Here is a 57,671-nt window from a genome sequence, read left to right as displayed (position 1 = left end):
TGCAAGTATGTCTTTTCAAACCGGTCCGGAACAAATTGAACTTTCTCTTCCGTTTGCTGGAGCTTGATCGCTTCATCAGCTAGAGGCTGCATATTTACAAACCATTGTGTGGACAAGTATGGTTCAACAACTGCACCGCTCCGCTCAGAATGTCCAACAGAGTGTATATGCTCTTCAATCTTGAACAGGATACCCTCTTCCTGCAAGTCTTTTACAATTTGCTTTCTACAGTCAAAGCGATCCATACCTTTATACTTGCCTGCTTCTTCATTCATCGTGCCATCTTCATTCATGACGAGTACTCGCTCAAGATTATGCCTGTTTCCAATTTCGAAATCGTTCGGGTCGTGGGCCGGCGTAATTTTTACAGCGCCTGAACCGAACTCCATATCAACATAATCATCCGCTACAATAGGAATTTCCCTGCCCACAATCGGCAAAATAACCGCTTTTCCAATTAAATGCTTATACCGCTCATCTTCGGGGTGTACCGCAACAGCTGTATCTCCCAGCATGGTCTCAGGACGCGTTGTGGCAATTTCAATTGATCCGCTTCCGTCCGCTAATGGATAGCGCATGTGGTAAAAGGCACCCTGTACATCCTTATAAATGACCTCTATATCGGAAAGGGCTGTTTTCGTTGCTGGATCCCAGTTAATGATATATTTCCCACGGTAAATGAGACCCTCATTATATAAACGGACAAACACTTCACGGACGGCTTTTGACAGTCCGTCATCAAGTGTAAAACGTTCGCGTGTATAATCCAGTCCCAATCCTAGCTTCGCCCACTGCTGACGAATAAAACCCGCATATTCTTCTTTCCATTTCCATGTCTCTTCCAAAAACTTATCTCGGCCTAAGTCATAACGACTTTTTCCTTCCTTTCGAAGATGCTCTTCGACCTTCGCCTGCGTAGCAATCCCTGCATGGTCCATACCAGGCAGCCATAGTACATCATAGCCCTGCATTCTTTTCATGCGCGTTAAAATGTCTTGAAGCGTGGTATCCCATGCATGGCCTAAATGCAGTCGCCCTGTAACATTCGGAGGCGGGATGACAATTGTATATGGCTCTTTTTCTGAATTATTTTCCGCTTCGAAAAACTTCCCTTTCAGCCACCATTCGTATCTGTTTTTTTCAATAGTCAACGGATCATATTTCGTTGGCATATCAATATGATTGTTTTCCATGGTTATCCTCCTTTGGCATCCGCCAGTTAAATCAAAATAAAAAGCCCCCTTCGTTAAAAGGACGAAGGGAGCATATTCGCGGTACCACCTTTTTTCACAGACTTCAATTAATCATAAGCCCGGCACTCATAAGTATAACGGATTTTCTCCGGCATTCGCTACTGATCGTTCACGAATGCTGCTCCAGGGTGACCTTTCCATTGTTCCTTGCTTAGAAAATCTCGCAGCAACGATTTTCCTCTCTGAAAGCGGATGGCAATGTACTTTTCCCTCTCAACGCATGTATTCATCATTCATATACTTAATATAGTATGAAAATATTCGCTTGAAGTCAAATATGACAGCATAAATATCTACGTTTTACCGAGACCTTATGATTCCTTTTGTTTTTACACGTACAGTACAAAAATGAGTGCAGGCACGAAACCGGCCTTTGTCACATATTTTATCAAAGAAGAATTTTCAGGGAGGTACGGAGAGTGAAAAGAAAACTGAACCAGCACACATTTCGGTCATGGATCAGGACTTTTAAAGATGTATGTAAGCAGCTCATCATTCCATTCACCATTTTTCAGGCTATTCGCACCATCCTATTTCCTTCCACATTCGATATATTGCTGTTAACCATTTTTATTGTAGTAGCCCTTTCTTACCATTATGAATTAATTTAAATACCCCTGCCATTGTTAACTGGGAGGGGGATTGTCTGCTTCACTTTTTCGCTGTTCCATTTCTTCGAAACTCATCACAATATATTCTGTATTTTTCATATACCAATACTGCTTTTGCAATTGGCGGACAAACTTATATTCGTTCTTGTCCCTCCCGGCCAAAAAATATTTTTCTACTGCTTGGAAAATCCGCTCGGGATGCGAAAGGTAACTCAAGAAAAGGAGCATCTCCTCATTTCTAAACGGAAAATGCCTAAAATAAACGGAAAGCCACTCAAGTCCTTCATCAAATCGGTTTGGGTATGTTTTTAATGACCTGGACAAAAATGGAAGAAGATCATGGATCGGTGAAGCTGTCCTTGCTAATTCAAAGTTGGCAAAATAACCAGTTCCGTTTTCATTATATAAAAAATGCTCAGGTGAAATTTTCCCATGAACAATCACGCTTCTGGCTTTCGTCTGATCTTTTGATACGTCGTACCACTCATTCAGCTTGCGGATTGCATAATTCTGGGCTAGCGTGATTTCATGATAAAATGTGCAAAAAAGCAGTTGAAAAGGCGACATATACCAATCTTTCTCTGCCCGTTCGACATACTGCTCCAAAGCTTCCTTTTCCTTTTCCCAGCGTGTGACTGTTAGTTCATAATGCTCTGTCCGGTCGTTTTCAGCCACGTCTACCTCCCTGGCAGAAATGGTATGAAGGCGGGCCAGTTCACGAAAAAGCTCCTGGTTTTTCTTCATCTGCCCTTCCCTCTCCCTATTATCAAGCCAAGGCATTAAATAATAAAGCCACGGTGTTTCCAACACCCCGTACCGTCCATCCAGCGTCGGATAGATCGGTACAATCCGGTGATATCCCCGCTGATATAGAAGTTGGATATACTGTAAAAAATCGACTCCATGCTTTGCATTAATTCTCTTTAAAGCAAACGTCCCCTTATCAGTGTAAAGCTTGTGGACACGCCCATATTTTTCTGCATATTTTAAATGTAAGCCATAAAGTTCAGCAATGAAAGGAATATCCGTTTCACGATAATTGGTCATTTGATCACCCGCTTAGCACTTATTTCTGCAGATCTGAATATGGCTTTCATCCATTTTTCATACATCCATGAATAAGAAAAGCGACGCACAGCATTAGGCGACAAGCACAAGGCGAATTTTGATGAGGCAGCTCCTCAGCCACCAGAGCAAAGCTGCTCATTTCAATTACATCGTGAAAAGCTTCCTTGAGTACGCTTCACGCAGCTTTGCGACGAGAGAAACATATGCCTCCTTGAATAAGCTGTGCCGCAGGAGCACATTCTTCCTGAATGNCTCCTTGAATAAGCTGTGCCGCAGGAGCACATTCTTCCTGAATGAACTTCCGCGTGACTTGATCCTTGCGCCGATGGCGCCTGGCCTCCTCAAGCCGCCACATCCTGTGGCTTCGGTGGCACTAGTACTTCCTGTACGTCGGCTGGCTCATGCAGCGACGTCCTGTCGCTTCGCCTGCACTAGTACTTCCTGTACGTCGGCTGGCTCATGCAGCGACGTCCTATCGCTTCGCCTGCACTAGTACTTCCTGTACGTCGCAGCTAGATATATAAAATGAACAAAATATTTCATCTAATTTTATACTTTCAATACTTTCTTACTTTTTGAAGAAAAGGAGGATTGCGGCCAATCTATCCTCCTAATCAAATGCGCCTTGGCGTATTTGCGCCCAGATTTTATCGAGCTCCGCCCGATAAATTTCCTCTGAAAATCTGTGGCATCCGCCGGAGGCTTTAACTTTATTCAGCCGGGGTTTGAACCCCCACTGAATAGAATAACAATATGCATCTCACCACTTATAGAAGTGGGAGACTTCTGCTGAATGAAGTTAAAATTGGCAATTATTTCCTATAGGCCGCCTTGCCGGGTATATAGAGGACCTGCCCCTCATAGACTTCCTGACTCGTTTCCAATTGGTTTGCCCTTAATATTTGCTGTACACTGACTCCATATTGATCTGCCAGCTTTTCCAATGAATCTCCATTCTGAACAAGTCGGACTTTCAATTTGGCTGAGTTATCTTCATCCTTCCGAGCAAAAAAATCTGCAAATGACATCGATTTATACTTATCCTTCTTTTTCTTAGGCTTTTCATGGGGCTCCTCTTTCATTTCACTGCTCTCGTTGTAGCTGCTGGATTCATGTACTGGCAATTCCTCGACTATGCTTGAAGATGAAGAAGATTCCATACTGTGCTTTTTGAAAAACCCTTTGAGTCTGTGGGCCACTTCATCCATGTCCATTTCAGGAAGCATTGGAAATGGGAATGGAAATTGATTATGGTGGTGATGTTCAGGGGGTTTTTGCTGATAATCTTTAGATGACCTGGCTTCAGCCATAAATGGCGTATAAAGTTCTTCTTCCTCCTCTTTGCTTTCTTCTACGTATTCGCTAGTTTCAATTGATTCCTGTTCTTCTTCAGCTTCATATTCCACCAAATCCACCTCTACGGTACTTTCTTCCTCCTCCGTTTCTTTAGTCCGTACATGAAATGCGGTGGACTCTGGTATTGATTCCGTACTTTCGACATGTTCGGGTTGTTCGTCATATTCGCTATGCGCGAGATTTTCGTCATGCTCGTCATGTTCCCTATATTCGACATGTTCGGGTTGTTCATCATGTTCGCGATGTTCGTGTTGGCTCTCTTCCTGCTCCCCCTGTAAACCATACACATGAACTTCTGCTACAATATTTAAACGGGAATTTTCCGGCATGACATAGTCGAAAGATTCTACCTCAACAAACACTTCATTAGAGTGATGGATCCTATCTTTTGGTATAGTTATATCAACTGGAAATTGGTGAAAAAAATCACACTCTCCATTATCCCTGTCCCCCACTTCCTGGACATACCTTCCTTTTAACATAGCCTCTTCCGCAACCTCTTCTGTTTGAGCAGAATCTATGCGTTTATAATCTCCCGTCAGATTTAGACTCCCTCTTAACACGACAATTTCTTCTTCTTCAACAATCGATATATTCGGATCTAAAGATATTGAAATCAGCTCATCGACTTCCTGTCCGCTTTTAAACAAGACGGATTCTTCCAAAGTAAACTTGATAGATGAATGCCCGTTCTCAGACAAGATAGCTCCTCCTTTCACTCCGTACAAAAATATATGGGTCAATTACATCCTATGATGTGAAGGTATTAATTATGAAAAGAGAAGATAGAAAATGAAGTTCGGGGCTGTCTAAAAATTAGTTCTTGAAACTCAAGCAGCACACAACCATCTGAAAAATTGTCTAAATGGCGTGCTGATCAAAACCAACGGCAATTCAAAAAAGCAAGCTCCGGTCAGTGATTTGCGGACTGAAGCAGCTCAGCAGGCTTCATCCTGTTAATTTATTTTGTCGGTTTTTAACGTAGCATAATCGGCATTATGCAGTTTCTTGGCCAACAAAAAGGGAGCCGTTATTAAACGGTTCCCTATAATTGTCATTGCTTATTTGAAATAGCAGCAAAGGCTTTTTCAGCCGCTTCAATGGTCTCGTCGATGTCTGCATCAGAATGCTCAGTTGATAAGAATAATCCTTCAAATTGGGATGGCGGTAAAAAGATTCCACTGTTTGCCATTTCCTTGTAATAAGCAGCAAACATGGAGAGATCACTTGTTTTTGCCTGATCATAGTTATAGACATCTTCATTTGTAAAGAAAAATCCAACCATTGATCCTGCACGGTTGACCGTATTTGGAATATTATATTTCGCCGCTGCTGCTTTTAGTCCTTGTTCCAATTTTATAGCTTTACGATTGAACTCATCATAAGATTCAGGAGTCAACTGAATCAATGTTTCATATCCGGCTGCCATAGCAAGTGGGTTTCCAGAAAGTGTGCCAGCTTGATAGATTGGGCCGCTCGGAGCAATTTGTTCCATGATTTCGGCTTTTCCTCCGTATGCACCTACTGGAAGACCTCCACCAATCACTTTACCAAGGCAAGTAATGTCAGGAGTAATGTTAAAATGGCCCTGTGCACAATGATAGCCTACACGAAAACCAGTCATGACCTCATCAAAAATGAGCAAAGCGCCGTATTCAGTGGTCAATTCGCGGAGACCTTCAAGGAATCCAGGCTGCGGAGGCACTACCCCCATGTTTCCAGCAACCGGTTCAACGATGACACCTGCAATATCATCTCCATACTGTTCGAAAGCATAACGTACGCTCTCCAAGTTATTATATGGAACTGTAATTGTATTCTTTGCAACGCCTTCTGGAACTCCCGGACTGTCCGGCAATCCTAGCGTCGCCACACCAGAACCCGCTTTGATAAGAAGAGAATCCCCATGGCCATGATAACAGCCTTCAAATTTCATGATTTTATTCCGGCCCGTATAGCCTCTCGCCAAACGGAGAGCGCTCATCGTTGCTTCCGTACCTGAAGAAACCATACGAACAATTTCAATGGAAGGCACACGCTCAGTTACCAGTTTCGCTAATTCGTTTTCAATGAGCGTCGATGCACCGAAGCTTGTCCCACTTTCCGCAACCTTCTTGATCGCTTCAACCACACGTTCATTTGTGTGACCTAAAATGAGCGGTCCCCATGATAAGACATAATCAATATATTCATTCCCATCAATATCAAAAATACGGGAACCTTTCCCACTTTCCATGAAAATCGGATCCATGTCGACGGACTTAAATGCGCGGACAGGGCTATTTACTCCCCCTGGCATTAGCTTAACCGCCTCTTGGAACGCTTCTTTCGATTTTTTAAAAGATCGCATGAACATAACCTCCACTTATTTAGACAAGAAAGTATCTTGTTTACTCATACGCTTGTGCTTTTCTTTTTCCTTTATCTCGTCAGGACTCGTCCAGTCTGTACGTTGCTAGACGAGCGCTTACGCTTTTCTTGATGTCCAGCTCCAGCGCCTAGCCCCTCAAGGTCATAAGCCAAACGCTGTTGAAGGCAAACTACGCCTTCTTCAGCGTTCGTCTTATGCTTGTCGCCGATAAACAGGCACTCTCCGCTTTTCTTTATTTAAGCCATTTTGCCATGTCTTTGGCAAAGTAAGTGATGATCATGTCCGCTCCTGCACGTTTGATGCTAGTCAGCATTTCCATGACAATCGCTTTTTCATCTACCCAGCCGTTCAAAGCCGCAGCTTTAATAAGGGAATACTCTCCGCTCACATTATAGGCAATGAGCGGAGCATTGAATTCGTTCCTTACATCACGAATGATATCCAAGTAGGAAAGAGCAGGCTTAACAATCAGCATATCCGCTCCTTCTTCCATATCGGACTGAGCTTCACGAAGGGCTTCCACTCTATTGGCTGGATCCATTTGATACGTTTTTCGGTCTCCAAATTGCGGAGCGCTATTCGCCGCTTCACGGAAAGGTCCGTAAAAAGCAGAAGAATATTTCACTGCATAAGACATGATTGGTATTTCCTGGAATCCCTCTTCATCCAAACCTTTTCTAATCGCAGCCACAAATCCATCCATCATATTGGAGGGGGCGATTATATCTGCACCAGCCTTGGCTTGGCTGACAGCCGTTTTAACAAGAAGTTCCAAGCTAGCATCATTTTGGACATACCCTTCTTCGATTACACCGCAATGTCCATGGTCAGTGTATTCACAAAGGCATGTATCGGCAATGACCAACATCTCTGGAGTAGTTTCCTTTATAACCCGTGTAGCTTTTTGCACAATTCCTTCATCTATATATGCACCCGTTCCACAATCATCCTTTTCATCCGGTACACCGAAAAGAATGACCGCCTTGATACCGAGTTCGCTAATTTCAGCTATTTCCTCTTTTAACAGATCCAATGAAATTTGAAACGCGCCAGGCATGGATGAAATTTCTTTACGGGTATTCTCGCCTTCCACAATAAAAAGGGGGTAAATCAGATCTTCCGGATGTATATGCGTTTCTCTTACCATTTCCCGTAAAGCAGCAGATTTACGAAGTCTTCGATGACGTTTGAATTGAATTTGATCCAATGCTATTCTTCCTTTCTTTCCTGGCCAAAATACTGGCACAGTTCATGGAACATAGAATCTATTGTATATTTTTCAGGACACACTTTAACCAAGTACCCCTCGTTTTCAATTGCCCTTTTTGTTACTTTGCCAATGCTTGCAAGCAAAATAGACTGAAGATGTTCTTCCAAATAGTATTGCTTTATCACTTTATTAAAATGATGAAAAGTGGAGGGGCTTGTAAAACAAGCAACATCAAGCCTATCTTCCTTTACAATCGTGACCAGCCTGCCAATGTCCTTTGTTGGATAAAAAGTTTCGTAGACAACCCATTCATCAGCTAAAATCCGCTGGCTTCGAAAGCTTTCGGCGATCGTGGTACTTGCCAGATTACCTTTTGGAATCAAAGCCCGCTTTACCGTATATCCTTTTTCAAAAAACTCCTTTGAGAAATCTTCTGCCGTATAAATATTGGGTATAAAATGCGATTCAACACGATATCGGCTTAATTCAGCCCTTGTTTTCTCGCCCACAGCCGCAAATTGAATATTCTCTTTAAACATTTCAAATTGTTCCCGATGGGAAGCAATGTGCTGAAAAAAATACTTGACGCCATTTTTGCTTGTAAAAATAATCCAATCATATGTACCCAGTGATTGTTTGAAATGGGCCGCGTTCAAGTCTTCATGAGGACGAAAATCAATGAGCGGGACCATATATGGAATCCCACCAGCTGAAGCAACGTCATTACAAAACTTTTCACCCTGCTCTCCACCTCTGGTGATCAACACATGCCTGCCTCGTAAAGGAAGCTGGTCTGCTGTCATTTGTCGAGTTCCTCTTTTACATTCTCTATTAAAGCTTTAGCGCCCTGTTCAATCAAGCTTGCTGCAGCTTTTTCACCGACATCCTTCGGGTCTGTTCCTTTAATCATATCCGAATAAACTGTTTTGCCATCAGGGGAAGCCACAAGAGCTGTAAGCTGGACTTCATTGTTGGGTAAAATTTCGGCAAAGCCAGCGATTGGCACCTGGCAGCTTCCATCCATCTTATGAAGAAATACACGCTCAGCCTCAACAGCCCTTGCCGTTTTTTCACAAGTTAGCTTAGCTAATTCAGTCAGAAGCTCTTTATCGTCCTCCCTGCATTCGATGGCTAATGCCCCTTGACCGATGGCAGGCAAACAGAAATCTGGGTCCAGATATTCCGTTACGATTTCTTTATTCCATCCCATTCGGATTAATCCGGCTGCTGCTAGAATAATGGCATCATAATCTTCAGTTTTAAGTTTGGATAGCCGTGTATCAATATTGCCTCGTATCCATTTAATTTCCAAATCTGGTCTTTGAGCCAAGATCTGTGCTCCTCTTCGCAAACTGCTCGTACCTACGATAGACCCGACTGGCAGTTCCTTCAGCTTAAGCCCGCTTTTTGAAATAAATGCATCACGATGATCTTCGCGCAGCGGTACGCATCCGATTACCAGTCCTTCTGGAAGTTCTGCTGGCATGTCCTTCATACTGTGGACAGCCATATCAATCTCGCCATCAAATAACGCCTGCTCTATTTCCTTGATGAACAACCCTTTCCCGCCAATTTTGGACAAAGTGACATCTAAGATGCGGTCTCCCTTTGTCACAATCTCCTTTACCTCAAACTCAAAAGGAGCGCCAAGCTTTTCCAACTGTTCGCGCACCCAGTTTGTCTGTGTGATTGCCAGGTTGCTTCTCCTCGAACCAATTACAATTTTTCTCATATAAAATGCCTCCTGTGAATACTGCACTTAAATGCCCGTCTGCATCGCCTTTACGAAAACCAAAAGTGAAACTTAGATATTCTGCTGATTAGAAAAAAGTTGACCAATACAAATAAAAAAGCCATTGTATTCCATAAAGCCAGTTTGCGCCCGAAAATGACGCGTTTAACAAAAGCATATAGTAAAAATCCATAGATGATCAACAAAAAAAAGGACCCGATAATTTTAGGATCATACCAATGAAAAACTGGAAGCTTAATCACTGCCCATCTGAGACCCAGAATAAGACTTAATAGCAGCATTGGGAAACCGATCGTGTTGAGAACAAAAGATGCCTTTTCCAGTTTCGCCAAGTCCGCCAATCGCCATAACTTCTTCTTCCACCTTTTCTCCTTCAGCAGTTTAAACTGAAACAAGTATAGGCTTGAGAACACAAATGACGCAGAGAAAGCTCCGTATGATAGGATTGCGATTGTTATATGGATCAACAATAATTCAGACATTAATTGCTCCGCCGTTACAAAAGAACGCTGAATAGGCGCGAAAGCATGAATTGCCATGAAACAAAATCCTATCAAATTTATAAAAAATACCGTGAAATCAACTTTGAAAATATGATGAATAAACAAAGAGATTGTGATAAGTACCCAAGTATAGAAATACAGCCCTTCAAAGAGCGTCAATACTGGAAATCTACCGGTATTTAACATGTACATAAACAAAAAGATTGTTTGAAATGCCCAAACAATCAAAAGCAACCGGAAAGCAAAAATGTTTGCCTTCCGATTATGATCAACGAAATCGATAAAATAAAGCAGAATGGATAAGGCATATATGACGATTATCAATTCTGGAAGTCTTGCCAATACAAGATCGAACATAGACTCATTCCTCTTATGATTGGAATGTATGCAGCGGCGCTGCAAATTTGATTTTCTTTTTTTCGGATTCTTTTGCAGGTGCAGGATCTGCTTGCTTTACGGCATCTTCCAAGTCAAAAATTTGCTTAAAGAGCTCGATTTTCTCCGAAGCATTTTCCAGACCCGAAAATTCCTTCACTTGCATAATTGGATCTTTCAACAATTGATTGATAATGCTCTTTGTATGCTTGCTCAATACTTTTCTTTCACGCTCCGTAAGGTTCGGAAGCTTTCGGTCAATACTTTCCATCGTTTGAGCCTGAATGGACAATGCCTTTTCTCGCAAAGCCGTAATGACAGGTACAACACCGAGCATATTAAGCCATTCTTTGAAGTTGTTGATTTCCGTTCCAATCATACCCATAATTTTATCAGCAGCTAATTCTCTCTCGACCAAATTCGCCTGAACAATCCCTTCCAGATCATCTATATCATAGAGGAAGAAGCTGTCAATTTCTGAAATGGCAGGATCTAAGTCGCGAGGAACAGCAATATCAACAAGGAAAAGCGGGCGCCCTCTCCTCATTTTATCAACCTGGACCATCATGTCTTTAGTCAATACATATTCAGGTGACCCAGTGGAACTAATGACGATATCGGCTTCCATGACCGCACATTGCAGTTCACTCAGCGATTTAGCCTGTCCATCAAACTGATCCGCTAAATTCTTTGCTCTTTCTAAAGTGCGGTTAACAACCGTGACCTTAGTCGCTCCATTTGAATATAGATTTTTGATGGCCAGCTCACTCATCTTCCCGGCTCCGATAATAAGTACATGCTTGTCCTTCATTTGGCCAAACACTTTCTTTGCCAACTCGACTGCTGCGTAACTAACGGAAACCGCATTGGACCCAATTTCAGTTTCTGAGTGGGCACGCTTAGCAAGTGTTACAGCCTGTTTCATCAAATGGTTAAAGACTGTCCCAGTTGTCCCTCTTTCTTGACCAAGTAGGAAGCTGTCCCTAACTTGACCAAGAATCTGGGTTTCCCCAAGAATCATGGAATCTAATCCACATGTAACTTTATATAAATGCTCAACAGCACGCTCATGTTCGTGAATGAATAAATGATTAGAAAAATCCTTTTGGTCTATTTGAAACCATTCTGACAGAAATTCTTTTATATAATAACGGCCAGTGTGAAGCTGATCCACCACTGCATATACTTCAGTCCGGTTACAGGTGGACACAATGACATTTTCCAAAATGCTTTTTTTATTTTTCAATGCCGTCATAGCAGAGGCAAGATCGCTTTCAGCAAAAGCTAGGCGTTCCCTAACCTCGACAGGCGCTGTTTGATAATTCAAACCGACCACGATGATATGCATTTTAAAACAGGCACCTCCAAAATGATCACTCAATATCTTTAGTATATCACTTTACATTAGAAGAATTCTAAAAAGTTGTGAACAGAAACCGAAACCTATGGTATATTTAAGTGCGGGGCGACTGTTCTGCCCCAGCAGTTCTTCAGCCACTACAACTAGGTGACTTGTGACCTCGAGGTGCTAGGAGCCGCAGCCGGATCATTATTAGTGCGGAAACATCTAGTAGCCCCGACAAACACATGGCAGCTGGCGAAAGCCCGCTTATTTTATCTTTACTGTCCGTTTAGCCCTAGCTTCTTATAATCAAATGCGCCTTGGCGTATTTGCGCCCAGATTTTATCGAGCTCCGCTCGATAAATTTCCTCTGAAAATCTGTGGCATCCGCCGGAGGCTTTAACTTTATTCAGCCGGGGGTTGAACCCTCACTGAATAGAATATACCAATAGGCATTCATTTCACCACTTACAGAAGTGGGAGACTTCTGCTGAATGAAGTTAAAACCATTTTCAATCCTTTTGTACCATAGCAAATATATAGACTAAATACAAGTAAACGCGCTGGATGTGATTTTTTGAAAAATAAAGGAATGTTTTCTGGAGTTATTTTTTTGGGGTTTGGTGTCTACTTTCTTTTGCAGCAATACAACATACAAATTTTACAGGATTTATACTCCTGGCCTACCTTGGTGATCATTATTGGGTGCGGCTTTTTGGCCCAAGGCTATTTAGGCAAGGATCACGAAGCAATTTTACCTGGGGTTGTCCTAACCGGGATGGGGATACATTTTCACATTGCCAATAGACTTGAGATGTGGCAGGACTTTGCTGGAGTATTCTTATTGCTGGTGGCTGTCGGCATTTTACTTACATATGTAAAAACAGGTGCCGGTCTAATGATGGGAATTTTATTTTTGGCGGCTGCCTCCTTACTTCTGTTTTTCGATCGACTTACAAACTGGGCTGCTGAGAACGGGCACGATATTTCGTTGCTCAGCAAATTCTGGCCTTTCTTCTTTATTATAGCCGGGGGGTATTTCTTGTTTCTCCAAAGAAAAAAATAAATTTCAGGACCACATTGTCCTGAAATTTATTTTATTTGAACCTTTTAGTTAATATATTCCAAACGGTTTCCTTGCCTTCCCCAGTTTCCGAAGAAAAAATAATAAGTTCATCTTCTGGTACCAGATTCAGTTTTTCTTTGGTTATTTTGGAATGCTTCGACCATTTTCCCTTTGGGATTTTATCCGCTTTGGTTCCGATGACCACGCATGGAATGTCATAGTATTTCAGAAAGTCATACATCATGACATCATCCTCCGTGGGCGGATGGCGAAGATCGACGATCAACATGACGGCCTGCAGCTCTTTCCTTGATGTCATGTACGTTTCGATCATTTGTCCCCAGGCTTCCCGTTCCCTTTTGGATACTTTCGCAAATCCGTATCCCGGAACGTCCACGAAGTAGAGCATCTCCTCTATCTTGTAGAAATTCAACGTTTGCGTTTTGCCTGGTTTCGAAGATGTTCTGGCCAAGCTTTTGCGGTTAATCATTTTATTGATAAAAGAAGATTTTCCGACGTTTGACCTGCCGGCAAGTGCAAATTCCGGCAGTCCTTCATCGGGATATTGGTCAGGCTTAACGGCACTGATTACCATTTCTACATTGTTTACTTTCATTTTGCCTCTCCCATCAAAGCTTTCCCGAGCACTTCATCCATATGTGTCACTGGAATGAAAGTCAGGTCACTCTTTACACTATCAGGAATTTCATCAATATCTTTTTCATTGTCTTTTGGTAAAATAATGGTCGTCAATCCTGCTCTGTGGGCACTCATCGATTTTTCTTTCAATCCACCGATAGGTAAAACCCTCCCCCGAAGGGTTATTTCTCCGGTCATGCCAACTTCTCTTCTGATCGGACGACCTGTCAGAGCGGATACAAGTGCAGTAGCAATCGTTATCCCTGCAGATGGCCCGTCCTTCGGCACCGCACCCTCAGGCACATGGATATGAACATCATACTTTTCGTAAAAATCATTTGGAAGTTTCAATTCTTCAGCTTTTGAACGGACATAACTGAAAGCTGCTTGTGCAGATTCTTTCATTACATCGCCTAATTTTCCGGTCAAAATCAGCTTTCCTTTCCCTGGAGTCAGGGATACTTCGATTTGAAGCGTATCGCCTCCAACCGTTGTATAGGCAAGTCCTGTGGCAACCCCCACTTGGTCTTCAAGCTCAGCCTGACCATAACGATATTTTTTCTTACCAAGCAGCTCTTCAAGGTTTTTCTCGGTCACAATGACTCTTTTGCGTTCACCAGCTACAATGATTTTTGCAGCTTTCCTGCAAATGGAGGCGAGCTGGCGCTCAAGCTCCCGTACGCCGGCTTCCCTTGTATAATATCGGACAATCGCCTTAACAGCGTCTTCTTTAATCTGAAGCTGGCTTCTCGTTAACCCGTGTTCTTCAATTTGCTTTGGCAGCAGGTGGTCCTTGGCTATATGAATTTTTTCCAGCTCCGTATAACCGGCAATAGTAATGATCTCCATTCTGTCCCTCAGCGGTCCGGGAATGGTCCCCAAGTCATTCGCTGTTGCAATAAACATCACCTTTGAAAGGTCGTACGTTTCTTCAATATAATGGTCGCTAAACGTCCTGTTCTGTTCGGGATCCAACACTTCAAGCATAGCTGATGATGGGTCACCCCTGAAATCATTTGACATTTTATCAATCTCATCCAGTAAAAAAACCGGATTAACTGTACCCGCCTTTTTCATCCCTTGAATGATCCGGCCTGGCATTGCCCCAACGTAAGTACGCCTGTGTCCGCGGATTTCGGACTCATCCCTGACACCTCCAAGAGAAATCCGAACGAAATGTCTTCCCATGGATTCTGCAATAGAACGTGCCAGGCTGGTCTTTCCCACGCCTGGCGGCCCTGCAAGGCAAAGTATTGGGCTTCTGAGAGATTTGGTCAATTGTTTAACCGCTAGGAATTCAAGAACACGCTCTTTCACATGCTGAAGACCATAATGGTCCCGTTCAAGGATTTTCTCTGCTTTATGAATGCTCAGATCATCTTTCGTCGCTTTCGTCCATGGCAGCGAAACGAGCCAGTCAAGATAATTCCGGATCACAGCGCTTTCTGCTGATGTCGCTGGGACTTTCTCATACCTGTCCAGCTCTCTTAACGCTGTCATCTTGGCGAGTTCCGTCATGCCGGCATTTTCAATTTTCTCGGTCAGCTCAGCCACCTCGCCGGCTTTTCCCTCTTTCTCACCGAGTTCTTTTTGAATGGCCTTCATCTGCTCACGCAAATAATACTCTTTTTGGGTCCGCTCCATTGATTGTTTGACCCTTTGACCGATCTTTTTTTCCAAATCGAGAACTTCTTTTTCATTATGGATGATTTCAATGACATTGCTTAGCCTTTCATTCACATCGAAAGTTTCCAGGATATCCTGCTTGTCCTGCAATTTCAGCGGCAAATGGGATGCAACAATGTCCGCCATCCGTCCAGGCTCCTCCATATCAGCTACAGTTGCGAAAGTTTCCGCTGATATTTTCTTGGACAGCTTTATATACTGCTCAAAGTATTGAAGCATCGTCCTCATTAAGGCCTGAATTTCCACATCTTTTTCTGTGTCATCTTCAAAAAGTTCAAGAGTGGCAGCGGCAAAATCGTCTTTTACAAGGTAGCTCTTCATTTTTGCCCGCGAAAGCCCTTCTACAAGCACTCGTATCGTACCGTTTGGGAGTTTAAGCATTTGCTTTACTTTCGTCAATGTCCCCACTCTATAGATGTCTTCCTCACCAGGCTCATCAATCGCAGTATCTTTTTGAGTCGTCAAAAAAATAAGATGGTCGGTGAGCATCGCCTGCTCCAATGCCTGAACGGATTGTTCCCTTCCGACATCAAGATGTAAAACCATTGTCGGAAAAACTAGCATCCCACGCAAAGGCAGCAGGGGAACGAACGCCTCTTTTTGTTTTGTCACATTCGTACACCTCCCAGTAATGTTCCTTCTATCAAAGAAGGACTTTAAAACATATTACTACAATTTTAGCTTATATAGACGCTTTATGTCGAGAAACAGGTGCTGATGACATTTCGCTTTCATATCAAATGCGCCTTGGCGTATTTGCGCCCAGATTTTATCGAGCTCTGCTCGATAAATTTCCTCTGAAAATCTGTGGCATCCGCCGGAGGCTTTGACTTTATTCAGCCGGGGGTTGCCCCCCACTGAATGGAATATCAATATGCTTTCATCTCACCACTAACAGAAGTGGGAGACTTCTGATGAATGAAGTTAAACACTCTTTTTCCCTTTTCCATGAAGCAGATCGGTAAAAACGAATTCATGGCTATTATTGCTTATCAATGCTTTTTTGAGCACTTCCTCGATCCTTTGTACTGGAATGATTTCAATGCCTTCAATGCTTCCGAGAATGGAGCGCATGTTTTCTGCTGGTATGAAAACTGAACGTGCGCCAGCATGCTTTGCAGCCTTCACCTTTGCCAAAATGCCTCCAACCGGCTTGACATCTCCCTGAATGCCAATCTCCCCAGTCATGGTCACTTGATTATCCACCGGAATTTTATAAATGGCCGAGTAAATACCGACTGCCATGGCAACTCCTGCCGAAGGTCCGTCAATTGGAATGCCACCGGGAAAATTCACATGAATATCATATTGATGTGCGGGAACACCCATTGACCTGAGTACCGTGAGGACATTTTCGACTGACCCCTTGGCGAGGCTTTTTCTTCTGATCGATTTCCCTTGCCCATTGATACTCTCTTCTTCAACGATTCCTGTAATGTTGATAGTTCCTTTCTCATTAGAAGGAATGACCATTATTTCTATTTCCAAAAGTGCTCCGCTGTTGGGCCCTGTGACTGCCAAACCGTTAACTATGCCTACGGAAGGGTTCTCGGCAATTTTTTTCTCATATTTTGGAACCAATTGACTTGCCTCTATAATCCACTCAACGTCTGCATCCAATATTTGCTGTCTTGTTTCTGTTATCGCCAAACCGGCAGCAATTTGAATGAGATTGACAGCTTCTCTTCCGCTTGAGGCATAAGCAGCAAGTGTGGACAAACCTGAATCACTGATTGAAAGCTCCACTTTGTTAGCTGCCTTTTTTGCTACGCTCTTAATTTCGCCCAGCTCAAGCTCCCGAAAGAAAACCTCCATACAACGGGATCTGATAGCAGGCGGAATTTCGCTCGGTGTTCTGGTTGTGGCACCGACAAGCCTGAAGTCAGCAGGAAGGCCTTTTTGAAAGATATCGTGGATATGGGTTGGAATTTGAGTATTTTCTTCACTGTAATAGGCGCTTTCCAAAAACACTTTACGATCTTCCAAAACCTTCAGCAGTTTATTCATCTGAATAGGGTGAAGTTCACCAATTTCATCTATGAACAAGACGCCTCCGTGTGCATTAGAGACAGCTCCTTGTTTTGGCTGCGGGATGCCTGCCTGGCCCATGGCGCCTGCCCCTTGATAGATGGGGTCATGGACTGAGCCGATCAGAGGATCCGCTATTCCTCGCTCATCAAAGCGCGCAGTGGTGGCATCTAATTCAACAAAGACGGCTGATTGGCGAAAAGGGGAATTCTCGAATTTCTTAGCTTCTTCTAACACTAGCCGTGCAGCGGCTGTTTTTCCAACCCCGGGAGGCCCGTAAATAATAACATGCTGTGGATTCGGGCCACACAAAGCTGCCCTTAAAGCCTTAATCCCATCTTCCTGCCCGACAATATCATCAAAGCTTATGGGCCTTACCCGCTCAGACAAAGGTTCTGTGAGTTTGATCGAGCGCATTCTTCTCAATTGTTCCATTTCTTTTTTCGATTCCCTGTCAATAGTCACCCTTTGCGATCTTTGGTTTTTTAACAGGTTAAAAAAATAAAGCCCAATGACTGTTCCAAAAAACAACTGAATGAATAAGATGACGGCAGTCCAATTCATCATATTCCCTCCTGACCTCACTTTTTCACATATGGGTAGTATCTCCGTACAAGATCAGGAATAAACGGAATATTTCATGTGGCTATATTCAAAGAAATAATAAAAAATCCAGGAAGCTGTCTGCCTCCTGGATGTTTCAGTTACAGATTATGCAGTTCCTTTCAACACTGTTCCGTCTTCAAGAACAAGCTTTGGCGGCTTCTCATCAAGCACAGAGTCCTTTGTGATGATACATTTTTTAATATCTTCACGCGATGGAAGATCATACATGATATCAAGCATGATGCTCTCAATGATAGAACGGAGTCCGCGCGCACCTGTCTTGCGCTCAATTGCTTTTTTGGCAATCTCACGAAGGGCGTCTTCTTCAAAGTCAAGCTCAACATTATCAAGCTCAAGCATTTTCTGATACTGCTTGGCAAGCGCATTTTTCGGTTGTGTCAATATTTGAACCAATGCTTCTTCATCAAGCTGTTCCAGACTCGCGATAACAGGCAGACGGCCGATGAATTCAGGAATCAGACCGAACTGCAAAAGGTCTTCAGGTAGAACTTTCGATAAAAGCCCTTTTGCTTCAATCTCTTCCGGCTTATTATCAGAACCAAAGCCAATGACCTTCTGCCCCAAACGGCGCTTAATGATTTGCTCAATACCATCAAAGGCTCCGCCACAAATGAAGAGAATGTTTGTTGTGTCAACCTGAATGAATTCCTGATGAGGATGCTTACGTCCGCCTTGCGGTGGAACACTTGCAGTTGTTCCTTCAAGAATTTTCAACAGTGCCTGTTGAACACCTTCACCTGAAACGTCACGGGTAATTGAAGGATTTTCGGATTTCCGCGCCACTTTATCGATTTCATCAATATAAATGATGCCTCTTTCCGCTTTCTCCACATCGTAGTCTGCAGCCTGGATCAATTTCAAGAGGATATTTTCTACGTCTTCCCCGACATACCCTGCTTCAGTCAACGAAGTGGCGTCCGCAATGGCGAACGGAACGTTCAAAATACGGGCAAGTGTTTGCGCAAGAAGGGTCTTACCGCTACCCGTTGGTCCGATTAAGCAAATATTACTTTTAGACAATTCAACATCATCAATTTTGCTGTTGGAATTGATCCGCTTATAGTGATTATAAACAGCAACAGCAAGCGCTTTCTTTGCCTGCTCCTGCCCAATGACGTAATCCTTTAAGATTTCACGGATTTCACGGGGCTTTGGAATATCTTTGAATTCAAATTCCTCTTCTGTCCCAAGCTCTTCTTCAACAATTTCCGTACAGAGTTCAATACACTCGTCACATATATATACACCTGGTCCTGCGACCAGTTTTCGGACCTGTTCTTGAGTCTTACCGCAAAAAGAACATTTTAATTGTCCTTTTTCTTCATTAAATTTAAACAATGAACTCTCACCCCTTTTAATAACTATACCTTAGCCTCGCTATAAAGTTACCGATGTTAAATAGTTATGTATTGCATTGTAGCATATTTCATGAACAAATATACACTTTTTCGCTCAGCATAGGTGATAATTGATTATTTTATTGATGATAGTAAGGTTTGTTATGTATGGAGCTTGTACTTCTATTTATTGTAAAACAAGGCACGTGTTACCCCGCGCCTTGTTTTTATTATATGTTGAGTTTTTCAACGTTATGTTTATATATTATGCACTTGCAACTTTGTTTTCGACTAGGAAATCAACTGCTTTTTGAATCTTAAGGTCGGCTTCGATATGATCAGTATTGCCACCGAACGCTTTTTTTATGTCTTCAACAGACATGCTGTACATATCAGCCATTTTTTGAAGCTCTTTATCTACATCTTCTTCACTTGGCTCAAGATTTTCCGCTTTTGCAATTGCCTCAAGCGTCAAATTCATGCGAACGCGTTTTTCAGCATCTTCATTCATTTGGCTCTTAAGCGCATCTTCGTCTTGTCCGGAGAATTGGTAGTAAAGATCCAAGTTCATTCCTTGCATTTGAAGACGTTGTTCGAATTCCTTCATCATGTTTTTCAGTTCGTTTTCAACCATGACTTCTGGCAAATCGACCTCTGCATTTTCAGTTGCTTTTTCAACCAAAGAGTCGCGAAGCTTATGTTCTGCTTCATGCTCTTTGTCTTTTGTCAGACGTTCTTTGATAGAAGCTTTCAATTCATCAAGTGTTTCAGCTTCTTCGTCAACATCCTTTGCAAATTCATCATCCAGCTCAGGCAGTTCTTTTGTCTTGATTTCGTGAACCTTCACTTTGAAAACTGCCGGCTTTCCAGCCAATTCTTCTGCGTGGTATTCCTCTGGGAATGTGACAGATACGTCTTTTTCCGCTCCTGCTTCCACACCTACAAGCTGTTCTTCAAATCCTGGAATGAAGCTTCCAGTACCAAGTTCCAGAGAATAGTTTTCAGCTTTTCCGCCTTCGAATGGCTCGTCATCGACAAATCCTTCGAAGTCGATTGTGACTGTATCGCCTTCTTCAGCTGCACCTTCTTCTTTGATAACAAGCTCAGCTTGGCGCTCTTGAAGAGTTTTCAATTCATTTTCAACATCTTCGTCTGTCACTTCTGTATCGACTTCTTCACCTTCAAGGCCTTTATAGTCACCGAGTTTCACCTCAGGTTTCACGATTACAGTAGCTTTGAAAATCAATTCTTTTCCTTTTTCCATTTGTTCGATGTCTATTTCTGGTTGATCAACTGGTTCAATGCCTGCTTCTTCCACAGCAGTAGTGTAAGCTTCAGGAAGAATCGCATCAAGAGCGTCCTGATAAAGAGATTCTACACCAAATCGCTTTTCAAAAAGTGAACGGGGGATTCTTCCCTTGCGGAAGCCCGGAATGTGTACTTGTTTTACAACTTTTTTGAACGCTGTATCAAGCCCCTTATCGACAGTTTCCTGATCAACTTCAACTGTAAGGACTCCTTTATTGCCCTCTAACTTTTCCCATTTTGCTGACATATTCATTACCTCCAACTACATATCTTCGATAAATCTCTTATGTAAATCTTATTTTTTGATCTTAACAACGGATGGCATAACCATTATATTATAACATAGCTTTTCAACTATTTAAAGGGAAGAAAAATTAAACAGTTGAAGGCGAATGTTGCTCTAGATCAAAAATAAAAGAAATAGCCTGTTCCAATTCAATCGGCTCCACTTGGAACTTTTTGGCTGTCTTCTCGTTACTCCAATTCTCTCCATACATCTCGTGGCCGAATCCCCTGTATGCTGCAGCCCATAGTGCCGCATTATTTGGTTTAAACTCAAATGGAAACAACAAAAACTGATGGCGGAGAATCATTTCCTTCAATTGATCCAACAATATAGGGTTCTCATTTTCAAGTTCTTCATTTAATTTGGCAATGACAGACTGATAAAAAGGGATCTCCATGACATCCGGAAGCTCACTAGGAATAAAATTACCTTCATAATCAAACTTCCTAACCTGTACCGGTGTTTGAACCTTATGCTCCATTAACACATTCAAGGTGGCGGTCTGTAAAAATGGATGAACTTGACTGTCTTTCAAAAGATTCACTAATGATGCTAGATACGGTTGAATATTTTTATCCCCCAAACCGCTTATAAAAATCAATTGCTCTCTGAAGTCACCTTTACCAAGGACAGATTCAACCTTTTCCTGGGACGAAAGGGGATTCTCTTTATTAGTAAGGGCTCTTTTGCTGAACTTTAATAACGTCTCATAATGTTCCCGCTTTTCCAGCGGCACATGCTGCTCTTCAAAAAGGGCTTCCAGTGTATGAACCACCTGATCATGCAAATTTAGCTGCATCAATATCATCAAATAGAGATCAATGTTTTCATAATAGTCACCAATTCCTTTATGGAGCATGTCCTCCGTTCTCTCTTTGGCCTTTTGATAATCGGCGCTTTCATAATAGGCCACTGCAAGCGCCATATCAATCTCGTCATCATCGTGGCCGATTTCTCTTGCTTGTTCAAAGAAATGCGCCGCTTCTTCAAATTGGCGGTCCTTCAAGTGTTCCATTCCAAATTGAAAGAGACGCTTTTTTAACCCCGGAAATAAAATAATGTTGTCTTTTTTCATATAAAACCCTTCCCATTCAGAACGAGCTTACCCTTTTAAGAGGAACTTTAATGTAAAATAGTTTAGCATGTGAATCTTTGAAAAACAAACATCTTAAGTAACGAGCAAGCGCCAGTTCATCGACTACAGGATGGAGTGGCTCTAACGAGATAAAGGAAAACGAAGTGCGAGTGTGCCTGATTATCGGCGCAAAGCTAGACGAGCGTTGAAGAAGGCGTAGTCTGCGTTCAGCAGCGATTGGCTTAATCCTTACGCCGAGGTTGACTTATCGGAGGAAAGCAGCAGCTTACTGGATTACTTCGTGAGAAGCTTCTTTGAGTAAGCTTCGTACAGCTTTGCAACAAGGTTTCGAATACGCTGCGCCGCTGGAGCACATTGTCACGAAGTCTGCTAGTCGATAGGCGCTGGAGCTAGACATAGCACATCACTTCTAATAGAAAACTTAGTCAAATTTTATGTTTTCTTTAACGTAAACAAAAACCTCATTCATTAAGAAGGAATATTTCAAATTTTTATAGAATATATGTAAATATGTATAGGACAAAATAACACATTTTTTTCGTTCCACTACTTTTCCCCTTTTGTCCGACGTTTAATCATCCAGACACCAAAGGGATTCACATTGTAAATCAGGCCAATTAATATGCACGAGGAAGGAGTGATACTAACTGAGCCATGCACTGAAAGGCGTTAAGGTGTTGGATCTGTCAAGAGTCCTTGCAGGCCCCTATTGTTCGATGGTTCTGGGTGACCTGGGAGCAGACGTGGTAAAAGTAGAAAGCCCCGATGGAGGAGATGACACAAGAAGATGGGGGCCCCCTTTTCAAAAAGGGGTCAGCGCCTATTATTTATGTGCCAATCGAAACAAGAAAAGCCTGACGGTAAATTTGAAATCAACCGAAGGAAAAGACATCATCAAAAAGCTTGTGAAAGAAAGCGATGTTGTCATCCACAATTTTAAAACTGGGACAATGGAACGGCTCGGACTCTGTTACGAGACTCTAAAAAACATTAATCCTGGCATCATTTTCTGTTCCATTACAGGATTTGGAGAAACCGGCCCTTATAAACGCTTGCCTGGATACGACTTTATCATTCAGGCAATGAGCGGTTTCATGAGTATAACCGGAGATAAAAATTCTGGACCGCAAAAAACTGGAATTGCTATCACAGACGTATTGACGGGTTTATATGCGTGCATTGGCATCCAAGCCGCGCTGTTGGAACGGGAACGGTCAGGACTTGGACAAAAGATCGACATCGCTTTATATGACAGCGCAGTAAGCGCCCTGATCAACATCGCAAGCAATTTTTTAATGTCAGGGCAAACCCCCGAACCGCTCGGGAACAGCCACCCGAATATCGTTCCATATCAAACCTTTCAGACAAAGGACAGCGATATTGTGATTGCTGTTGGTAACGACCGGCAATTTGAAGTTCTATGCCGGCTGATCGGACTAGCAGAATTGGCAAAGGATCCAAGGTTTGCAACGAACCCAAAGAGAGTGGAAAACCGTGAAGTGTTGGTGCCAATTTTACAAAAGCAGTTGGTAGAAACAGGAGCTGATGAATGGATCGGACTTTTCCGCGAAAATAACATTCCTTGCGGTCCGATTCAAACCATCAATAAATTAGAGGAAGACCCGCAGCTTCTAGCGAGAGAAACCATTCAAGCCATCGACCATCCTACAGCTGGAAAAATCAAAATGATCGGAAGTCCGTTGAAGCTTTCGCGTACCCCTGCCAAAGTACGGTATTATCCGCCTGATGCCGGGGAACACACAAACGAAATACTGACGGAGCTTGGATACGATGAAGATTTGGTCAGATTTTTAAAGAAAAATAAAATCATCTGATAAGGGGTGCTGTAGTTGAATTTCGACTTTAGCGATGAACAAATCATGTTAAGAAAAACGGTACGGAATTTTGTTGATAAGGAAATCATGCCTCATATTGCCGAATGGGATGAAAAAGGAGAGTTTCACTCAGAAATCATTACTGATTTGGCGAAACTCGGCTTAATGGGAGTCTGTATTCCGGAAAAATACGGCGGAAGCGAAATGGACTATAACTCTCTTGCCATTGTGTGCGAGGAGTTGGAAAGGGGCGATACAGCTTTTCGTACAGCCGTATCTGTACATACCGGATTAAACAGCATGACTTTGCTTCAGTGGGGAACGGAAGATCAGAAGCAAAAATACCTTGTCCCTCAGGCTAAAGGAGAAAAAATCGGTGCGTTCGGATTGACGGAGCCAAATGCAGGATCCGATGTTGCCGCCCTGCAATCGACAGCAGTCAGGGATGGAAACTACTATATTTTAAACGGGCAAAAAACATGGATTTCCCTTTGTGATGTGGCTGACCACTTCCTCGTTTTCGCTTACACGGACAAAAGCAAAAAGCATCATGGAATCTCAGCTTTCATTGTGGAAAGGACGATGGAGGGCTTTTCCTCCAAGGCTATTAAGGGAAAATTGGGAATCCGCGCAGGCAATACAGGGGAAATATTTTTTGAAAATATAAAAATCCCAAAAGAAAACCTGCTTGGAGAAGAAGGGGAAGGATTTAAAATTGCTATGTCCGCTTTGGATAGCGGACGCTTTACAGTGGCAGCGGGAGCTTGCGGTCAAATTATGGCCTGCCTTGAAGCTAGCATTAAATACTGTCATGAGCGGGAAACCTTTGGCAAGAAAATTGGAGACCATCAGCTTGTGAAACAGATGATTGCCAATATGGAAGCTGGCTTGCAAATGAGCCGCTTGCTTGTATACCGTGCAGGAGAATTAAAAAACAAAGGAGTGCGCAACACGAGGGAAACTTCCCTTGCCAAATGGCAAGCATGCGATTTTGCTAATAAAGCCGCAGACGACGCCGTTCAAATTCATGGAGCTTACGGTTATTCAAACGAATACCCCGTGGAGCGGTATTTGAGGAATTCCAAAGCACCAGTAATATATGAAGGAACTCGGGAAATCCACACCATCATGCAGGCCGATTATGTACTAGGTTACCGTGAGGATAAAGAGCTTAACAGAATGTTGCCGGCGTGGCCGTTTGAAGATTAAATCAATAGGCAAGGAGGCCGTCCTGTAAAAGATTTCCTGGACGGCTTTTTATTTTAATGGAGGCCTCCGTTAAGGTTAGTGAAAGTTATCTCCGTGGCATGGCACCCAAGTTTAACAGGATCGCTGATACGATAATGAACACGGATCTTCTCCATTGGTGACCATTTTTCAGAGCAATTACAAATAGATTACCCTTAATATCTCTTCTCAACTATATGGACTCCCCTTTTGGCCATCTCTTCTATATAAATATCCCCAGGAACAATCTGCTCCGGTGGAAATACTCCTTTTTCGGTTATTATCCCATCCCCTATCATTTGGGCAACAACAGATATCGTATTGGCTGTCGCCCTTGCCATCGCAGTCACTTGATGTCCACGGTCTTTATACGTCACCATTTCGTATTCGAAAGTCCCCTTCTCTCCTCCTGCCTCTCCCGCTACCATCACTCTGAGCAAAACGACATCATCCTTATCCTTCAAATCAACGATAGGCTCCAACACTTTTAATAGAACATCACGCGGCTTGACTTGTTGTCCTCTCACTTCCACGATATAATCTGTGTGAGTCAAGTTCAAATCAACCAACAGTTTAAATTTTTCACAATGTCCTGGGTATCGGATTGTTTTATATTCCAATGTTTGTAAGTTCGGATATGACTTTGAAAGTGTGGACGTACCGCCTGAAGTGTGAAAGGCCTCCAATGGGCCAAATTTTTCAAAATATACTTTTTCCACTTCCGATAAGGATGGAATTTCCCGTACCAATCCATCCCGTATAATCAAGGAAGGATCAGTATAGTGGTCAAACACGCCTTCCATTGAAAAAACATGATTATATTCCAAGGGAGGCTCCGGCCGGAGCGGGATTCCCCCAACATACAGTTTGATAGATGCTGGCTTAGTTAATTTTTCTGCACCATATCCTGCTAAAATATTGATCATGCCAGGAGCTACCCCCAGATCAGGGATCAGCGTAATATTGGCAGCTTTCGCTTTCTCGTGAAGGGCGAGCACCTTATCCGTCATATGCCCGATATGCCCTCCCAAATCAACAGAATGTGTTCCTGCCTGAATAGCAGCTTTTGCCACCTGCTCATTAAAAGAGTAGAACAGAGCATTAATGCCAACATCATACCCTTGAAGAAATTGAACAAGATCCTTAAAACTTCCGGCATCCAATTGATACGCTTTGAGCTTCGGCGAACCGACCGCTCTACATACAGCCATCGCGTGATCAAAATTAATATCTGCTATACCAATCTCCTTCACATTTTTAGAACTGGCAAGGTCACGGACAGCTTCCTTTCCCATCAATCCCGCACCCAATACAGCTATTTTCAATAGACTCACTCCCCTTTTCTTTAATCATTCTATGTTTAAAAGAAAGGAAGAATTATCAAGTTCAAACAGGGAGCTTTGTCTTTTTGTTCAGTTTGTCTTTTTCCAAAACCTGCTTGATTATACAATCTTTGATGTTAAAATAGACCTTGTTTGCATGTTCTTTAATATGAAAAGATCTGAACAATTCATTATTATCAAAAGGAGTTCAAATAACATGAACGTCATCTGGGGAGTTATTTTCATCTTTTTTTTAATTGGCATTGTTATAACAGCAGCGTCCAAGCGCAAAATTACTGTTTCTATCCTTGCGCTCAGCCTGTTTGCCTTGAGCGGTTGTTCTGACGTTGACAGCGTTCCGGTCAATCAGGATCAGAAAAAAGATGTTCAACAACAGGAAGTACAAGAACCAACGTCAGCAAAAGATCAATCCACTGATACATCCGGTACAATCGATCATATTCCTGTAACACTTGTCAAAACGATAGACGGAGACACCATTAAGGTCCTCTACAATGGAAAAGAACAAAATGTCCGCTACCTGTTAATTGATACGCCCGAAACAAACCACCCGCGCTTAGGTAAGCAGCCGTTTGGCGAAGAAGCCAAGGAGCGAAACAAACAACTGGTTGACAGTGGTGATTTAACGCTGGAGTTCGACATTGGGGAACGTGTTGATAAATACGGGCGTTTGCTGGCTTATGTGTATGTCGATGGGAAAAGTGTGCAAGAGATGTTGTTGGAAGAAGGTTTAGCCCGGGTTGCTTATGTTTACCCTCCAAATACAAGACATTTAACCACTTATGAGGAAGCACAAGAAAAAGCTAAAGTAAAAGAAATCGGTATTTGGTCCATCGAAAACTATGCGACAGATTCAGGCTTTAAAGAATCTTCGGCTGGATCATCAGAAGGTTCACAGCAATCCTCCACTGACAGCCAACCTGCCAAAAGCCAGACTTCCAAGCCGGAAAGCGGCACGGAATTTTTTCAAAACTGCACAGAACTAAGAAAGGTTTACCCAAATGGAGTCCCTGAAGGCCATCCCGCCTATCAAGCTAAAATGGACAGGGATAAAGATGGATATGCCTGCGAAAGATAAGGAAGCCTTTAGATGGCTGTTTTCTTTTTCATTTCCAGATAAAATTCACTTTCACCTATCTCTTATTTGAGCCTTAGGTGACAAGCACAAGGCGAATTTTGATGAGGGAGTTCCTCAGCCACTACAGCAAAGCTACTAATTTCAATTACATCGTGAAAAGTTTCCTTGAGTATGCTTCATGCAGCTTTGCGACGAGGGAAACATTGCTTCCTTGAATAAACTGTGCAGCAGAAGCACATTCTTCCTGAATAAACTTCCGCATGACTTGATCCTTACGCCTCAGGCCGCCACATCCTGTGGCTTCTGTGGTACTAGTACTTCCTGTAGGGCGGCTGGCTCAGAACGCGACTTCCTGTCGCTTCGCTTGCACTAGTACTTCCTGTACGTCGGCTGGCTCAAGGCGCGACGTCCTGTCGCTTCGCTTGCACTAGTACTTCCTGTACGTCGGCTGGCTCAAGGCGCGACGTCCTGTCGCTTCGCTTGCACTAGTACTTCCTGTACGTCGTAGCTTGAAGAATAAGCTTCCTTTGAATAAAACTTTCCATAACAAGTTATATTTTCCTTACTTACACAAAAAAACTGAGGAATGATCCTCAGTTTTTTAAGTTCTCTATGAAATATTCAAGCTTATCCAGTCTTTGCAAGTTTTGATTGCATTCATGGCTGTCATCGCAAATATAATTCCCGCGGTTAGTGAATGTTTCTTTCCCGCTTTTTACATTCGCCATGAACAAACCCACTTCTCCATGATGATTACATAAAGAACAAATCCCTTTTGTTTTATGCCTGAACGTTCCATGAATCCCCATTAATTTTCCTTTATAATCAAAAATGAGGAACTTTTTATCAGAACGAATATCATACCAGCCCAAATAGGATAGTTCTTTAAAATCTACATTCTTTAAAAATTGTAGTTTCAGCTTCCCCGCTTTTGGAAAAAGCTTCCCTACCGTTTTTTCCGTTATGGGCTTAAAAGGAATTACGTACGATTTTAGAGCATCCAGAAAACTTTTTCCCTGAATGTCCTGTTCGATTTCGGTTATTTTATGAAAAACCTGATGATCCTCACTCATTTCCGGAAACAGATTCATTATCTTGTCCAGCGCTCCATATTTGATTGCATTTAGAACGGCTGGATCCTTTACGGTAGAATGGGCATGCACCAAATGCTTCACTTGAAATTTAATAAAATTAAACTGGTCGCATCTAATAAAGGGTTGTATTTCATTATGGCTTGTCATTTTAATTAGCTCCTTATTTTTAGTATAAAAAATTTGGATGGAAGACAAAGCCATTTATAAAATTAAGGCGATGGTTTAATCAGTCTACCTCATGCAAAGTATCGCCTATTTTAATAAAAGGCTTCGCATGAGACGCCGCAAATTCTGGCGGAAATATTTTCGCCATTTTATATCACCTCCAGTGATCATGTATATTGTACAATAAATATAGATTTTCTGGTAAATAAATTTGCATTTCTTCGACATTGGTTATTTTTGATTTGAAATTTATTTTAATCTGGAAAAATAGTAAAATATTAGGAAAGTAATGAATAATAGGAGTGTTCTAAATGAAAAAAGTGTTAGCGGTTGTGCTGGGAGCCGGACTTATTTTTGGTTACACCTCATATGATACAGCGGAAGCAAAGTCCAAAGTAAAAACCTACAAAAATTGTACTGCCTTGAATAAAGATTACAAAGGTGGCGTTGCAAAATCGTCCAAAATAAAAAATAAAGGCGGAAAAACAAAGTACAAGCCATACGTTTCCGCAAAACTCTATAATGCAAACAAAAAAATGGACAGAGATAAGGATGGCATTGCATGTGAAAAATAAGCGCTATCGAGTGGTTTTTATCAAATGCGCCTTGGCGTATTTGCGCCCAGTTTTATCGAGCTTCGCTCGATAAATTTCCTCTGAAAATCTGTGGCATCCGTCGGAGGCTTTAACTTTATCCAGCGGGGGTTTGACCCCCCACTGAATGGAATACCAATTGGCATTCATCTCTCCACTTACAGAAATGGGAGACTTCTGCTGAATCAAGTTAAAGGGCCCGCTATCACGGGCCTATTTTTTATTGCTCGTTGGGAGAACATTTTGTAAAAATAAACTAGGCTCGCCACAGACCTAGCTTTACTTGAGCAAGCTTTAGAGTGCTGCCTTTAATTCTTTTATTTGTTCTATGTGCCGCTGTTCATGCACATAGATTTGTTCGATCCATTGATCGAGAGGTAAATCACCTATAGCTGGATGCTTCATTGATTTTTTCGCCAATAAAGATTCATCTTCTATAGTACTGAGGAAAGTCATCAACTTTTTTCTGGATTCGCTTAACAAATCAATTATTTGCTGAATTTCAAATGGTTTTACATCTGGTTCAACGATTTTCGGGGCTTTAAGCTTTTTTGTTCTATTCAATAATATAGAGTGAACATTTTTACGTTCTTTTTGAGTGCTGGCACTATCTTGTAATCCCCATGAAATAGCCTTTATAGATGCCTCTTCCACTAAAACCAGGTGATGACAAACTTGTGCTATACTCCAACTATTCGGATCAGGCTTACTATTAAATTGAGCATCGCCTAATACACTAATCTCCTTTATAAGGTTATTTCTCGTTTCATGCAAATGGTCATTTGCTAATTTATTCATGAGCTTCCTCCCTTTATCGAAAAGTACGTACTTTGATGCCCATTCTGTATATATTCTCTACGTTGGAAAGTATTCTCCTTTACCGCATGTCTTTATTTCTTCTACATCGAATCAAACTTATCCTTCTTATAATTTTTCGCTTTTTGTCCGTAGGCTAGAAACCGGTGCGGTAATCAATTAAAGCTTCAATTAAAATAGGCCCGGCGCTGACCAGGCTTAATTTTTTAATATCCAACTTCTATCTACACATTATTTTCTCCAAAAGCAGCCCCAAGTACGGTTATGTATTATCTTGCAATGTGATTTATCAACGGTTATGAAGAGTTTATATGTTCTTACATAATTTCGTCATATGAAAGATTTGATCGGACACCTGTCTGGTAAGCTCGAAAATTTTATTGGCGTTTTTCCGAACGCCAATGAAAGCCGCAGTATGACATAGTCATCAATACGGTAGTAAACCAAGATATTGTCCCAAAATAAACCCATTTTTGAGATTTGTCCGCATATCCCTAGCTCGTTTTACTTGGACCTGCATAATTTGTATTAATCCTATAAGGTGGTGATGTTCATGGGCTTCTTTGGCCGTGGGTTCGGCTGTGGGTTCGGTTGTGGATACGGCGGTTATGGATATGGCGGTGGATATGGTTTTCGTAATTCCTTTGCCTTGATCGTAGTGCTGTTTATTCTATTGATTATTGTCGGTACAGCATTTTGTAACTAATTAGATTCGGGCATAATTAAACCGTTTCGCATCCTTTTTCGACTCATCTTAACCTCCTAGAGCGCTTCACAGCGCTCTTTTTTTAAAAAACCGGTGCTAAATAAACCTATTTTTTCAAACTATCAAAAAGGAGTATGGCATAAAATGAATAATCTGCACCTAAGGTCGCTATAAGCGATTATTCCTCAATAACTATAATGCTAAATCAAGTGCCTTGGCGTATTTGCGACCAGATTTTATCGAGCTTCGCTCGATAAATCCCCTCTGAAAATCTGTGGCATCTGCCGGAAACTTTAACTTTATTCAGCCGGGGTTTGAACCCCCACTGAATGGAATACAATATCCATTCATCTCTCCACTTACAGAAGTGGAGACTTCTGCTAAATGAAGTTAAAACTAGCAACATTGATTATTTTCCGTAATAGGCAATACTTATTGAAACAATTAGAACAACAAGTCCCAATACTACATAAATCCATGATAATCTTTTTATATTGTAGCCCAAAGAGTTTTTTTCGTACTCCAAGGATCTTGCTAATTCATCTTGGGAAGTAGCCCCTTCTTCTTCATACTTCTTCATTTGCCTTGTTACATCTCTTCCAACAAGAAACGTACCTACAAGAGCAGCTATACTTGTAATAACCCCACCAATAATCATATATAATGTCAAAGAAATCACTCCCTGTAAACTATCTTCCATTATCATATGCACATCAGATGCGCCTTGGCGTCATTTGCGCCCAGATTTTATCGAGCTTTGCTCGATAAATTTCTTCTGAAAATCTGTGGCATCCGCCGGAAGCTTTAACTTTATTCAGCCGGGGTTTGAACCCCCACTGAATGGAATACCAATATCCATTCATCTCTCCACTTACAGAAGTGGGAGACTTCTGCTGAATGAAGTTAAACAGTATTCTTGTTCTCATCAATAGAGGCATGTAAAATGACGAAACTTAATTCTAAAAGGAAGTATGTCTGCCTTCATGGAAACCAACAAACCAATAGAAAAAACCACTCCGTATGCAGTCATTCGTTCATGCATGCATGAAGATCGCCGTTAAAGAACATATCCTCCGAAACCTACCCTTCTTTCTATTACTGCATCATTATTCATTTTAATAAGTTTCATTCCTAATTGGACCATCCAGTTCTGCCTTTTTATGCTCATCCACTTTTAATAAAAAAATAACTCTTGATGAACCCAAGAGTCATTTCAGATTCCTTATTATCAAATGCGCCTTGGCGTATTTGCGACCAGATTTTATCGAGCTCCGCTCGTTAAATTTCCTCTGAAAATCTGTGGCATCCGCCTGAGGCTTTAACTTTATTCAGCCGGAGTTTGAACCCCCACTGAATGGAATACCAATAGGCATTCATCTTACCACTTACAGAAGTCGGAGACTTCTGCTGAATGAAGTTAAATCTAAGCGAAGCTTTTTAGTGCACTGGCGAATCTAGAAATTCCTTCCTCGATTGAGTGCTTTTGTCCTCGTCCATAAGAAAAACGAATGTAGCCTTTTTCAGAACCAAAAATACTCCCCGGGACGAACGCCACCCCTTTTTTCATCGATTCATCGAGCAGCCTATATTCATCAACCGGTTCATTTAACTTATACCATAAATGAATTCCGCCTTCAGGTACAAAGACATCCGTTTCATTATTTGACACCTTCAAAAGCGACGAAATCATTAAATCTCTTCGCTCTTGAAGGTACTTTCGAAGCATTAAAATATGTTTGCCAAATTGTGGTGATCCTAAAAATTCATTAGCCACCCATTGTGGAAAGACACTGTGCCCAAAATCCACTTGTTGTTTGGCATCTGCCAAACGTTCAATCACCTTCTGCGGCCCAATGATCCAGCCAATTCGCAGTCCTGATGCTACTATCTTAGAAAGCGAACTAATATACACTACATTTCCACTATCGTCCATTGATTTTAAACAAGGGCCTATTTTTCCATCAAACGAGGTCAAGCTATATGGATCGTCCTCTATAATTGGAATGCCGTATTCTGAAGATATGTCTAAAATCCGTTTACGCCTGGACACGGACATTTTTGCCCCAGTAGGGTTTTGATGATCTGGATTCAAGAACAACATTCGAATCCGATGTTTTTTTTGTAGTTCTATAATATCATCAGGATTCACGCCATATTTATCAACTGGTAATAATAGAATTCTAAGACCAGCTGATTGAAAAATAGGCAAGGAATAAGCATACGACGGATTTTCAATCGCTACAGTATCTCCTGGCTTAAGCAAACATTGCACAATTAAATGAAGGGCTTGCTGCGCTCCCGAAGTGATCAGGATTGAATCTGGACTGATACAGATATTTTTATAATCTTCCACGTGATGAGAAATCGTCTCTCGCAGCAGCTCATTCCCCTGTGGATGATCATATCCTAAGTAACCATTGAATGGGTGTTTTGCTAAAATAGAACGGAATTGATCAGCAGGAAAGAGATCAGAAGCTAATTCACCACTTGCCAAATTAATCCGCTCATTCTTCTGTGTTTCTGTACGGATTTTCTGTACTAAAGGTAGATTGGGCAGAAAAGAACCATCCTCTACATATCTTCCCCAATTTGGTACCCGTTTGTGAGATATCCCCCATATATCCGTATTGATATACGTGCCGCTTCCTTTTTTTCTAACCACCACTCCAATAGATTGCAATTCATCATAAGCTGCTACAATCGTGCTGCGATTAACATTTATCTTCTTTGCTAAAGTACGTTCAGATGGCAAGGGGACATCAGGAGAAAGCTCTCCTGATGAAATCCCTTGTTCTATGAATTCAGCAATTTGTTTATAAATGGGTTTTTTAGATGAAGAATCTGGTGTGAACTCCATTTACTATCACTCCGTATTGGGATTTACAATCATTTCAATTTATAAAAATAATTATACCTATAATTAAGCTACCAGGCAGTAAAGGAGCATTTCCAGAGTACTACTATGGGAATTTGTTGTACCTTTTTCATCCCTTTATTCAGGCTTATCTTTCATGACATTTCCAGCAATTCCTTTATCCCTATATAGATGAATTCAAAAAGTTCTTCTAAATCATCTTCATCTACACACGAAAATGCGATTCTTAAATCAGTTTGATTGATGGCTATCGTACCAATTCCATACTTCTCCAATAAATAATTCCTCAATATTTCCGTATTCACTTTATCTATTTTTAAACACATAAAATACCCCGAGTTAAACGGGTAATGTGTCCACACTTCCTGGTACTTGTCCTGACTGACTATTTCTTTAACCCGTTCAGCCCGTTTCTTCATTAATTCATATTTGAGACGCTTTTCTTCCTCATATTCATTTGATTTTAAAGAATTTAGAACGATTGTCTGGGATAATTGGGAACTGCTTGAAATTGTTCCTCTAATGATGCCTTTTGTTTTCTGTTCCAAGGCTTCCAATACTTCTTTGTCGTGTGAGGCGTACGTGATAAACCCGACTCGTAACCCCCAAACGTAACTCTCCTTTGTTGCGCCATCCACTTTAATAGGCAATATTCTTGAATGGAGACCAGCAACCCTGCCGAACAGAGATTCCTTGATTGAATTCTCATAAAACAGGCCAAAATATGCGTCATCCAAAATCAATACGATATTAATACCTGCCTCAGCAGCTTCAAGTAATGCTGATATGATTCCGCCGATTTCTACTTCATCAGGAGTATAGCCTGTTGGGTTATTCGGAAAATTGAGTAACACGATCGCCTTCCCTGATTTTTTCTGTTTTAATAATTGTTCTCTAAATCCAACGACATTTACATTTTCGTATTGATCAAAAAGATCAAAAGTTATCAGGCTTCCACCCCGTCGAATATGAAAAATGGACGCGTAATTTCCCCAGTACTTATCAGGAAGGATAATCGTATCATTTTCATTTACAAACAAATCTGCCAAAATACTTAAACCATGGGTTAAAGCATTTGTTACAATTGGGAGACCAATACTTTTGGTTTTCAAAGAAGGATTTTCTCTTAATAACTTCTTTTTCCACTCTTCACGCAGCTCTTCTTTTCCTGCTGGCGGTGCATAGGGATAAACCTCTTCAGGAGAATACCCTTTTAAGGTTTCATGTATATGTTTATAATGCATGGGGGAATTATTGACAGTTGCAATTCCGATTGTTGCATTATATCGGGTTGCTTTGGTACTTGCCTCCGCACTTTGACTCAAAATTCCCTTTGGATAATATAACCTCTTACCGAGATCAGATAGTAATTCAAAAATATAAGGATTGGATTTTTGTATGCGGGCATTTAAATTTTCTGCAAGCTCATTCATTCGTTCTCATCCTCTATTCAGCTTTTGATTTAATCAACTCTAGTTGTTTAATGAACTTTGCATTCTCTTCCTGAGTTCCGACTGAAACCCGTAAATATTCAGGCATTTCCCAGGCATCACCATGACGGACGATGACTCCACCTTCAAGCAGCCGCTCATATACTCTTTTTGCCTCATGGCCAATTTTCACAAAAACAAAATTAGCCATGCTCTCTATATAGGATAAGCCTAATCTAGAAAACGCTTCGTACAATTGTTTGCGCCCGGATGTGTTCACAAGCTTTGATTGGTTAACATGATCGACATCTTCAATAGCAGAAGCCGCTGCATATTGAGCTAGTGTATTAACATTAAATGGTTCCTTTACACTTGTTATACTACCAATAATAGATGAAGGTGCGGCCCCAAATCCTATCCTTATACCTGCTAGACCATATATTTTTGAGAAGGTTTGGAGAACAATCAATTGATGGCCTGATCGAACAAACTCCAGGCCATCTGTATAATCGGTATTTGTTGCAAAATGGCTATATGCTGCATCAAGTACTAGAAGGACATGTTCAGGTAATGCTAACAGCAATGCTTCAAGGTCATTCGAAGATAGATACGTACCCGTTGGATTATTAGGCGAACATACGTATACCAATTTTGTATGGTCTGTAACAGACGATAGGATTGTATGAATATTAATTTGAAATCTATTATCAAGAGGAATACTGACAATGTTAGCCCCCATCAAATTCGCCCCAAATTGATATTCACTAAAAGATGGGGAGAGAACAATAATTTCATCATTCGGTTCAAGATATGTCTCAGAAATGAGTGTAATCAGTTCATCCGCACCGTTTGTAATAATGAATTGTTCCGTAGATAAGGATAAATGAGCTGCCAAGACTTCTTTTAATCTCGTAGCATGAGCATCAGGATATCTGTTAAGCGTCGACAAAGAATGCTGTAATACTTCAACTGCTTTAGGTGATGGACCAATCGGATTTTCATTTGAAGCTAATTTGACCACTTGATCCAAGTCTAATTCACTCTGTAATTCCCAGATTGGTTTACCTGGTTGGTACGGTTTTATCTTATTTAAAGCTAAACGCCTTTTTATTTTGCTGTTTTTCTCCATTTTTCAAGCCCCCTATTAGCGTAAAAAAACATTCACCCACACGAGACAACAATCGCAGAATTAGCGAAATAAAATCTTATTAATAATCTTAACGGAAATGCCGTACTTTTAATCATCCAATTACGGCTTGTTTTGACCATCCACTTGTTATTTGCGCAACTCTTTATTTGCAAATTTTCACACTTCCCCCTTTTTTTAAAAATCTTTTTCAAGTCGTATTTACGAACTCGAAATGATCATCGATTTTTGATAACGACGCACTTAACTCCAAAAAGCTGGATGGGGTTTTTTAATAAAGATTGGATGGTCACAGTCGATATTTTTTCCTTTAGAATTTTTTTGTGAAGATCAATCACGTTTAACAAAATGTCTTCAAAAAAATTAAATGGGGATGAGTATATGACTCAGTTTTTAATGATGGTGATCGGTATACTTGTGACGGTGGTTCTAATTCCGGGATTAATTGTAATGTACGAAGTGATAAATGCTTTTCCTACCGATACAAAAGAGGTCATCGATCCACATCCGGATGACAAGAGGACAGTCGGCTATTATCAATAATCATTTTTGCTCAATCATTAAATGATAGATATCACTCTAATATTGATAAGCTGATTTCCAGGTCAATAGGAAATTAGCTTTTTTAACTTGAATGCCATTGGATAAGTACCAAAAAGGAACGAGCGGGGTGACTTATGCCTATCTTCTATTTATTTGACTTCCGTTCATTGTGGAGTCCATATTTTGCAATATTTTTACTCTTTATTACTGTTTTTTATTATCTTATTACAGTTAAGTATCGGCATTTCTTTAAAGGGAGCAAGCCTCCTACCAAAAAGCAAATAGCTTCGTTTATTGGCTTTGTCACGATCCTGTATATCATTAAAGGATCACCAATCGATTTAATGAGTCACATGATGTTAACGATGCATATGCTTCAAATGGCATTTCTTCTATTAATAATGCCTATTCTTTTTATTCATTCGATACCAACTTGGCTGTGGAGGGCATTGTTGAATATTAGAGTGATCAAATTCTTATTTCATCACCTGACAAAACCTGTAGTGGCACTCCTGCTATTTAATGTGGGATTTTCGGTTTATCATGTTCCACTGATTCTGGATTTCTCAAAAACAACTAGCTTTTATCATGCCTCCATCCACACATTATTATTTTTTCTAGCTATCTTCATGTTTTGGCCGGTTATAAATCCGCTTAAGGAATACGATAAGATGTCCGGAATCTTGAAAACAGGGTATATGTTTGCCAATGGAGTCCTAATGTTACCAGCCTGCGCGCTCATCATTTTTGCAAATGATCCCATGTATCAAACATATTCTGATCCTGAAGCGTGGATAAATGCACTGACATTATGCGCAACGCCATCCTCATTATCAGGATTAGGTTCATCATCACCTGAACTGATATCGTTGTTCAATCCATTAGGCGTCCTTCAAGATCAGCAACTCGGCGGGATTATCATGAAGGTTGTCCAGGAAATTGTATATGGGGCCATTATTGCTAAAATTTTCTTCGAATGGTATCGAAAGGACCAAGAAGAAGCATTCGAGGAAACGATGAACTTTTCACAAGCCCAAAGCAATAAGGACAATCTTAAATGATAGTTCACTTGTGGTATGATAAGTCAAAACCACATTTCTCGAGAACCTGTATTACGATAAAAAGTTTCCTTCTCTTCAGGAAACTTTTTATCATAACAGTTGCTCTTTTTAAATTCATACTTTGTATGGTGTCATATGATTCTCCCCTCCACGATTAAATGGAGCGTTTTTTCAAACCACACATTATTGTACTGACATGCTTGTAGAGATTTTATTTTTCACAGAAAGTAACGTAATGGCCATTAGCAGCACAATCGCCGCCACGACCACAAAGGGGAGGTGTTTATCCACTTGGTATAGAGTTGTGCTGAGAATGGGGGCAATCATAGCAGAAATCCCTTGGACAGCTGCCACTAGTCCGGATACACCGCCTTGCTGCTCACGTGCAACGGCAAGTGAAGAACCTGCCATAAAACCTGGCATCATCAGACCGGCTCCAATGCCAAAAAAGGCGAAGGCCACGTAAAAACCAATCGGGCTTATGATGAACAAAAAGAGCAGCATACTTATAATCAGAAGCAATGATCCAACCAAGATCAGAGGCTTTGGCTCCCATTTCGTTTTTTTCATTTGGATTCCTTGTGTGACTATCATCGCAACTCCACTAAGCATAAGACCCATGGAAACCATTCGTGCTGTTTCCTTCGTAGTCAAAGATAATTGATCCTGAAAATAAAAACCTCCGACCACCTGCAAAGTGACGATGCTGAGCATTGTTGCCAGACCAGCAAACAAATAAAGACGAAGTTCTTTTTGCAATGGATTGACTCTCGGCGGCTTTTCTTGAATAACTGGTTTTTGAGCCGGGATCAACAGCAGTACGACGATAAATGCGACAAGCGGCAGCATCGCACCTATATAAAGTGGCCAAATTAGGCCGATGAGCGCAAACCCTCCGGCAATTGCAGGGCCGAGCACAAGCCCCATCCCATTGGCGGCACCGATTAAAGCCATCCCTGCTGATCGCCCTTTTTCATCCGTAACGTCAGCCATATACGCCTGTGCTGACGATGGAACAGCAGGAATAAACAATCCAACCATACTGCGTGCTATAATCAGTAATATAACTAAAAGTCCGCCGCTGATAAGCTTCGTCAAACCGGCATACATCGTCGCCGTGAACAAAACATAGCTCACAAACATCCCTATGAAGCCAATCAATATGACAGGCTTCCTTCCTTTAATATCGCTCCACCTTCCCCACACCGGAGCCATCACTGCCATCGCAACAGACCCCAAAGAAATGATTAAACCTGAGTGAGTTTCACTCAAGCCCAATTCTCGTATAAGCGGGGGCATGACAGGAGCGATGATCATCAAGCCAACCATGGCAACAAAAACACTGAAAAAAATGCTGAATCGTACTCGTTCCATCTTCACATCTATCTCCTTTCACAAGACGCTTCTTTTGATTGATAAAATTAGCGAGTTATTGAGATATATTATCAATGAAAGTGGAATGCTTTGCCGCCTGCTAACGGATTTTCCTTAATGCTAAACGGATTCTTTTGGTTTAAAGGCCTTATCGACTGTAAGAATCGTAGCTTTTTTGAACTTCACTCGGGTTATATCCATAGGTTTTCCGGAATAGTTTGGCAAAGTGACTCAAATTGTTATAACCAACCATACTGGCAGCCTCGCTCACATTTACCTTCCCTTGCTCCAATATTTTATGTGCTTCATTCATTCGCAATCCGCGTACGTAACCAAAGACTGTCGTGCCGAACAGTTCCTTGAACCCTAGTTTGAGCTTATAATCATTGAGTCCGATCATTCTAGCGAGTTCAAGCAAACTGGGTGGCTCTTTCCATGTACCGGACAGAATCTCTTTCGCCTGGTGAAGACAGCGAATATCATGGACTTTCAGTTTGGATGCCGATCGACTTTGTTCTTCTTCCTTTTGAACACCATCCAAGTGATATACCAACAGTTCAAAAGCTTTCCCTTCTAGATAAAGCTTTTGGAGAGTTCCAGTATATGGACACTGTTTCATTTCCTCCACGATACGAGAAACATGAGGAGAAGCAGCTAACTGCCTGCAGAAAAAAGCTTTGTTCGAAATACCGCTAAGCTCTGGAAGTAGTTCATTCAGCTGCCGAATATCGATGCGAAGTTCCATATGCGACATCCGTTCAGACGGAGAAAACTCGGCATGAAGGTTTTTATCGCGAATATATGAGAATGTGGAAACGCCTGCAGATAAATCGTAGCTTCTAGGTTCGCCGGCTGCCTCCCAATAGGCCTGCCCTTCTAGGGTATAAGCAATTTCTAGGTGTGGGTACTGAACATCGATATCTAAAGCGATAGGTTCGTCAAAATTTGCATCGAACCAATTAATCTCCATGCCATCTCTTAAGCAAATCCTTTTTACATGCCCTGCACCGCTCTGTAGCGGAAGTCTATATTTCTGATAGTTCTGCTTCTGCGATAACACAGTGACATCGTTTAATTTCTCAAAGAGACACCCCAAATTTTGAGTATTCATTTGCAGATTCAAAACCGTTCTCCTTTCTTCTTCACGAATGCAAGCCCTCGTTATATACAAACGTAGGTTTACCTTATTCCGAACTCTCCTATAAAATTTCGTTTCATCCCAATCTAATAATCTGATTTTGTAATACCATCCTTGCATAGATATATCACATAGTACGAGTTACTGATCATTTTAATTGATAACAATTCTCATTGTCAACTAAGTGTAAAATAGGGCGATGTTAGTGGCACACCATAGTTTTGCTAAGAAAATCACCCTATTTAAGCAGCAGGCCCTAACTTCACCATGCTGAGTTAATTATTAAATTATTTAGTCACAAAAAAATAAACAGAAAAACCGATTAAAAACACACTGAAAATAATTTGAAGTATTTTTTCTTGTGTTTTTTTATTTTTTTTGCTGTAAACCAAATCTTATAAGAAATAAATACCTAGACTTAAAAACAATCAAATGCGCCTTGGCGTATTTGCGCCCAGATTTTATCGAGCTCCGCTCGATAAATTTCCTCTGAAAATCTGTGGCATCCACCGGAGGCTTTAACTTTATTCAGCCGGGGTTTGAACCCCCACTGAATGGAATACCAATATGCATTCATCTCTCCACTTACAGAAGTGAGAGACTTCTGCTGAATAAAGTTAAGCTTAAGTATTTGTATGCAACATAGATTGATAAAAAAATGAAATAACAATCAAACTAGAAAACAATACTTTCATTTTTACTCCCCTCTCATACGAGTAAAAAATCAATTTCTTATTGTAAAATGTTTCTTTGAATTCTTTTTCCTAAACGCTGTGCAACTATATCAGATACTCCCTCATACTCAGTTACTGCCATCAAATGATCGACTATCTTTTGCAAAGAATCAATTGGCCAATTTTCTCTTGGTTCGACTCTTAATTTAATTAATACGCTTTCACCGACAGTCCAAGAAATATCGTCAATTTCCTCTATTTCAATTGTTTTTAGAGATTGTTTTATAAACCATTCCATATGACCTTTTTCTTTAGCAAATTGCTCTAATCCCGCAGAAATATCAAAATGAGACGTACCTTCTTCGATATATTCTTCTACTTCCTCTTTTGTATAAACTCGATCGAAGTCCCCATCATCATCTTCATCTGCATCATCAAACTCAGGTTTCTTTAAATTTTTTAAGAAACTTTCAAAATCCTTTGCGACTTTTTTTGGCTTACCTTCATCTGTTATGTAAAATACACATGGATTATCTCCTTTATATTCACGATAATCAAAAGCAAACCATTCATGACCATCTCCAGCAAAAAGGACAAATCCCTTTTCTATATCCCATTCTTCTACGAGATAATTAGACTCCCCAATCCCATCCTCTACATCTATACCCATAATAGAATCAATATCAACTTCACCATCAGGTACTTTATTGGAATGAAACTCATTATAAGATAATGTTCCACCATTTTGTTTCTTCATAAGTTCAACATAAGCTGCTGGAAATTTGACTCCTAATTTTTTCTCTACCTGATTCAACTTTTCATCTGTTAAATCATCGAGGTTTGCAAAATCTATGCCAATATCAGTATCAAAAACATAATCAAACATACTAATTCTCCTTTTCTATACGTGTTAAAGATTGGAAATTAAATACAAAAACTTCAAAAAGTATAACCATACAGGCAATACCTTTATTTCAAAAAAAATCTTTCACCCTTTCGATGAAAGGTTTTCCATCAACAATGCCATTGTTGAATAATTCTACGGCAGTTCTATACTCTTGAGTATATGAGTTTTTTGAACGTGTAAGTAGGTAGTTTTTTTCTTCACCATATAGTCTACTAATCCACCATTCTTCGCCTTTATAATAAAATGCTAGTTCCTGCTCTTCAACTTCTACTGCAAATCTAAATTCTTGCCATTCTTTCTCGGTCATTCTTATGTACCTCCCTATAAATATCAGTTGAGGCTGAGCAAATGATGTGGAATTCAGCAGCTCCCCATTTAGAATATATCAGGTCATTATACGAATATGTTGTGTCAGGGGTTGCACAATGTATAAGAGACATATTTACCTTCTTTAGATATGTTACTTAGGCATAGGTGTAAAAACGCTTTGTACTGAATCCAACGATCTTTAGAGATTGTTCTTCATCAATTGATATGGGCCCTTCTCTCCATAATATCGCGAGTCGATCTCCATATAATGGAAACATGGAATACGTGTAATCGATAATGGTGTGCTTGCGATGTCCGAACAAACTAAGATCAATTATGAATATAATTCATTAAGTTTACGATTCACAGTTGAAATTTTTGATTTATGAAGGTATTTCTTATTTTTCGTCAAAATATTATTGTGAATAGTAATGGAAGATGAAAGGGTGAGAACGCTGCCGAACAAAAATAAAAAGTTATCTGGTACCGAACAGGTTGCAGAATTTATGAACAACCTTGAGCATCCACTTAAAGAGGAGATCACAGAAGTTAGAAAAATCATTTTAGGAACGAACAGCAAAATTACAGAAAAAATTAAATGGAATGCACCCAGTTTCTGTGTCGATGGTCATGATCGGATAACGTTTAACCTTAATGGAAAAGGATTTTTTCGACTTATTTTTCATTGCGGAGCAAAAGTTAAAGATAATGCGACCAATACACCTTTGTTTGTTGATAACAGCGAGATATTGGATTGGGTAACTAATGACAGGGCCATAGTGAAATTCACCAATATGGATGATGTGAAAGCCAAGGAAAATGACCTTCGAGAAGTGATAGATAAGTGGATTCGAACAACGATTTGACTGGTAAAAACACTTCTTGGATTGACCATTGCTAAGAAGATAAAACCAGTCCATGCACTGAAGTTAATCTCTCACCTATTAAAGCGAGCTAAAATTCGGACAATGTAGATGAACCAAATTCCAAATAGAACAATAGATTTTAACAGAGTCACATGCCGTTCGGTATACAGCGGTTCGTGAAGTCTAAATTTTGTCTCTACTTGTATCAATACCCATGTGTTTATGTTTGGAACGTTCACAACCTATAATCAAATGCGCCTTGGCGTATTTGCGTCCAGATTTTATCAAGCTCCGCTTGATAAATTTCCTCTAAAAATCTGTGGCATCCGCCGGAGGCTTTAACTTTATTCAGCCGGGATTTGAACCCCCTCTGAATGGAATACCAATATGCTTTCATCTCACCACTTACAGAAGTGGGAGACTTCTGCTGAATGAAGTTAAAAAAATTCCAATTTCTCATCAATATGACTGAGAAATTGGGATTTCAAATATTCAATAATTAATTTATTTGTATACTATTTTTTTATTTTTCCGTCTCTTTAAGCTAAAATAAATCGTTATAACTGTTACAAATAATAATGCAAGATGAAAAACAAGATGAAGTGTATTCGGTGTGATTCCATTCATTTCCGGTAAAAAAGCATGAGTTTTTCCAAACATCCACTGGTATTGTTGAACTTTTTCTGCAGTTGTACCAAAGAAGTATGGGATCCACCAAGCCCAGATCGCACCTATAAGAAGTACAGGGAAGTAAATATTTAAAAATATCTTTACTAATAAGGGGTACGCTTTTCCCACATAGACGGAACAAAAGAAAAACGCTGGTGCAAACGGAGCTCCATTAAGTATTGTCTGGATAATTAATTCCCTCGTTGTTTTAACCTGTTTTACTGCTTCGACATCATTCAAACTACCAAATGAAATCCAATCATGGGTAAATAGAAATAATAAGATGAGCAGCTGTAACCCTAAATAAAGCCAGTCAAGCAATATAATTTTCCTCATTTTCTCCTCCAGTATTTTATTCTTTCATGATTATATTCGAAAGTAAAACGCATTCATACGTTCGTAAGAATGATTTTTTCTAGGGCTGAAGACGTAAACAATCGTAAAAGGAACAAAATAGCTAACGCGACCTTAGTGACGTTCCAAGTGAAGTAAAATCACTTGGGACTTTTCTCGCCCTACGCATAGCGCCATTACATCTGGGACAGATAGTCTCCACTTCTTCATTTTGTTTTTTATCCTCTTGAAATTCTTGTACAACAAATTCAGGGACATCGTCTTCCTCCCCACAACCTATACAAATAAAAAGTATCGTTTTTATTTCTTCATCAAGTCCAAATGAATCTTCTTCATCCAACCATATCAAATGCGCCTTGGCGTATTTGCGCCCAGATTTTATCGAGCTCCGCTTGATAAATTTCCTCTGAAAATCTGTGGCATCCGCCGGAGGCTTTAACTTTATTTAGCCAGGGTTTGCCCCCCCACTGAATGGAATCCTAATATGCATTCATCTCACCACTTACAGAAGTGGGAGACTTCTGCTAAATGAAGTTAAAAAACTCTTAATTAGTTAATCCGGCTCTTTCCAGAACCCATCAAAATAATCTTTTAAAATACGTTTGATTATCCCACTTTTTTATCTGCTCATTCTCATACTCCTCAGCTGTATACGAACAGTTAGTCACAAGTCTAGAAATTTATAATTATTAAAAAAGGTTATCCTGGTCAGATTCCTGACATGGATAACCTTTTTTATTTCCTTTTCCCCCTGCGTCCATAGCGGAGACAATGCTGATTGTTAGTTAATACCTAGATATTCTTCCAATGTTAAGCCACTGTTATATACATTTGCTGCTAGGTCTTTTCCCAAATATCGTAGATGCCAAGGCTCGTATTTGTACCCAGTGATATGCTCTTTACCCTTTGGATAGCGTACAATGAAGCCATATTTATGAGCATTGTTCGCCATCCATTTAGTTGCCGAGGTTTCAGAAAACCATTGACTCTCGTTTCCAACTTCACCAATATCAAATGATAATCCTGTTTGGTGTTCCGAATGCCCCGGTCTAGCGCTATAAAGATCAGCTGCAGCTTTTCCATCTCGTGCAATGTAATGCTGATAAAGCTGATTCTGATAACTGTAGGTGCGATAGCCACTGAATACCGTTAAGTTAAAACCTTTTTTCTTTGCATCGTTTTTCATCACGTTAAACGCTTTTCGCGCCGCTGTACTTTCACCTGGCGCATAACTATCAGGAAGTGAATATTTTTTATTTACAATCAAAACACCTTTGATATAAGTTGGCTTTATTTGAGAACTATTTGTCTTTTTGATATAAGAACCACTTACATAGCCAGTTCTTCCTTTATAGTTGAAGCGATACCAAGCAGTAGATGTTTTGCCAGTTACATTGATCTTACTCCCCAAACGCAAAGAACCAATCTTTTTATGCTTCGTGCTTGCTCCTGAACGGACATTTAATGTGCTGGCAGTTACTGTATATTCTCCACTTACTTTTGTAATATTGCTGTCATTAGATGGTGTTTTTTTCTTGGGTGCTGCTTTCAAATAAGCCCCACTAACGTAGCCAGTTTCTCCATTAAACGTGAATCTATACCAATTATTCGATGTTTTACCAGACACATTTATTTTTTTATTCTTTTTAAGATAACCGAGACGCTTATACTTTGTTGAATTGCCTGTTCTTACATTTAATGTTGAAGCTGTTACAACATAGGTTCCACTTGCTTTTGATATTTTCATATTCTTATTAGCAGAAGATCCTATTGGACTAGTGAATAGACTTAAAATCAATGCTATTACACTAATCATGGCGATAGACTTTGTCTCAACTTTTTTCGCAAACATATTAATCCCCTTTCTAAAATCACATAATTATTAATATACAAATTTCCCCTTTCCAAATTCTATACATTGTTGTTCATAACCATTTGCTCTAAGAGAATCATTGATTCCGGCTATCTTTTGCCGGATAAACCCATGCTCGACATCAGCCAACGATATTGGGAATGTATTATTGCCCGATTTGGTAGATACAATATGTTTTTGCTTTTCGGTTACAAGAGAGAGGGTTTAGACAAGGGTGAATGGGAATAGTGGACTTTCCTCTTCTCCCGTTTTAATTTTGTAATTTGAACGATTAATATAGAGTAGGATGAAAGTAGATGAATTAGAAGAAAAACAAGAGCTTGTGTTATAGTGTTTGATAAAAAAAATATTCTTATAGAAAGGCGGCCCCCACCTGTGGACTTATCATTAGAAAAATTACGTATTGAGGATTCTAAAGCATTGTTTGAATTTGAACTTAACAACAAAACTTATTTTGAAAAAACAGTTCCGCCTCGAGGTGATGAATACTATCATTTTGAAGTATTTCTAAGTCGGCTGTATTCCTTGATAGATGAGCAAAACCGAGGAATATCCAATTTCTATCTGATTAAGGATATACACCATTCTATTCTGGGACGAATGAACTTAGTGGACATAGAAAAGTCGCAAGCTATTGGCCATCTTGGCTATAGAGTGGGGCAATTATATGCTGGAAAGGGAATTGCCAGTAGAGCATTAGAACTGTTATTAGAAAAAACTTCAGAAGAAGGTATTGTGAAACAAATAAAAGCGAAAACGACAACTAATAACATAGCTTCTCAAAGGGTTTTAGAGAAAAATGGGTTTGAGCGGTTAGATATAAGTGATGACACCATTCACTTCAATGGGGTAGATTTGAAATTTGTACATTATAAGTGGACAGCTAAATAGAAAAACATTGTTTCATATAGTAGAAGTATTCAATAGGTAATTTTTTCACTCCATGAAAATGCGAAAAATCTCCGTTCATGAGCAAAAAGTCAAAAATCTGATCACAACGAAAAGAGCACCGCCTTACAGGATGCTCCTCTCCTTTGTTCTTGATTCTCAAGTTAGTTTATCTTCTGTTTGATGAGAATGACTTTATATTCATTAAAAATCGTAATGCCTGACTTATTGTCGTTGGAACGATGGACATATGATTTTCATCTGATGATGTATAAAATTGCGCCGATACCAAAGGGAATGAGTCCAAATGTTGGAACAGGCATCTAGCATTTTCATACATCTGATGTAAATCATCATTTGAATCAGCTTTTTAAAGAGGAAGCTATGAAATTTTTGATTAGTTTTTTTCCCCAGATTAGCTTGTTTACCTATTCCTGTTATATCCCCTATTACAATTGTTTCAAAATGGATTTTTCTTATGTACAGTAAAATATCGGTTCGTAGGAAACTTTTGATTCATTCCTTCATAGTTTATGATTTTTTAAAGCTGACATGTAGCAGACTATGTAAGTTATAACTATATTTATTCACTCGTTAAACTTTTTGAAAATGATTCATTGCAATTTCTTCCTCCCCTTGTATGCAGTCTGCTGAATTGGGAAAAGATAATAAAAATTTGTGAGGAGGGAGCTGGCTTGATTCGAAATGTACAAAAGCTATTGAAGAAAAAACGAAAAAAGCAACAGAAAAATATAGTACAAATTCCCAAACCCCAGGATACCCTCCAAGAAAAAGAAATCATAGTTCATCCTGTTCTTGAGGATAATATCAAATTTATATATGAGGCCTTCTGCAATACGGATGATTTAAAGGTTCGTGATGTGACCTTCGATGACAGGAAGGGCAAGCTTATCTATTTGGAGACGATGGCTGACACAAAGGAAATTCAGCAAAGCATTCTCATTCCGTTGTCTGAAGCTGAGGAAACTCGAAATGTCAGAGAGATCATAACAAGCCCTGAGCTCAAAATAACAAACAACTTAAACGAAGCGGTATCCGCCCTGCTGATGGGAAACTGTGCCCTTTTTTTTGTGGACGGAACTGATTTCTTTTTATTCAATACAATTCAAGTGAATGCCCGGACACCAGAGGAACCCGAAAATGAAAAAGTTGTACGCGGATCCCACGAAGGATTTGTAGAAAATTTGAACATCAATTTAAACCTGATTAGGGAACGTGTGAAAAACCCCCAGCTGATGATCAAATATTTTAAATTGGGAAAGGAAACAAATTCAAACGTAGCGATTGTTTATATGAATGGGCTTGCAAACCCTTCGGTCGTTGAGGAAGTTAAAAAGCGGATTGAATCGATCTCAACCGGCATGGTTTTCAGTCCGGGATATATTGAGGAGTTCATTGAAGATCATCCGTTTTCCCCATTTCAGCAAATTCTGTTTACTGAAAGACCTGATCGGGCAGAGGCTCATTTAATGGAGGGACGAGTGGTGGTTATGAGCGAAGGATCTGCAGATGCATCGATTGTACCCGTCACGTTTTTTTCCTTCTTCCAGACCCCTGATGACTACAATATCAGATTTTACGCAGGATCCATTTTTCGTTTGATCCGGTTATTCAGTTTTTGGGGGGCGCTCACGCTTCCAGCCATATACATTGCTGTTGTCGGCTTTCACTTTGAAATCATTCCATATGATCTGATAACACTTGTAAAAAGCTCGATTGAAAATATCCCGTTTCCCCCATTTTTTGAAGCGCTTTTCATGGCGATTACCATTGAATTAATACGGGAAGCGGGAATCAGGCTTCCGTCACCAATTGGCCAGACGATTGGCATTGTCGGAGGCCTGATTATCGGGGATGCGGTCGTTAATGCTGGCCTAGTGTCAAACATGATGATAATTGTTATTGCTTTAACTGCGATCATGTCATTTGGTATCCCTTCTTATGAAATGGGAAACACCGTCCGTATCCTGTCGTTGCCAATCATGATTGCCGCTGCCACCCTTGGATTTGTGGGAATTGTATTCGTTCTCATGATTATCATCATCCATATGTGTAAATTGGACTCCTTTGGGACGCCATATATTGCTCCTTTGTCCCCTTTGAATGGAAAAGATTTAAAGGATGCTATTGTGCGTTTTCCAGTCTGGTCGCTAGACCACCGTTCAAAATATGCACTAGCTCAAAAGCAGGTAAGACAAAGGGCATCAAGGGAATGGGGAAAGAATGATCGGTAAAAAAGAAATTACTCAGTTTCAGTTGATATTTTTATTAATTCACAGCCAGGTAGGAGTAGGAGTGGTTTCTTTGCCTTTCGATGTTTTTATGAAGGCAAAGGGAGACAGTTGGATATCTATATTGTTAACAGGAGTCATCATTCAGATTGCAATCCTTTTATTCGGAGCATTAATGATGCGTTTTCCTTCAAGTCATTTGTATGGGATTGCCCAATCCCTCTTTGGAAAAGTGATCGGAAAAATGATCGTTATCTTATATAGTATATATTTTATTTACTTTGGAAGTTTGGTTCTGGAGAAATTTTCCTATATCCTCAAAGCTTGGATGATGCCGCTGACACCCAAATGGCTATTGCTCGTACTGATGGTGGTTACTGCGGTTTATATTGTAAAAGGTAACCTTCAGCTCATTGCTCGTTTCTTTGTTATTGCCTCCGTTGTTTTAATCGGATTTATAGGCTTTGCTGCTTATGCGTTAAAAGATGCAAATCTTACATTTATTTTGCCTGTTGGAGCCAATGGAGTCCTGCCAGTGATTCATGGAATAAACCCCAGTTTGTATGCTTTTCAGGGATTCGAGTTATTGCTTATCTTCCATCCTTTTGTTCAATCGGATAAAAAGGGGGTGCTAAAAGCAGCAACGATTGCCAATATCTTTGTCACACTTTTTTATTTGTTTTTGGTCTTAACGTGCTTGCTTTTTTTCAGTCCGGAAGAATTTAAGCTTGTACCTGAACCGGTTTTATATCTAATAAAGGCATTCACTTTCAGAATTATTGAAAGGCCAGACTTACTCTTTACGTCCATGTGGATTGTCTTGGTGGCCACTACATTTATGAGTGCGTTATACATCTCCTCATTGGGGCTCTCAGTTGCCATGAATTCAAATAAAATAAAAAAATTCGTCATTCTAACTGCAAGCATATGCTTTGGGTTGGCGATGTTTTTTCATGGAAAGTATGAGATAGCATCCATATCCAGGATTTATAATAATTTTCTTGTTTTTACTTTCGCTTTAGGCTTACCAATTTTATTTTTACTTGTATCCATCATTTTCAACAAAAAGGAGCGAGGGGAATAGCGAATGATTTATCGATTAACCTTTATTTGGGCGGCCATATTATCCATCATTCTTGCTGGATGCTGGGATCAGCGCTTATTAAAGGAACATAGCCTAGTTTTATCTATTGGATATGACCGTGGAAACGACGAAAAATTAATCAAGACCGTGACCTTTCCAAAAAACAATAATGATTCGAGTCAGCAAAGTGCACCTGTAAATAAAAGTAAAGTTTTATCCATGACCGGGGATACAGTCAAGGATGCTGAAAAAAAAATGGACCAAAGCATTCCCCAAAAATTTGACAGGTCCAAAGCAAAGGTCATTCTTTTGGGTAAACGATTGGCTTCCCAAGGCATTTTTCCCACTTTGGATTCCATTTATCGGGATTTGAGAGGTCCATTAAATGCCACTTTAGCTATCTTTGATGGAAATGCAAAAGGTGGATTGTCAGTCAAGACGGGTGATTCTATGCTTGTCAGTGATGTTTATTCAGAGCTTCTTGACAGTGCTGAAAAAGGAGGAATTACCAAAAATGAAAATGTGCAAACCGCTTGTCCGATTATTTTATCAAAAGGTAAAGATCTTGTGTTGCCCTATGTTGGCTTAAAGGATGAAAAAGAAGTAAGAGTAAAAGGATTGGCTTTGTTTAATGGTGATCGCCTGACAGGCCAATTGAATATCGAGGAAACGACCATGTTCCTGATATTGTCGGATCAAAAGACAAAGGGCGCAACATTAAACTTTAAGGTAAGGAACGATCAAAAAAAACACGATAAAAACTTTGTGAACATCGCCGTACGTAAAGACAAAAGAAAAGTAAATATAAACGCAAATAAAGGAATTATTGCTGCAAAAGTAATTGTAGATCTTGAGGTGGAGGTTGATGAATATGCATTAGATCATTTAAATAAGGAAAAAGAAGTGAAAGCCCTGGCCAAACGTTTAGAAAGCCGCTTAAATAAATTGGCGAAAAAAACGTTGACGAAAATGCAAGAGGCCAATAATGATTCTTTGGGGCTAGGAGAGAGAGTTAAAGCCTATCATCATTCCACATGGAAAAAAATCGATTGGAAAAAAATTTACCCTGAAATTCCGATTGATGCAACATTTAATGTCAAAATCGATCGGCACGGGATTATTAATTGATTGTTCAATAAGACCTAAAAAAGACAGCATAACCATTTTGAAGATTTTCTTCCTCTACCGCGCTATCGCTTATCTAGAATCCCGGGCTGTTTGGCCAACTGACTTGTTTTGTTCAATCATCATTTGTACAGTGGTTTTTTTGAAATCTTCATCAAATGTTTTTCACTCATGTAGACACCCAGTTTTGTTTGTTATATTTATAATAAACTGTGTCTACTTTTGAGTCTAATATCATTGACCTTTTTTCATTTGGTCTAATGATAGCGGTAGTCGGGGTAGAACGTAGCGCCTGTGGGACTTGATCCCGTCAGAAAAACTGTTCACCCGGAAAGAGTTGCGGATAGAGTCATTAATCAATTTTCTATGTCAACAGCCCAGTTTGTTGCCGTATTAGTTATATTTCTATTCGACAGTAGTTCAACCATTATTGGTTCCCTTTATTTCAATTATCGATTTCTGTCTATTTTAATTAGAACCCATATTTTCCGTTTCTTTTGGGAACCCTGCCAGATATTTCGCATAAAATATTATTGCATTTTGGAGTTTAGAAACTGTATCATAATCTCCGAGATATAAAAAAATATTTTTGCTAGGGTTACGATTGTTTAGTTCAATTAACCAAATATGATGATGGCGGTCAATAGCGATATCAACGCCAGATTTGTATATATTTTCATATTTATCAATCTCTTCAGCAGCTTTAATGGCAATTTTATACATCTTTTGACGGATACTTAATGCCTCATCTTCAGATAGATTGAATGATGTTAAAAGTAAGGTTTGTGCTCGTATCACTTTTCCGCCATTTTCGAGGTTGCTAACGATGCTCCCTTTTACACCTTTCTTCCCCACGATCCCCACATCTTCCCATTTACCACTTTGATTTTTTATAAGAGCAATTCGAAAATCAATGGAATGATTTTTTTCTATTTCTAAATCTATTTGTTGCTGTATAATAAATTTCTTGCTTTTGAACTTAGATTTTACATAATCAAGTAGTTCGTTTTCAGAGGAAAAGTGGATGATTTTATTTTTTTGATTACTTCGATATTTAACGCAATAATGATCAGGTTCTGCTATAAATTTTTCAATACCTATTCCCTGTAATCCTGATAACGGCTTTACATAAATTGTACGAAAGGTTTTAAGATACTTTAAGATGTCATTAGGCTTTTTATATAAGAATGTTTTGGGTAAATGGGGAATCAAATGTTGATTTGAACGAAGCCGTTGATACATTTTCCATTTATTAATGCTAAGTGAATGAATAAAACGTGACCCATAAAGTTTTTTAAAATATTTTTTTCTTTTAGTAGACAATGTCGTTCGTTCTATGATTACAGCGGGAAAAGGGAAAGTCCCCTCTTCCCATTTTTTCGAAGATGGGTTGTAGATATAACCAATTATCTTAGAGTTATTTTGATCTATACCTTCCCAAGAAAATGCTACTACAACTCCTCTTACTAACCGATATTGTTTACTTATTTGTTTAAGTTTATTTACTTTCTTTTTAAGCTTGGCACGAGAATTCGTCATCAATACACCAATAAATGGACCGATAATTATTTCACCATTTTGAATTGAAACGTCATAATCAACTTCTAAAGGAAGTTTCAGATTTTCTATTACAGTGTTAGATAATCCTATTTCGTTCTCTTTTATCGTAGCTAATTGTTTGCAAGTAACCTCTATTTTTTGTAAACCGAAGTGAATAGTAGTTTTTATCATCGTTTCGTCTAGTAGTTCACTTTGGTTAGGATGTAACATAAGGCATGGACTATCTTCACTTATTGGAATTAACTTAAAAACTTTGTCCAAGCAATCACTTCCCATCATTTTTGTGAATTGGAATAGTGGCCATCTTGGCAATAATCAAGTTGGATCAACCATCTTAATGTCTGCATGAAAGGTGCATATGACAGTATCCCACCAAAATCCCACTGGTTTTTCCATTTTATTTAGAACCCGTATTTTTCTTCTCTTTTGGGAACCCGGCCAAATATTTTGCGTAAAACAATCTTGAATTTCTGACTTTAACAATTGTGCTCTTAAGCCCAACCTTCGAAAACTTTAAGTATGGTTTACGGTTGTTTAGTTCAATTAACCAAATATGATGATCGCGGTCAATAGCTATATCTACGCCGGATTTGAATATAGTATCATATTTATCAATCTCTTCAGCAGCTTTAATGGCAATTTCAGACATCTTTTGACGGATACTTAATGCCTCTGCTTCAGATAGATTTAATGACGTTAAAAGTAAGGTTTGTGCTCGTATCATTTTTCCACCATTTGTGAGGTTGCTAACGACACTCCCTTTCCTGCCTTTTCTGCCCACCATACCCACATCTTCCCATTTGCCACTCTGGTTTTTTATAAGAGCAATTCGAAAATCAATGGAATGATTTTTTTCTATTTCTAAATCTATTTGTTGCTGTATAATATATCTCTTACTTTTGAACTTAGATTTCACATAATCTAGTAGTTCGGTATCAGAGGAAAAGTGAATTGTCACATTTTTTCGATCACTTCGATATTTAACGCAATAATGATCAGGTTCTGCTATAAACTTTTCAATCCCGATTCCTCGGAATCCTGATAACGGCTTTACATAAATTGTGCGAAAGCTTTTAAGGTGATTTAAAATATCTTCGGGCTTTTTATATAAGAATGTTTTGGGTAAATGGGGAATCAAATCTTTATTTGAACTAAGCCGCTTATACATTTTCCATTTATTAATACTTGCTAAATGAAAAAAACGTGACCCATAAAGTTTTTTTAAATATTTTTTTCTTTCAGTAGACAATGCCGTTCGTTTTACGATTACGGCGGGAAAAGGGAAAGTCCCTTCTTCCCATTTTTTCGAAGATGGGTTGTAAAAATAACCATTTATCTTGGAGTTATTTTGATCTATACCATTCCAAGAAAATGCTACAACAACTCCTCTTACTAACCGATATTGTTTACTTATTTGTTTAAGTTTTTTTATTGGTATAAGTTTATTTACTTTCTTTTTAAGTTTGGCACGAGAATTCGTAATCAACACACCAATAAATGGACCGATTATTATTTCACCGTTCTGAATTGAAACTTCATAATCAACTTCTAAAGGAAGTTTCAGATTTTCTATGACAGTGGTAGATAATCCTATTTCGTTTTCTTTTATCGTATCTAATTGTTTGCAAGTAACCTCTATTTTTTGTAAACCGAAGTGAATGGTAGTTTTTATCATCGTTTCGTCTAGTAATTTACTTTGTTTAGGATTTAATATAAGGCATGGACTATCTTCACTTATTGGAATTAACTTAAAAACTTTTTCCATGCAATCACTTCCCATCATTTTTCTGAATTGGATCGTAGCCATTTTGGCAATAATCAAGTTGGATCAATTATCTTAATGGCTGCATCAAAGGTGCATATGACACTATCCCACCAAAATCCCACTGTTTTTTCCATTTTATTCAGAACCCATATTTTCCTTTTCTTTTGGAAACCCAGCCAAATATTTTGCATAAAGCATTCTTGAATTGCTGACTTTGATAATTGTGCTCTTAAGCCCAACCTTCGAAAAACTTGCAAAGCCTGGGGTACGATTGTTTAGTTCAATTAACCAAATATGATGATGTCGGTCAATAGCGATATCAACGCCGGACTTGAATATAGTATCATATTTATCAATCTCTTCAGCAGCCTTAATGGCAATTTCAGACATCTTTTGACGGATACTTAATGCCTCATCTTTAGATAGATGCAACGATTTTAAAAATATGGTTTGTGCTCGTTTCACTTTTCCACCGTTCGAGAGGTTGCTAACGACACTCCCTTTAATGCCTTTCCTGCCGACCATACCCACATCTTCCCATTTGCCACTCTGGTTTTTTATAAGAGCAATTCGAAAATCAATGGAATGATTTTTTTCTATTTCTAAATCTATTTGTTGCTGTATAATATACCTTTTACTTTTGAACTTAGATTTTACATAATTAAGTAGTTCCGTATCAGAGGAAAAGTTGATTGTATTATTTTCTTGATTACGTCGATATTTAACGCAATAATGATCACCTTCAGCTATAAACTTCTTAATACGGATTCCTTGTAATCCTGATAACGGCTTTACATAAATTGTACGAAAGCTTTTAAGATACTTTAAAATATCTTCGGGCTTTTTATATAAGAATGTTTTAGGTAAATGGGGAATCAAATCTTTATTTGAACTAAGCCGCCGATACATTTTCCATTTATTAACACTTGCTAAATGAAAAAAACGTGACCCATAAAGATTTTTTAAATATTTTTTTCTTTTAATAGACAATGCCGTTCGTCTTACGATTACGGCAGGAAAAGGGAAAGTCCCCTCTTCCCATTTTTTCGAAGATGGGTTGTAAATATAACCAATTATCTTAGAACTTTTTTGATCAATACCTTCCCAAGAAAATGCTATAACACTCCCACTCACTAATGAGGATTGTTTAATATATTTAAGTTTTTTTAATTTATTTTCAAGAATAACACGGGAATTCGCCAATAGTATGCCAATAAATGGACCGATTATTATTTCACCGTTTTGAATTGAAACCTCATAATCAACTTCTAAAGGAATCTGCAGATTTTCTATGACAGTGGTAGATAACCCTATTTCGTTCTTTTTCAAAGTATTTAATTGTTTGCAAGCAACCTTTATTTTTTGTAAACCAAAGTGAATAGTAGTTTTTCTCATCGTTTCATCTAGTAATTTACTTTGTTTAGGATTTAACATAAGGCATGGGCTATCTTCACTAATAGGAATTATTTTAAAAGCTCCGTCCAAGCAATCACTTCCCTTCACATGGTTATCGTGCCTATGGAGAATATATTTCAAAAAAATGAGCACAAACAATTTGTCCCTATTTTAGGAATCTTCACAAGTTGGAAAGGTGACCATTTGACTCAGTAAATGTTTACCCTGTTCGAAAAACATAAGGCCATTTATTCGTGTGTTTTTTAATAGCCATCTTAGCTAATAATAAAGTTGGGTCAACCATTTTAATAGTGAGCAGCGATTCTTGAAGTAATTTTTGTATTATGAAAATATGATTGGGTGATGATCTGATCGACCTCAGCAGGGGTTTTACAAACAATATTAATATATAAATCACCGTGGCATATGCTCCCATCTCACCAAGAATTCCAATGGTTTTCCCCATTTTTGTTAGATTTGTCCTTTCCCTATACATAATATGTTACACAAAAGAAATAGATATAAGTAATTCACTCATTTTCTTCGAAAGTGTTTCTAATTTAGGGAGTTATGTACACTCGCGTCTAAATAACTATGTATGAAACTGACTATGTCTCATATCTAGTCTTGAGGTGATTAGAATGTATGTAACAATAAATATTAAAACGGATTTTAAGACACTAGTCTTTCAGACAAAGCAGGGTATGGTTAGTTAAAAATAAAAAGTCAATAAAAGTCAGTTAGTAAGGGAGTTAGGCGTAGATCATGGTGTTTGAGATTCAGCCCTTATCCAATCCAATTAAGTCTTGTATACAGTTTCTGTTCGTCAATTCGGGAGTTTGCCTTCGATTCCACCACACGATGTACACCCTTGCCAATGGATAACAGTTCCTACTGCCAAGCCTATAGTGGACTTTCACAACCAAGTTAGCCCATGTCGAACGCACAATGAAAGCCACAACCATTTTTCACAAAATAGTTGTGGCTTTAGCTGTTTAACAATATCATGATCTCTAAATCGAAATGGATCATCAATAAAGCACTATTTTTTTGGTTCAATATCGGGGAGTGGTTGATTGACTAGGTTTGGAGGAAGTGGATTAAATACACAGGAACAATTTATATCAACAATAATATAGCTTTTCGTTTTCCGAAGCGAGTACAAATCATCATCAAATGAGTTAATCGGATTCCCGCCCATATCAATTTCTATAATGCAGCACTCCAACTGTAATCATTATATCTGCCCCGAAAACGGTTCCAAATGGAATTTTATTTTACTACCAGCATTCACTGCGTTTGCCTTTGCTTCATCTAAGGTATTTCCAGTCGCTATAACATATCCATACCGATGTCCCATTGATCTGGGAGGCATTATTGCTCTTTTACGAAGCTTAACATTAACTTCTCTTACTCCAGGTTCATTAGCAGCTCTATTTTTACCCGTAACTTTTACAAGACGTCCACGTGAGTTCATAGTAATATAATGGGTATAAATATGTTTCTCATGTTTTCTTATTAAATTAGGTTCATCACCAAGATAAAGTCTAATTGTTTCTTCCACCAGATTTATTCCAAAAGCTTCTTCTATCATTCGATTCATTGCTCCA

At 39.7% G+C, this 57,671-nt stretch carries 52 protein-coding genes, 1 pseudogene and 1 other annotated feature (1 of these 54 running past the window's edge); of the genes and pseudogenes, 14 read left to right on the top strand and 39 right to left on the bottom strand.

All coding sequences use genetic code 11. The annotated features are described in order from the left end of the window. Positions 1-1,193 carry the 5' end (the start) of a valine--tRNA ligase gene (locus tag D5F11_RS12975; RefSeq protein ID WP_120116257.1) on the bottom strand. 1,456 nt of this gene lie to the left of the window's left edge, so the window shows 1,193 of its 2,649 coding nt (coding positions 1-1,193); its start codon is at positions 1,191-1,193; its stop codon lies off the left edge, out of view. Positions 1,194-1,247: 54 nt separating this feature from the next. Continuing rightward, positions 1,248-1,479, bottom strand: a binding site (T-box leader). 193 nt (positions 1,480-1,672) lie between these two features. On the opposite strand from D5F11_RS12975, the gene D5F11_RS12970 reads away from it, so the two are divergent. After that, entirely contained in the window at positions 1,673-1,864 is a 192-nt protein-coding gene (locus D5F11_RS12970; protein ID WP_120116258.1) for a hypothetical protein, read from the top strand. A 15-nt stretch (positions 1,865-1,879) separates the two neighbouring features. Here the strand turns inward: D5F11_RS12970 and ysxE are convergent, their stop codons facing one another. From ysxE to hemA, 8 genes are all read right to left on the bottom strand, one after another. Next, entirely contained in the window at positions 1,880-2,911 is a 1,032-nt protein-coding gene (ysxE, locus tag D5F11_RS12965; protein ID WP_120116259.1) for a spore coat protein YsxE, read from the bottom strand. Between the two features lie 833 nt (positions 2,912-3,744). Further along, positions 3,745-4,989 carry a LysM peptidoglycan-binding domain-containing protein gene (locus D5F11_RS12960; RefSeq protein ID WP_120116260.1) on the bottom strand — a complete coding sequence of 415 codons (1,245 nt, stop codon included), beginning with the start codon at positions 4,987-4,989 and terminating at the stop codon, positions 3,745-3,747. 353 nt (positions 4,990-5,342) lie between these two features. Further along, positions 5,343-6,638 (bottom strand): glutamate-1-semialdehyde 2,1-aminomutase, encoded by a 1,296-nt coding sequence (gene hemL / locus D5F11_RS12955; protein ID WP_120116261.1) that lies wholly within the window; start codon positions 6,636-6,638, stop codon positions 5,343-5,345. 253 nt (positions 6,639-6,891) lie between these two features. After that, positions 6,892-7,866: a porphobilinogen synthase gene (gene hemB / locus D5F11_RS12950; RefSeq protein ID WP_120116262.1), complete on the bottom strand. Its 975-nt coding sequence runs from the start codon at positions 7,864-7,866 to the stop codon at positions 6,892-6,894. A 2-nt stretch (positions 7,867-7,868) separates the two neighbouring features. Further along, positions 7,869-8,672, bottom strand: coding sequence for a uroporphyrinogen-III synthase (locus tag D5F11_RS12945; RefSeq protein WP_120116263.1), 804 nt, complete (start codon positions 8,670-8,672; stop codon positions 7,869-7,871). Then, positions 8,669-9,601 carry a hydroxymethylbilane synthase gene (gene hemC / locus D5F11_RS12940; RefSeq protein ID WP_120116264.1) on the bottom strand — a complete coding sequence of 311 codons (933 nt, stop codon included), beginning with the start codon at positions 9,599-9,601 and terminating at the stop codon, positions 8,669-8,671. The genes D5F11_RS12945 and hemC overlap by 4 nt, the downstream gene beginning before the upstream one ends. Before the next feature lie 50 nt (positions 9,602-9,651). Then, entirely contained in the window at positions 9,652-10,482 is an 831-nt protein-coding gene (ccsA, locus tag D5F11_RS12935) for a cytochrome c biogenesis protein CcsA (protein WP_120116265.1), read from the bottom strand. 13 nt (positions 10,483-10,495) lie between these two features. Next, positions 10,496-11,848 (bottom strand): glutamyl-tRNA reductase, encoded by a 1,353-nt coding sequence (hemA, locus tag D5F11_RS12930; protein WP_120116266.1) that lies wholly within the window; start codon positions 11,846-11,848, stop codon positions 10,496-10,498. A 586-nt stretch (positions 11,849-12,434) separates the two neighbouring features. On the opposite strand from hemA, the gene D5F11_RS12925 reads away from it, so the two are divergent. Continuing rightward, positions 12,435-12,908: a LiaI-LiaF-like domain-containing protein gene (locus D5F11_RS12925; protein WP_280519752.1), complete on the top strand. Its 474-nt coding sequence runs from the start codon at positions 12,435-12,437 to the stop codon at positions 12,906-12,908. A gap of 31 nt (positions 12,909-12,939) precedes the next feature. On the opposite strand, the gene yihA is transcribed toward D5F11_RS12925, so the two are convergent. The 7 genes from yihA to D5F11_RS12890 form a co-directional block, all read right to left on the bottom strand. Next, the gene (gene yihA, locus D5F11_RS12920; protein ID WP_120116268.1) at positions 12,940-13,524 is read right to left on the bottom strand and encodes a ribosome biogenesis GTP-binding protein YihA/YsxC; all 585 of its coding nucleotides are present in this window, start codon (positions 13,522-13,524) and stop codon (positions 12,940-12,942) included. Beyond that, a complete protein-coding gene (gene lon, locus D5F11_RS12915) occupies positions 13,521-15,845 on the bottom strand; it encodes an endopeptidase La (RefSeq protein WP_120116269.1) in 2,325 nt (774 codons plus the stop codon). The genes yihA and lon overlap by 4 nt, the downstream gene beginning before the upstream one ends. A 57-nt stretch (positions 15,846-15,902) precedes the next feature. After that, complete coding sequence (locus tag D5F11_RS12910; RefSeq protein WP_126646581.1) at positions 15,903-16,106, bottom strand: hypothetical protein; 204 nt, start codon at positions 16,104-16,106, stop codon at positions 15,903-15,905. A gap of 51 nt (positions 16,107-16,157) precedes the next feature. Beyond that, positions 16,158-17,825 (bottom strand): ATP-dependent protease LonB, encoded by a 1,668-nt coding sequence (gene lonB / locus D5F11_RS12905; RefSeq protein ID WP_120116270.1) that lies wholly within the window; start codon positions 17,823-17,825, stop codon positions 16,158-16,160. Between the two features lie 147 nt (positions 17,826-17,972). Beyond that, a complete protein-coding gene (gene clpX, locus D5F11_RS12900) occupies positions 17,973-19,226 on the bottom strand; it encodes an ATP-dependent protease ATP-binding subunit ClpX (RefSeq protein WP_120116271.1) in 1,254 nt (417 codons plus the stop codon). A gap of 264 nt (positions 19,227-19,490) precedes the next feature. Beyond that, positions 19,491-20,780 (bottom strand): trigger factor, encoded by a 1,290-nt coding sequence (gene tig / locus D5F11_RS12895; RefSeq protein ID WP_120116272.1) that lies wholly within the window; start codon positions 20,778-20,780, stop codon positions 19,491-19,493. A 127-nt stretch (positions 20,781-20,907) separates the two neighbouring features. Further along, complete coding sequence (locus tag D5F11_RS12890; RefSeq protein ID WP_120116273.1) at positions 20,908-21,894, bottom strand: tetratricopeptide repeat protein; 987 nt, start codon at positions 21,892-21,894, stop codon at positions 20,908-20,910. Between the two features lie 668 nt (positions 21,895-22,562). On the opposite strand from D5F11_RS12890, the gene D5F11_RS12885 reads away from it, so the two are divergent. After that, a complete protein-coding gene (locus D5F11_RS12885; protein WP_120116274.1) occupies positions 22,563-23,750 on the top strand; it encodes a CaiB/BaiF CoA transferase family protein in 1,188 nt (395 codons plus the stop codon). 15 nt (positions 23,751-23,765) lie between these two features. Continuing rightward, positions 23,766-24,959, top strand: a complete 1,194-nt coding sequence (locus D5F11_RS12880) for an acyl-CoA dehydrogenase family protein (protein ID WP_120116275.1) — start codon at positions 23,766-23,768, stop codon at positions 24,957-24,959. Between the two features lie 194 nt (positions 24,960-25,153). On the opposite strand, the gene D5F11_RS12875 is transcribed toward D5F11_RS12880, so the two are convergent. Continuing rightward, on the bottom strand, positions 25,154-26,302 hold the full coding sequence (locus D5F11_RS12875; RefSeq protein WP_120116276.1) for a saccharopine dehydrogenase family protein: 1,149 nt from the start codon (positions 26,300-26,302) through the stop codon (positions 25,154-25,156). A 214-nt stretch (positions 26,303-26,516) separates the two neighbouring features. Between D5F11_RS12875 and D5F11_RS12870 the strand changes: the two genes are divergently transcribed. Then, a complete protein-coding gene (locus D5F11_RS12870) occupies positions 26,517-27,398 on the top strand; it encodes a thermonuclease family protein (protein ID WP_120116277.1) in 882 nt (293 codons plus the stop codon). Positions 27,399-27,991: 593 nt separating this feature from the next. On the opposite strand, the gene D5F11_RS12865 is transcribed toward D5F11_RS12870, so the two are convergent. After that, positions 27,992-28,639 carry a FusB/FusC family EF-G-binding protein gene (locus D5F11_RS12865; RefSeq protein WP_120116278.1) on the bottom strand — a complete coding sequence of 216 codons (648 nt, stop codon included), beginning with the start codon at positions 28,637-28,639 and terminating at the stop codon, positions 27,992-27,994. 329 nt (positions 28,640-28,968) lie between these two features. On the opposite strand from D5F11_RS12865, the gene D5F11_RS12860 reads away from it, so the two are divergent. Further along, on the top strand, positions 28,969-29,232 hold the full coding sequence (locus tag D5F11_RS12860; protein WP_120116279.1) for an excalibur calcium-binding domain-containing protein: 264 nt from the start codon (positions 28,969-28,971) through the stop codon (positions 29,230-29,232). A 3-nt stretch (positions 29,233-29,235) separates the two neighbouring features. Here the strand turns inward: D5F11_RS12860 and D5F11_RS12855 are convergent, their stop codons facing one another. Beyond that, the gene (locus D5F11_RS12855; RefSeq protein WP_120116280.1) at positions 29,236-29,439 is read right to left on the bottom strand and encodes a hypothetical protein; all 204 of its coding nucleotides are present in this window, start codon (positions 29,437-29,439) and stop codon (positions 29,236-29,238) included. Positions 29,440-29,544: 105 nt separating this feature from the next. Then, complete coding sequence (locus tag D5F11_RS12850) at positions 29,545-30,048, bottom strand: DinB family protein (RefSeq protein WP_120116281.1); 504 nt, start codon at positions 30,046-30,048, stop codon at positions 29,545-29,547. 565 nt (positions 30,049-30,613) lie between these two features. Between D5F11_RS12850 and D5F11_RS12845 the strand changes: the two genes are divergently transcribed. Further along, the gene (locus tag D5F11_RS12845; RefSeq protein ID WP_425470809.1) at positions 30,614-30,772 is read left to right on the top strand and encodes a YjcZ family sporulation protein; all 159 of its coding nucleotides are present in this window, start codon (positions 30,614-30,616) and stop codon (positions 30,770-30,772) included. Between the two features lie 205 nt (positions 30,773-30,977). On the opposite strand, the gene D5F11_RS12840 is transcribed toward D5F11_RS12845, so the two are convergent. The 6 genes from D5F11_RS12840 to hisC form a co-directional block, all read right to left on the bottom strand. Continuing rightward, positions 30,978-31,178, bottom strand: coding sequence for a hypothetical protein (locus D5F11_RS12840; RefSeq protein WP_126646580.1), 201 nt, complete (start codon positions 31,176-31,178; stop codon positions 30,978-30,980). A 3-nt stretch (positions 31,179-31,181) separates the two neighbouring features. After that, on the bottom strand, positions 31,182-31,451 hold the full coding sequence (locus tag D5F11_RS12835; protein WP_244861970.1) for a hypothetical protein: 270 nt from the start codon (positions 31,449-31,451) through the stop codon (positions 31,182-31,184). A 34-nt stretch (positions 31,452-31,485) separates the two neighbouring features. Beyond that, positions 31,486-31,698: a hypothetical protein gene (locus D5F11_RS25705; RefSeq protein WP_143253770.1), complete on the bottom strand. Its 213-nt coding sequence runs from the start codon at positions 31,696-31,698 to the stop codon at positions 31,486-31,488. 497 nt (positions 31,699-32,195) lie between these two features. After that, positions 32,196-33,629, bottom strand: coding sequence for a MocR-like pyridoxine biosynthesis transcription factor PdxR (pdxR, locus tag D5F11_RS12830; protein WP_120116283.1), 1,434 nt, complete (start codon positions 33,627-33,629; stop codon positions 32,196-32,198). A gap of 152 nt (positions 33,630-33,781) precedes the next feature. After that, positions 33,782-35,080, bottom strand: a complete 1,299-nt coding sequence (locus D5F11_RS12825; RefSeq protein WP_120116284.1) for an aminotransferase class I/II-fold pyridoxal phosphate-dependent enzyme — start codon at positions 35,078-35,080, stop codon at positions 33,782-33,784. Positions 35,081-35,093: 13 nt separating this feature from the next. Continuing rightward, on the bottom strand, positions 35,094-36,206 hold the full coding sequence (gene hisC, locus D5F11_RS12820; RefSeq protein WP_120116285.1) for a histidinol-phosphate transaminase: 1,113 nt from the start codon (positions 36,204-36,206) through the stop codon (positions 35,094-35,096). Positions 36,207-36,605: 399 nt separating this feature from the next. On the opposite strand from hisC, the gene D5F11_RS26450 reads away from it, so the two are divergent. Continuing rightward, the gene (locus D5F11_RS26450) at positions 36,606-36,767 is read left to right on the top strand and encodes a hypothetical protein (protein ID WP_185830678.1); all 162 of its coding nucleotides are present in this window, start codon (positions 36,606-36,608) and stop codon (positions 36,765-36,767) included. A gap of 134 nt (positions 36,768-36,901) precedes the next feature. Then, complete coding sequence (gene ctaG, locus D5F11_RS12815) at positions 36,902-37,828, top strand: cytochrome c oxidase assembly factor CtaG (protein ID WP_120116286.1); 927 nt, start codon at positions 36,902-36,904, stop codon at positions 37,826-37,828. 183 nt (positions 37,829-38,011) lie between these two features. Here ctaG and D5F11_RS12810 read toward each other — a convergent pair whose 3' ends face one another. From D5F11_RS12810 to D5F11_RS12795, 5 genes are all read right to left on the bottom strand, one after another. Beyond that, positions 38,012-39,202, bottom strand: a complete 1,191-nt coding sequence (locus tag D5F11_RS12810) for an MFS transporter (protein WP_120116287.1) — start codon at positions 39,200-39,202, stop codon at positions 38,012-38,014. Positions 39,203-39,350: 148 nt separating this feature from the next. Next, entirely contained in the window at positions 39,351-40,325 is a 975-nt protein-coding gene (locus tag D5F11_RS12805) for a helix-turn-helix transcriptional regulator (protein ID WP_120116288.1), read from the bottom strand. Positions 40,326-40,758: 433 nt separating this feature from the next. Further along, positions 40,759-40,917, bottom strand: a complete 159-nt coding sequence (locus tag D5F11_RS26445) for a hypothetical protein (protein ID WP_185830677.1) — start codon at positions 40,915-40,917, stop codon at positions 40,759-40,761. A 155-nt stretch (positions 40,918-41,072) separates the two neighbouring features. Then, positions 41,073-41,900: an SMI1/KNR4 family protein gene (locus tag D5F11_RS12800; RefSeq protein ID WP_120116290.1), complete on the bottom strand. Its 828-nt coding sequence runs from the start codon at positions 41,898-41,900 to the stop codon at positions 41,073-41,075. Positions 41,901-41,988: 88 nt separating this feature from the next. Continuing rightward, the gene (locus D5F11_RS12795) at positions 41,989-42,228 is read right to left on the bottom strand and encodes a hypothetical protein (protein ID WP_120116291.1); all 240 of its coding nucleotides are present in this window, start codon (positions 42,226-42,228) and stop codon (positions 41,989-41,991) included. 448 nt (positions 42,229-42,676) lie between these two features. Here D5F11_RS12795 and D5F11_RS12790 point away from each other — a divergent pair, with 448 nt between their 5' ends. Next, complete coding sequence (locus D5F11_RS12790; RefSeq protein WP_244861939.1) at positions 42,677-43,096, top strand: DUF1801 domain-containing protein; 420 nt, start codon at positions 42,677-42,679, stop codon at positions 43,094-43,096. A 235-nt stretch (positions 43,097-43,331) separates the two neighbouring features. Here the strand turns inward: D5F11_RS12790 and D5F11_RS26440 are convergent, their stop codons facing one another. From D5F11_RS26440 to D5F11_RS12775, 4 genes are all read right to left on the bottom strand, one after another. Continuing rightward, positions 43,332-43,493 carry a hypothetical protein gene (locus D5F11_RS26440; RefSeq protein WP_185830676.1) on the bottom strand — a complete coding sequence of 54 codons (162 nt, stop codon included), beginning with the start codon at positions 43,491-43,493 and terminating at the stop codon, positions 43,332-43,334. 107 nt (positions 43,494-43,600) lie between these two features. Beyond that, the gene (locus D5F11_RS12785; RefSeq protein ID WP_120116293.1) at positions 43,601-44,101 is read right to left on the bottom strand and encodes a hypothetical protein; all 501 of its coding nucleotides are present in this window, start codon (positions 44,099-44,101) and stop codon (positions 43,601-43,603) included. Positions 44,102-44,222: 121 nt separating this feature from the next. After that, on the bottom strand, positions 44,223-44,459 hold the full coding sequence (locus tag D5F11_RS12780; RefSeq protein WP_120116294.1) for a hypothetical protein: 237 nt from the start codon (positions 44,457-44,459) through the stop codon (positions 44,223-44,225). Between the two features lie 441 nt (positions 44,460-44,900). Beyond that, on the bottom strand, positions 44,901-45,971 hold the full coding sequence (locus D5F11_RS12775) for a D-alanyl-D-alanine carboxypeptidase family protein (protein ID WP_126646579.1): 1,071 nt from the start codon (positions 45,969-45,971) through the stop codon (positions 44,901-44,903). Between the two features lie 396 nt (positions 45,972-46,367). Here D5F11_RS12775 and D5F11_RS12770 point away from each other — a divergent pair, with 396 nt between their 5' ends. The 4 genes from D5F11_RS12770 to D5F11_RS12750 all read left to right on the top strand — a co-directional run bounded on the left by D5F11_RS12770 (position 46,368) and on the right by D5F11_RS12750 (position 51,344). Continuing rightward, entirely contained in the window at positions 46,368-46,883 is a 516-nt protein-coding gene (locus tag D5F11_RS12770) for a GNAT family N-acetyltransferase (protein ID WP_120116309.1), read from the top strand. A 692-nt stretch (positions 46,884-47,575) separates the two neighbouring features. Beyond that, on the top strand, positions 47,576-49,135 hold the full coding sequence (locus D5F11_RS12760; RefSeq protein WP_245998198.1) for a spore germination protein: 1,560 nt from the start codon (positions 47,576-47,578) through the stop codon (positions 49,133-49,135). After that, the gene (locus D5F11_RS12755) at positions 49,125-50,216 is read left to right on the top strand and encodes a GerAB/ArcD/ProY family transporter (RefSeq protein WP_120116296.1); all 1,092 of its coding nucleotides are present in this window, start codon (positions 49,125-49,127) and stop codon (positions 50,214-50,216) included. Before D5F11_RS12760 ends, D5F11_RS12755 begins: the two co-directional genes overlap by 11 nt. A 3-nt stretch (positions 50,217-50,219) precedes the next feature. After that, the gene (locus tag D5F11_RS12750; protein ID WP_126646578.1) at positions 50,220-51,344 is read left to right on the top strand and encodes a Ger(x)C family spore germination protein; all 1,125 of its coding nucleotides are present in this window, start codon (positions 50,220-50,222) and stop codon (positions 51,342-51,344) included. 465 nt (positions 51,345-51,809) lie between these two features. Here D5F11_RS12750 and D5F11_RS12740 read toward each other — a convergent pair whose 3' ends face one another. From D5F11_RS12740 to D5F11_RS12725, 4 genes and pseudogenes are all read right to left on the bottom strand, one after another. Beyond that, positions 51,810-53,162: a YheC/YheD family endospore coat-associated protein gene (locus tag D5F11_RS12740; protein ID WP_185830675.1), complete on the bottom strand. Its 1,353-nt coding sequence runs from the start codon at positions 53,160-53,162 to the stop codon at positions 51,810-51,812. Between the two features lie 136 nt (positions 53,163-53,298). Continuing rightward, positions 53,299-54,666: a YheC/YheD family endospore coat-associated protein gene (locus D5F11_RS12735; protein WP_185830674.1), complete on the bottom strand. Its 1,368-nt coding sequence runs from the start codon at positions 54,664-54,666 to the stop codon at positions 53,299-53,301. Positions 54,667-54,801: 135 nt separating this feature from the next. Beyond that, the gene (locus D5F11_RS12730) at positions 54,802-56,151 is read right to left on the bottom strand and encodes a YheC/YheD family endospore coat-associated protein (protein WP_126646576.1); all 1,350 of its coding nucleotides are present in this window, start codon (positions 56,149-56,151) and stop codon (positions 54,802-54,804) included. Between the two features lie 1,147 nt (positions 56,152-57,298). Continuing rightward, positions 57,299-57,671 (bottom strand): annotated as a pseudogene (locus D5F11_RS12725) (ATP-grasp domain-containing protein); the annotation flags it as partial.

Origin of the sequence: Siminovitchia terrae, from assembly GCF_003605405.2 — a bacterium.
Lineage (GTDB): Bacteria > Bacillota > Bacilli > Bacillales > Bacillaceae_C > Siminovitchia > Siminovitchia terrae.
Note: the sequence above shows the minus strand (reverse complement) of the source record. Positions and strands in the feature narration are given on the sequence as shown.

Excerpts from the sequence above, each read along its gene's own strand:
- ysxE (WP_120116259.1), bottom strand. The coding sequence starts at position 2,911 with ATGACCAATTATCGTGAAACGGATATTCCTTTCATTGCTGAACTTTAT.
- hemL (WP_120116261.1), bottom strand. The coding sequence starts at position 6,638 with ATGCGATCTTTTAAAAAATCGAAAGAAGCGTTCCAAGAGGCGGTTAAG.
- D5F11_RS12945 (WP_120116263.1), bottom strand. The coding sequence starts at position 8,672 with ATGACAGCAGACCAGCTTCCTTTACGAGGCAGGCATGTGTTGATCACC.
- hemC (WP_120116264.1), bottom strand. The coding sequence starts at position 9,601 with ATGAGAAAAATTGTAATTGGTTCGAGGAGAAGCAACCTGGCAATCACA.
- ccsA (WP_120116265.1), bottom strand. The coding sequence starts at position 10,482 with ATGTTCGATCTTGTATTGGCAAGACTTCCAGAATTGATAATCGTCATA.
- hemA (WP_120116266.1), bottom strand. The coding sequence starts at position 11,848 with ATGCATATCATCGTGGTCGGTTTGAATTATCAAACAGCGCCTGTCGAG.
- D5F11_RS12925 (WP_280519752.1), top strand. The coding sequence starts at position 12,435 with ATGTTTTCTGGAGTTATTTTTTTGGGGTTTGGTGTCTACTTTCTTTTG.
- yihA (WP_120116268.1), bottom strand. The coding sequence starts at position 13,524 with ATGAAAGTAAACAATGTAGAAATGGTAATCAGTGCCGTTAAGCCTGAC.
- lonB (WP_120116270.1), bottom strand. The coding sequence starts at position 17,825 with ATGAATTGGACTGCCGTCATCTTATTCATTCAGTTGTTTTTTGGAACA.
- tig (WP_120116272.1), bottom strand. The coding sequence starts at position 20,780 with ATGTCAGCAAAATGGGAAAAGTTAGAGGGCAATAAAGGAGTCCTTACA.
- D5F11_RS12890 (WP_120116273.1), bottom strand. The coding sequence starts at position 21,894 with ATGAAAAAAGACAACATTATTTTATTTCCGGGGTTAAAAAAGCGTCTC.
- D5F11_RS12870 (WP_120116277.1), top strand. The coding sequence starts at position 26,517 with ATGAACGTCATCTGGGGAGTTATTTTCATCTTTTTTTTAATTGGCATT.
- D5F11_RS12865 (WP_120116278.1), bottom strand. The coding sequence starts at position 28,639 with ATGACAAGCCATAATGAAATACAACCCTTTATTAGATGCGACCAGTTT.
- D5F11_RS12860 (WP_120116279.1), top strand. The coding sequence starts at position 28,969 with ATGAAAAAAGTGTTAGCGGTTGTGCTGGGAGCCGGACTTATTTTTGGT.
- D5F11_RS12850 (WP_120116281.1), bottom strand. The coding sequence starts at position 30,048 with ATGAATAAATTAGCAAATGACCATTTGCATGAAACGAGAAATAACCTT.
- D5F11_RS12845 (WP_425470809.1), top strand. The coding sequence starts at position 30,614 with ATGTTCATGGGCTTCTTTGGCCGTGGGTTCGGCTGTGGGTTCGGTTGT.
- D5F11_RS12840 (WP_126646580.1), bottom strand. The coding sequence starts at position 31,178 with ATGTTGCTAGTTTTAACTTCATTTAGCAGAAGTCTCCACTTCTGTAAG.
- D5F11_RS25705 (WP_143253770.1), bottom strand. The coding sequence starts at position 31,698 with ATGAGAACAAGAATACTGTTTAACTTCATTCAGCAGAAGTCTCCCACT.
- pdxR (WP_120116283.1), bottom strand. The coding sequence starts at position 33,629 with ATGGAGTTCACACCAGATTCTTCATCTAAAAAACCCATTTATAAACAA.
- D5F11_RS12825 (WP_120116284.1), bottom strand. The coding sequence starts at position 35,080 with ATGAATGAGCTTGCAGAAAATTTAAATGCCCGCATACAAAAATCCAAT.
- hisC (WP_120116285.1), bottom strand. The coding sequence starts at position 36,206 with ATGGAGAAAAACAGCAAAATAAAAAGGCGTTTAGCTTTAAATAAGATA.
- D5F11_RS26450 (WP_185830678.1), top strand. The coding sequence starts at position 36,606 with ATGACTCAGTTTTTAATGATGGTGATCGGTATACTTGTGACGGTGGTT.
- ctaG (WP_120116286.1), top strand. The coding sequence starts at position 36,902 with ATGCCTATCTTCTATTTATTTGACTTCCGTTCATTGTGGAGTCCATAT.
- D5F11_RS12810 (WP_120116287.1), bottom strand. The coding sequence starts at position 39,202 with ATGGAACGAGTACGATTCAGCATTTTTTTCAGTGTTTTTGTTGCCATG.
- D5F11_RS26445 (WP_185830677.1), bottom strand. The coding sequence starts at position 40,917 with ATGAATGCATATTGGTATTCCATTCAGTGGGGGTTCAAACCCCGGCTG.
- D5F11_RS12800 (WP_120116290.1), bottom strand. The coding sequence starts at position 41,900 with ATGTTTGATTATGTTTTTGATACTGATATTGGCATAGATTTTGCAAAC.
- D5F11_RS12795 (WP_120116291.1), bottom strand. The coding sequence starts at position 42,228 with ATGACCGAGAAAGAATGGCAAGAATTTAGATTTGCAGTAGAAGTTGAA.
- D5F11_RS26440 (WP_185830676.1), bottom strand. The coding sequence starts at position 43,493 with ATGAAAGCATATTGGTATTCCATTCAGAGGGGGTTCAAATCCCGGCTG.
- D5F11_RS12785 (WP_120116293.1), bottom strand. The coding sequence starts at position 44,101 with ATGAGGAAAATTATATTGCTTGACTGGCTTTATTTAGGGTTACAGCTG.
- D5F11_RS12775 (WP_126646579.1), bottom strand. The coding sequence starts at position 45,971 with ATGTTTGCGAAAAAAGTTGAGACAAAGTCTATCGCCATGATTAGTGTA.
- D5F11_RS12755 (WP_120116296.1), top strand. The coding sequence starts at position 49,125 with ATGATCGGTAAAAAAGAAATTACTCAGTTTCAGTTGATATTTTTATTA.
- D5F11_RS12750 (WP_126646578.1), top strand. The coding sequence starts at position 50,220 with ATGATTTATCGATTAACCTTTATTTGGGCGGCCATATTATCCATCATT.
- D5F11_RS12735 (WP_185830674.1), bottom strand. The coding sequence starts at position 54,666 with ATGGAAAAAGTTTTTAAGTTAATTCCAATAAGTGAAGATAGTCCATGC.